General features: G+C 67.3%; 48 protein-coding genes. 17 read left to right on the top strand and 31 right to left on the bottom strand.

From position 1 onward, the window contains the following. Positions 1-132: 132 nt before the first annotated feature. From WI697_RS25320 to WI697_RS25295, 6 genes are all read right to left on the bottom strand, one after another. Positions 133-921: an ABC transporter ATP-binding protein gene (locus tag WI697_RS25320; protein WP_062764146.1), complete on the bottom strand. Its 789-nt coding sequence runs from the start codon at positions 919-921 to the stop codon at positions 133-135. Further along, complete coding sequence (locus tag WI697_RS25315; protein WP_062764148.1) at positions 918-1694, bottom strand: ABC transporter permease; 777 nt, start codon at positions 1692-1694, stop codon at positions 918-920. The genes WI697_RS25320 and WI697_RS25315 overlap by 4 nt, the downstream gene beginning before the upstream one ends. A 104-nt stretch (positions 1695-1798) precedes the next feature. Then, positions 1799-2737 (bottom strand): ABC transporter substrate-binding protein, encoded by a 939-nt coding sequence (locus WI697_RS25310; RefSeq protein ID WP_156503186.1) that lies wholly within the window; start codon positions 2735-2737, stop codon positions 1799-1801. 252 nt (positions 2738-2989) lie between these two features. Next, the gene (gene ilvD / locus WI697_RS25305) at positions 2990-4831 is read right to left on the bottom strand and encodes a dihydroxy-acid dehydratase (protein ID WP_345960399.1); all 1842 of its coding nucleotides are present in this window, start codon (positions 4829-4831) and stop codon (positions 2990-2992) included. 260 nt (positions 4832-5091) lie between these two features. Further along, positions 5092-5793 carry a pirin family protein gene (locus tag WI697_RS25300; protein ID WP_062764156.1) on the bottom strand — a complete coding sequence of 234 codons (702 nt, stop codon included), beginning with the start codon at positions 5791-5793 and terminating at the stop codon, positions 5092-5094. A 129-nt stretch (positions 5794-5922) separates the two neighbouring features. Next, on the bottom strand, positions 5923-6924 hold the full coding sequence (locus tag WI697_RS25295) for an ABC transporter substrate-binding protein (RefSeq protein ID WP_345960398.1): 1002 nt from the start codon (positions 6922-6924) through the stop codon (positions 5923-5925). Positions 6925-7099: 175 nt separating this feature from the next. Here WI697_RS25295 and WI697_RS25290 point away from each other — a divergent pair, with 175 nt between their 5' ends. The 11 genes from WI697_RS25290 (at position 7100) to WI697_RS25240 (ending at position 17894) form a co-directional block, all read left to right on the top strand. Further along, a complete protein-coding gene (locus tag WI697_RS25290; protein WP_345960397.1) occupies positions 7100-7774 on the top strand; it encodes a TetR/AcrR family transcriptional regulator in 675 nt (224 codons plus the stop codon). 146 nt (positions 7775-7920) lie between these two features. After that, complete coding sequence (locus tag WI697_RS25285) at positions 7921-8742, top strand: ABC transporter permease (RefSeq protein ID WP_345960396.1); 822 nt, start codon at positions 7921-7923, stop codon at positions 8740-8742. After that, on the top strand, positions 8739-9782 hold the full coding sequence (locus WI697_RS25280; RefSeq protein ID WP_345960395.1) for an NAD-dependent epimerase/dehydratase family protein: 1044 nt from the start codon (positions 8739-8741) through the stop codon (positions 9780-9782). The genes WI697_RS25285 and WI697_RS25280 overlap by 4 nt, the downstream gene beginning before the upstream one ends. Beyond that, complete coding sequence (locus WI697_RS25275; RefSeq protein WP_345960394.1) at positions 9769-10593, top strand: GNAT family N-acetyltransferase; 825 nt, start codon at positions 9769-9771, stop codon at positions 10591-10593. The genes WI697_RS25280 and WI697_RS25275 overlap by 14 nt, the downstream gene beginning before the upstream one ends. Before the next feature lie 126 nt (positions 10594-10719). After that, positions 10720-11781 carry a dihydrodipicolinate synthase family protein gene (locus tag WI697_RS25270; RefSeq protein WP_345960393.1) on the top strand — a complete coding sequence of 354 codons (1062 nt, stop codon included), beginning with the start codon at positions 10720-10722 and terminating at the stop codon, positions 11779-11781. Further along, positions 11778-12572: an ABC transporter ATP-binding protein gene (locus tag WI697_RS25265; protein ID WP_062764166.1), complete on the top strand. Its 795-nt coding sequence runs from the start codon at positions 11778-11780 to the stop codon at positions 12570-12572. Before WI697_RS25270 ends, WI697_RS25265 begins: the two co-directional genes overlap by 4 nt. A gap of 66 nt (positions 12573-12638) precedes the next feature. After that, the gene (locus tag WI697_RS25260) at positions 12639-13568 is read left to right on the top strand and encodes a LysR family transcriptional regulator (RefSeq protein WP_345960392.1); all 930 of its coding nucleotides are present in this window, start codon (positions 12639-12641) and stop codon (positions 13566-13568) included. Between the two features lie 115 nt (positions 13569-13683). Next, a complete protein-coding gene (locus tag WI697_RS25255; RefSeq protein ID WP_345960391.1) occupies positions 13684-14709 on the top strand; it encodes a class I SAM-dependent methyltransferase in 1026 nt (341 codons plus the stop codon). 4 nt (positions 14710-14713) lie between these two features. After that, on the top strand, positions 14714-16336 hold the full coding sequence (locus tag WI697_RS25250) for an asparagine synthetase B family protein (RefSeq protein WP_345960390.1): 1623 nt from the start codon (positions 14714-14716) through the stop codon (positions 16334-16336). A gap of 12 nt (positions 16337-16348) precedes the next feature. After that, positions 16349-16954 carry a LysE family translocator gene (locus tag WI697_RS25245; protein WP_296715724.1) on the top strand — a complete coding sequence of 202 codons (606 nt, stop codon included), beginning with the start codon at positions 16349-16351 and terminating at the stop codon, positions 16952-16954. Positions 16955-17054: 100 nt separating this feature from the next. After that, a complete protein-coding gene (locus WI697_RS25240) occupies positions 17055-17894 on the top strand; it encodes an isopenicillin N synthase family dioxygenase (RefSeq protein WP_345960389.1) in 840 nt (279 codons plus the stop codon). A 5-nt stretch (positions 17895-17899) separates the two neighbouring features. Here WI697_RS25240 and WI697_RS25235 read toward each other — a convergent pair whose 3' ends face one another. Then, positions 17900-22099: a CHASE domain-containing hybrid sensor histidine kinase/response regulator gene (locus tag WI697_RS25235; protein ID WP_345960388.1), complete on the bottom strand. Its 4200-nt coding sequence runs from the start codon at positions 22097-22099 to the stop codon at positions 17900-17902. Between the two features lie 238 nt (positions 22100-22337). Here WI697_RS25235 and WI697_RS25230 point away from each other — a divergent pair, with 238 nt between their 5' ends. Beyond that, positions 22338-23528 (top strand): BaiN/RdsA family NAD(P)/FAD-dependent oxidoreductase, encoded by a 1191-nt coding sequence (locus WI697_RS25230; protein ID WP_345960387.1) that lies wholly within the window; start codon positions 22338-22340, stop codon positions 23526-23528. Positions 23529-23540: 12 nt separating this feature from the next. Beyond that, a complete protein-coding gene (rfbC, locus tag WI697_RS25225) occupies positions 23541-24095 on the top strand; it encodes a dTDP-4-dehydrorhamnose 3,5-epimerase (RefSeq protein ID WP_345960386.1) in 555 nt (184 codons plus the stop codon). Positions 24096-24122: 27 nt separating this feature from the next. Here rfbC and rfbA read toward each other — a convergent pair whose 3' ends face one another. The 8 genes from rfbA to WI697_RS25185 form a co-directional block, all read right to left on the bottom strand. Next, positions 24123-24995: a glucose-1-phosphate thymidylyltransferase RfbA gene (gene rfbA / locus WI697_RS25220; RefSeq protein ID WP_345960385.1), complete on the bottom strand. Its 873-nt coding sequence runs from the start codon at positions 24993-24995 to the stop codon at positions 24123-24125. Further along, positions 24992-25507: a GNAT family N-acetyltransferase gene (locus WI697_RS25215; protein WP_345960384.1), complete on the bottom strand. Its 516-nt coding sequence runs from the start codon at positions 25505-25507 to the stop codon at positions 24992-24994. Before WI697_RS25215 ends, rfbA begins: the two co-directional genes overlap by 4 nt. After that, a complete protein-coding gene (locus WI697_RS25210; RefSeq protein ID WP_345960383.1) occupies positions 25504-25890 on the bottom strand; it encodes a DegT/DnrJ/EryC1/StrS family aminotransferase in 387 nt (128 codons plus the stop codon). Before WI697_RS25210 ends, WI697_RS25215 begins: the two co-directional genes overlap by 4 nt. Before the next feature lie 234 nt (positions 25891-26124). Then, on the bottom strand, positions 26125-26877 hold the full coding sequence (locus WI697_RS25205; protein ID WP_345960382.1) for a calcium-binding protein: 753 nt from the start codon (positions 26875-26877) through the stop codon (positions 26125-26127). A 32-nt stretch (positions 26878-26909) separates the two neighbouring features. Continuing rightward, entirely contained in the window at positions 26910-28484 is a 1575-nt protein-coding gene (locus tag WI697_RS25200) for a calcium-binding protein (protein ID WP_345960381.1), read from the bottom strand. Between the two features lie 146 nt (positions 28485-28630). Further along, the gene (locus tag WI697_RS25195) at positions 28631-29806 is read right to left on the bottom strand and encodes a GGDEF domain-containing protein (RefSeq protein WP_345960380.1); all 1176 of its coding nucleotides are present in this window, start codon (positions 29804-29806) and stop codon (positions 28631-28633) included. A gap of 132 nt (positions 29807-29938) precedes the next feature. Continuing rightward, positions 29939-30712: a sulfite exporter TauE/SafE family protein gene (locus WI697_RS25190; protein ID WP_345960379.1), complete on the bottom strand. Its 774-nt coding sequence runs from the start codon at positions 30710-30712 to the stop codon at positions 29939-29941. Positions 30713-30843: 131 nt separating this feature from the next. Further along, complete coding sequence (locus WI697_RS25185) at positions 30844-32073, bottom strand: NAD(P)/FAD-dependent oxidoreductase (RefSeq protein ID WP_345960378.1); 1230 nt, start codon at positions 32071-32073, stop codon at positions 30844-30846. 181 nt (positions 32074-32254) lie between these two features. On the opposite strand from WI697_RS25185, the gene WI697_RS25180 reads away from it, so the two are divergent. After that, positions 32255-32920: a TetR/AcrR family transcriptional regulator gene (locus WI697_RS25180; RefSeq protein ID WP_345960377.1), complete on the top strand. Its 666-nt coding sequence runs from the start codon at positions 32255-32257 to the stop codon at positions 32918-32920. On the opposite strand, the gene dmpG is transcribed toward WI697_RS25180, so the two are convergent. The 15 genes from dmpG to WI697_RS25105 all read right to left on the bottom strand — a co-directional run bounded on the left by dmpG (position 32911) and on the right by WI697_RS25105 (position 46715). Beyond that, positions 32911-33969: a 4-hydroxy-2-oxovalerate aldolase gene (gene dmpG, locus WI697_RS25175; RefSeq protein WP_345960376.1), complete on the bottom strand. Its 1059-nt coding sequence runs from the start codon at positions 33967-33969 to the stop codon at positions 32911-32913. The two genes, WI697_RS25180 and dmpG, sit on opposite strands and share 10 nt — an antisense overlap. Positions 33970-33972: 3 nt before the next feature. Next, the gene (locus WI697_RS25170; protein ID WP_345960375.1) at positions 33973-34911 is read right to left on the bottom strand and encodes an acetaldehyde dehydrogenase (acetylating); all 939 of its coding nucleotides are present in this window, start codon (positions 34909-34911) and stop codon (positions 33973-33975) included. A gap of 5 nt (positions 34912-34916) precedes the next feature. Further along, the gene (locus WI697_RS25165) at positions 34917-35699 is read right to left on the bottom strand and encodes a 2-keto-4-pentenoate hydratase (protein WP_372070641.1); all 783 of its coding nucleotides are present in this window, start codon (positions 35697-35699) and stop codon (positions 34917-34919) included. 5 nt (positions 35700-35704) lie between these two features. Further along, positions 35705-36727: an NAD(P)H-dependent flavin oxidoreductase gene (locus tag WI697_RS25160; RefSeq protein ID WP_062764201.1), complete on the bottom strand. Its 1023-nt coding sequence runs from the start codon at positions 36725-36727 to the stop codon at positions 35705-35707. Positions 36728-36756: 29 nt separating this feature from the next. Then, the gene (gene hcaB / locus WI697_RS25155; protein WP_345960373.1) at positions 36757-37569 is read right to left on the bottom strand and encodes a 3-(cis-5,6-dihydroxycyclohexa-1,3-dien-1-yl)propanoate dehydrogenase; all 813 of its coding nucleotides are present in this window, start codon (positions 37567-37569) and stop codon (positions 36757-36759) included. 33 nt (positions 37570-37602) lie between these two features. Next, positions 37603-38145: a 3-phenylpropionate/cinnamic acid dioxygenase subunit beta gene (locus tag WI697_RS25150; RefSeq protein WP_296715738.1), complete on the bottom strand. Its 543-nt coding sequence runs from the start codon at positions 38143-38145 to the stop codon at positions 37603-37605. An 11-nt stretch (positions 38146-38156) separates the two neighbouring features. Continuing rightward, positions 38157-39545: an aromatic ring-hydroxylating oxygenase subunit alpha gene (locus tag WI697_RS25145; protein WP_345960372.1), complete on the bottom strand. Its 1389-nt coding sequence runs from the start codon at positions 39543-39545 to the stop codon at positions 38157-38159. Positions 39546-39621: 76 nt separating this feature from the next. Continuing rightward, a complete protein-coding gene (locus WI697_RS25140; protein ID WP_014752877.1) occupies positions 39622-39945 on the bottom strand; it encodes a Rieske (2Fe-2S) protein in 324 nt (107 codons plus the stop codon). A gap of 13 nt (positions 39946-39958) precedes the next feature. Beyond that, positions 39959-40786 carry a DODA-type extradiol aromatic ring-opening family dioxygenase gene (locus WI697_RS25135; protein ID WP_345960371.1) on the bottom strand — a complete coding sequence of 276 codons (828 nt, stop codon included), beginning with the start codon at positions 40784-40786 and terminating at the stop codon, positions 39959-39961. Next, a complete protein-coding gene (locus WI697_RS25130) occupies positions 40783-41082 on the bottom strand; it encodes a hypothetical protein (protein WP_345960370.1) in 300 nt (99 codons plus the stop codon). The genes WI697_RS25135 and WI697_RS25130 overlap by 4 nt, the downstream gene beginning before the upstream one ends. A gap of 25 nt (positions 41083-41107) precedes the next feature. Beyond that, on the bottom strand, positions 41108-41950 hold the full coding sequence (locus tag WI697_RS25125) for an alpha/beta fold hydrolase (RefSeq protein ID WP_014752874.1): 843 nt from the start codon (positions 41948-41950) through the stop codon (positions 41108-41110). Between the two features lie 81 nt (positions 41951-42031). After that, positions 42032-43321 (bottom strand): TRAP transporter large permease, encoded by a 1290-nt coding sequence (locus WI697_RS25120; protein ID WP_062764211.1) that lies wholly within the window; start codon positions 43319-43321, stop codon positions 42032-42034. Then, entirely contained in the window at positions 43318-43833 is a 516-nt protein-coding gene (locus WI697_RS25115) for a TRAP transporter small permease (RefSeq protein WP_345960369.1), read from the bottom strand. Before WI697_RS25115 ends, WI697_RS25120 begins: the two co-directional genes overlap by 4 nt. 4 nt (positions 43834-43837) lie before the next feature. Then, on the bottom strand, positions 43838-44887 hold the full coding sequence (locus WI697_RS25110) for a TRAP transporter substrate-binding protein (RefSeq protein ID WP_345960368.1): 1050 nt from the start codon (positions 44885-44887) through the stop codon (positions 43838-43840). 253 nt (positions 44888-45140) lie between these two features. Next, positions 45141-46715: a class I adenylate-forming enzyme family protein gene (locus WI697_RS25105; protein WP_345960367.1), complete on the bottom strand. Its 1575-nt coding sequence runs from the start codon at positions 46713-46715 to the stop codon at positions 45141-45143. Positions 46716-47297: 582 nt separating this feature from the next. Between WI697_RS25105 and WI697_RS25100 the strand changes: the two genes are divergently transcribed. From WI697_RS25100 to WI697_RS25090, 3 genes are read left to right on the top strand one after another with little or no spacing between them, the layout of a single operon-like run. After that, positions 47298-48773 (top strand): cytochrome ubiquinol oxidase subunit I, encoded by a 1476-nt coding sequence (locus WI697_RS25100; RefSeq protein WP_345960366.1) that lies wholly within the window; start codon positions 47298-47300, stop codon positions 48771-48773. A 7-nt stretch (positions 48774-48780) separates the two neighbouring features. Beyond that, positions 48781-49788, top strand: coding sequence for a cytochrome d ubiquinol oxidase subunit II (gene cydB, locus WI697_RS25095; RefSeq protein WP_345960400.1), 1008 nt, complete (start codon positions 48781-48783; stop codon positions 49786-49788). 1 nt (position 49789) lies between these two features. Then, complete coding sequence (locus tag WI697_RS25090; RefSeq protein ID WP_345960365.1) at positions 49790-49930, top strand: hypothetical protein; 141 nt, start codon at positions 49790-49792, stop codon at positions 49928-49930. 13 nt (positions 49931-49943) lie between these two features. Here WI697_RS25090 and WI697_RS25085 read toward each other — a convergent pair whose 3' ends face one another. Continuing rightward, positions 49944-50357, bottom strand: coding sequence for a hypothetical protein (locus WI697_RS25085; protein WP_345960364.1), 414 nt, complete (start codon positions 50355-50357; stop codon positions 49944-49946). Positions 50358-50519 lie beyond the last annotated feature (162 nt).

Below are 50519 nucleotides of genomic sequence, written 5' to 3'. Positions count from 1 at the left end.
TGTGCCTTTAAGTCATCAAGCGCTGTTTGCCACTTGATCAGCGTTCCTGACCACTCGGAAACCGTCATTGGCCCTGCCTCCCCATGCTGGAACGCAGAGAATCACGGCTTTCCTAAAAACGAAACTGTAGTACTAGTGATCCCCCGCCGCCCGGATCGCCTCCGCCCGGATCTCCTCGGTCAGCTTTGCGCGGAGTTCGCTGAATTCGGGGCTGGATTTGACGGTGTAGTGGCGCGGATGGGCCAGCGGTACCGGCGTGATCGCCTTGATCCGGCCGGGGCGCGCCGACATGGTGATGACGCGCGAGCCCACGAAGATCGCCTCTTCGATGTCGTGGGTGACGAAGATGACGGTCTTGCGGGCGCTTTCCCAGATGCCGAGAAGCAGTTCCTGCATCAGGCCGCGGGTCTGGTTGTCGAGCGCGCCGAAGGGTTCGTCGAGCAGCAGGATCTTGGGGTCGTTGGCCAGCGCCCGGGCGATGGCGGTGCGCTGCTGCATGCCGCCGGAAAGCTGCTTGGGCCAGTGATTCTCGAAGCCGCGCAACCCGACCTGATCGATGAAACGCCCGACGATCTCGCGCCGCTCGGCCTCGGCCATGCCCTTTTCGCGCAGGCCGAAGCCGATATTCTGTGCGACGGTCAGCCACGGGAACAGGGTGTAGGACTGAAAGACCATGCCCCGATCGGCGCCGGGGCCGGTGATCTCGCGCCCGTCGAGCGTCACCCGGCCGGTCGACGGACGGTCGAGCCCGGCGATGATCCGCAGGAGGGTCGACTTGCCGCAGCCCGACGGACCCAGGATCGAGACGAAGTCGTTGTCCGGCACCACCAGATCGGTGGGCTGGAGCGCCAGCGTCGGCTTGCCGCCGCGCACACCCGGGAAGGTGCGGCTGACGTTTTCGACGATCAGCCCGCCGCTCATGCCAGCCGCCATGCGAAGAGGCGGCGGTTCGCCAGCTTGAACAGCACGTCGGAAATCAGCCCGATCACCCCGATGACGATGATGCCGAAAATGATCTGACCGGTGGCCATCAGCGCCTGGGAATTGATGATCATATAGCCGATGCCCGACGAGGCGCCGATCAGTTCGGCCACGATGACATAGGTCCAGGCCCAGCCCAGAACCAGGCGCAGGGTCTCGGCGATGTCGGGGGCATTGGCCGGCAGCAGCACCCGGCGGAGAATGCCGCGATCGCGGGCGCCGAGCGTATAGGCCGCTTCGACCAGATCACGCCGGGTGGCACCGACCTGCACCGCCACCATCAGGGTGATCTGGAAGACCGAGCCGATGAAGATCACCAGCAGCTTCTGCATCTCGCCGATGCCGGCCCAGAGGATCAGCAGCGGCACGAAGGCCGAGGCCGGCAGGTAGCGGGCAAAGGAGACGAAGGGCTCGAACAGCGCCTCGATCGGCTTGTAGGCCCCCATGGCGATGCCGAGCGGCACGGCGATGACGGCGGCCATGGCGAAACCGCCGACCACCCGCCAGACCGTCATGCCGATATCGGACAGGAAGCCCTGGTCGGCCAGCAGCGACCAGCCGTCGGCGAGCATGGTGAGCGGGTCGGCAAGGAAGGTCGGCGAGACGAAGCCGCCGAAGGTCGCCACCGCCCAGCCGGCCGTGAACAGCACGAAAAAGCCGATGCCGAGCAGGATCCGCGTGCGCGGGCTGACCGGCTCGAAAGGTCGGAGCATGGGGTTCAACCAGGTCTTTGGGTCGGAGAGAAAAGGCGACGGAGGCCGGGCATGGGCGGGGCGGAAGGCCATGCCCCACCCCGCCGCAGGCCAGGTGCCGCACGTTACCTGATGTAGCTGGTGTCGACGATCGCGTCGATATCCGGCTTCTGCTTGATCACGCCGATTTCGAGCAGCAGATCGGCCGCCTCGGCCGAGAAGGTCTTGAACTCGCCCTCGAAGAAGGCCTGGTTCGCCGCCTTGTCCTGCCAGCGCAGATACTGCGCCGAATTGCCGAAGGCCTCGGCGGTCTGCTTCACATCGGCGCCCATGATGCCATAGGCCTTGTCCTTGTCGGCCGCGATCATCTCAAGCGCCGCGAAATAGCTGTCGGCCAGCGCCTTGCCGGCGGCGGGGTTTTCCGACAGGAAGGCCGGGGTGCAGCCGACGGTATCCATCACCGCCGGATAATCCAGCGTGGTCGCCAGGATCTTGCCCTTGTCGGGGGCGTTGCGGACGGTGGAGAGATAGGGCTCGTAAGTCATCGCCGCATCGTTCTGGTCGGCGACGAAGGCCTGGGCCGCCGGCCCCGGCTCCATATTCACCACCTTCACATCCGACATCTTCATGCCGTTCTTGTGCAGCATCCAGGCGAGCAGGAAATAGGGCGAGGTGCCGGGCGCCGAGGCCGCGACCGTCTTGCCCTTCAGATCGGCAAAGCCGTTGACGTCGCTGCGCACCGCGATGCCGTCGGCGCCATAGGACTTGTCCATCTGGAAGATCTGCTTCGCCGGCACGCCGTTGGCGTTCCACACGATCCAGGTTTCGACCGTGGTCGCCGCGCACTGAATGTCGCCGGAGGCGAGCGCCAGATGGCGGCTGGCCTGCGGGATCTTCTTCAGGGTGACGTCCAGCCCGTGCTTTTCGAAGATGCCGGCCTCTTTCGCCAGCGTCAGCGGCGCGAAGCCGGTCCAGCCCGACAGGCCGATGGTCACCTTTGTGGTCTCGGCGGAGGCGGGCGCGGCGATCGCCACGGCCGCAAGACCGGCCATGGCGGCGGCCATGCCGATGTTCCGACGAAGCTTCATGAACTGGTCCCCCGTATGTGAACGGACGCTGATGGTCCTGACCCGGTCACCCCTGTGCCCGCGGATCGGGCCGCGGGTCTTTGCTTTGCATAAACTCATAGCAGCACAGCGGATCACCCGGCGTCAATTGCCTATACATATCGCAGGATGATCCGCCCGCCGGACGAACGAAACCCCGCCATCGCTGCCGATGGCGGGGTTCGCAGTGGCCGGGACCTGACGGAGGGATCAGTCCGCGGCCGGGATGCGGCGCACGGCCCCCTGGGCGGCACTGGTGGTCAGCATGGCATAGGCCTGCAGCGCCTTCGACACCTTGCGGCTGCGCGGTTCGGCCGGCTTCCAGCCCTTCGCCTCCTGCGCCGCACGGCGGGCGGCCAGGGTGTCGTCGTCGACCGCCAGATGAATGCGGCGGCCGGGGATGTCGATCTCGATGATGTCACCTTCCTCGACCAGGCCGATGGCGCCGCCTTCGGCCGCTTCCGGCGAGACATGGCCGATCGACAGGCCCGAGGACCCGCCCGAGAAGCGGCCGTCGGTCACCAGCGCGCAGGTCTTGCCCAGCCCCTTGGACTTGAGATAGCTGGTGGGATAGAGCATTTCCTGCATGCCCGGGCCGCCGCGCGGGCCTTCATAGCGGATCAGCACCACGTCGCCGGCGGAAACCTTGCCGCCCAGAATGCCGGACACCGCCGCATCCTGGCTTTCGAAGATCCGCGCCGGGCCCTTGAAGGTGAGGATCGAGTCATCCACACCCGCCGTCTTCACGATGCAGCCGTCGAGCGCGATGTTGCCGAACAGCACCGCCAGACCGCCGTCTTTGGAGTAGGCATGGTCGATATCGCGGATGACGCCGGTCTCGCGATCCAGATCGACCGCATCGAAGCGGCGATCCTGGCTGAAGGCGGTCTGGGTGGGCACGCCGCCGGGGGCGGCGCGGTAGAAATCATGCACCGAGGCGGCATTGGTCCGCTTCACGTCCCAGCGGTCGAGCGCATGGCCCAGCGTCTCGGCATGGACCGTCGGCACGGAGGTATCCAGCAGGCCGGCGCGGTCCAGCTCCCCCAGGATCGCCATGATGCCGCCGGCGTGGTGGACGTCTTCCATATGCACATGGCTGACCGCGGGCGCCACCTTGCACAGCACCGGCACCCGGCGCGACAGCCGGTCGATATCGGCCATGGTGAAATCGACCTCACCCTCCTGCGCCGCGGCCAGCAGGTGCAGCACGGTGTTGGTCGACCCGCCCATGGCGATGTCCAGCGTCATGGCATTCGCAAAGGCCGCCCGGGTGGCGATGCCGCGCGGCAGGGCGGTGGCGTCGTCCTGCTCGTAATAGCGCCGGGCCAGATCGACGATCAGATGGCCGGCTTCCAGGAACAGCCGCTTGCGGTCGGCATGGGTGGCGAGCGTCGAGCCGTTGCCCGGCAGCGACAGGCCCAGCGCCTCGGTCAGGCAGTTCATCGAATTGGCGGTGAACATGCCCGAGCACGACCCGCAGGTCGGGCAGGCCGAACGCTCGATGACCTTGACGTCGTCTTCCGAAATCCGGTCGTCGGCGGCGGCGACCATGGCGTCGACCAGGTCCAGCGCCTTCTTCTCGCCGCCCAGCACCACCTTGCCGGCCTCCATCGGCCCGCCCGAGACGAAGACCACCGGGATGTTGAGGCGTAGCGCCGCCATCAGCATGCCGGGGGTGATCTTGTCGCAGTTGGAAATGCAGACCATCGCATCGGCGCAATGGGCATTGACCATGTATTCGACGCTGTCGGCGATCAGTTCGCGCGAGGGCAGCGAATACAGCATGCCGTCATGGCCCATGGCGATGCCGTCATCGACCGCGATGGTGTTGAATTCCTTGGCGACGCCGCCCGCGCTTTCAATCTCGCGCGCCACCATCTGCCCCAGATCCTTGAGGTGCACATGGCCCGGCACGAACTGGGTGAAGGAGTTGACCACGGCAATGATCGGCTTGCCGAAATCGTCGTCCTTCATACCGGTCGCGCGCCACAGACCGCGGGCGCCGGCCATGTTGCGGCCATGGGTGGTGGTGCGGGAACGATAGGCGGGCATGGGGGATCCTCAAGGACGCGGCGCGCGCGGAGACCGGCGCGCATATGGGCTTCTTGTGTACCGCCCCTGAGACAGGCCCCGGGGGACGGCGGGCACGGTATACCACACTATGTAAGCCGGGTCGCCGCGCTTCAATTCCATTCATGACCCGTCGCGGCCGATTTTCGAAGCCCCCGGTCCGGATCGTGGCCCGCAATACGCAAGAAGACGCCCGCCCCGGATGGCGCAATCCGAAGCGGGCGCCCTGATATGCCCTGGCGTCATGCCGCCATGTCGAAGACCAGCACCTCGGCGCCGTCGAGCCCGGCGAGGTCGATGCGGCCGCCGGTGATGGCGGCGCCGTCGCCTTCCTTCAGCACCTCGTCGCCCAGCTTCACCCTGCCGCGGGCGACCTGGACCCAGGCGATGCGGCCCTGGGCCAGATCATGGCTGGCGGCCGCCCCCTCGGGCAGCAGGCCGGCATAAAGATCGACATCGCGATGGATGGTGATGGAGCCCTCGCGGCCGGTGCGGGAGCCGACCAGGCGCAGCCGGCCGGTCTTCTCGGCCTCGGCAAAGGTCTTCTGCTCGTAGCCGGGGGCCAGACCCTCGGCCTCGGGGATGATCCAGATCTGCAGGAAGTGCACCGGATCGGTGCGCGAGGCGTTGAACTCGCTGTGCCGGATGCCGGTGCCGGCGGTCATCCGCTGCACGTCGCCCGGGCGGATGACCGAGCCGGTGCCCAGGCTGTCGCGATGCTCAAGCCCGCCCTCCAGCACATAGGAGATGATCTCCATGTCGCGATGCGGATGGGTGGGGAAACCGCCGGCCGGGGCGACCCGGTCGTCGTTGATCACCCGCAGCGGGCCGAAGCCCATATGGTTCGGGTCGAAATAATGCCCGAACGAGAAGCTGTGATGGCTGTTCAGCCAGCCGAAATCGACATGGCCGCGGTCTTCTGCACGACGGATGATGGTGGTCATGATCCTGGTTCCCCTGCTTGCGGGAGGTCCACCGCGGGACCGTTGAGAGGAAGATAGATCCGACCACCCCACCCCACAATTCAGCCAGTTTCGGCCGGACTGTGTCTGAAATGGATACAATCCGGCCGCTCACTCCGCGGTCATGCGGATGTCGTGATCCAGGAAATCATTGGTATAGGCACGGGTCACGTCGAAGGGCTTCTCGATCCCGAAATAGGTCTCGACCAGCTTGTAATCGGCCGCGACCCGCTCGGGGTCGAAGGCGCCGAGGGCCGTGCCGGTGGTGGTCGGGTCGCGCATCAGCTCTTTCACCCGGTTCCACTGGTCGCGCTGGTTGGCTTCGGTCAACCCCGAGGCGGCCGCGAGCAGCGCCTGAAGGCAGGGGGTGACGTCCTGGACGCAGGCCGCGAAAGCGCGCTGGCTGACCCGGGTGAAGGCCTCCACCACCTCGGGCTTGTCTTTCAGGAAATCGCCATTGACGATGATCGCATTGCCATAGGGGTTGATGCCGATATCGCGCCAGGCCACGAAGCCCAGATCGTCGCCGAACTCGCGCACCTTCAGATCGTGTTCGTTATAGAAATCGGTGGTGACGTCGATCGCGCCGCTCTTGAGCGAGGCCATCTTGGCCTGCGGGCTGACATTCACGAAGCTGACCGAGCCCGGATCGATCCCGACCTTCTGCGCGAAGGCCGGCCACATCACCCGCGAGGCATCGCTCGGCGGGTTGCCGATCTTATGGCCGGGAAAGTCGGCGGGCCCGGTGATGCCATGGCTCTTCAACCAGTAGAAACCTTGCGGCGAGTTGGCATAGACCACCATCACCGCGGTCAGGTCGGCGCCCTTGCTCTTCGCCAGCAGGGCGGTCGCCATGTCGGCGATGCCGATCTTCGACGCCCCGGCGCCGACGCGCTGGGCCGACACGCCCGAGCCCTTGCCGGTCTGGATGTCGAGATCGATGCCGGCCTCTTCATACCAGCCCTGGGCCCTGGCGTAGTAATAGGGCGAATGGTCGGCGGTCGGCACCCAGTTCAGCACCAGATCGACCTGTTCCGCCGCCGCGGCCGGCTGCACCCAGACGGTCGCGGCCATCGCCGCTGCCACCGCAGCACGGATCCCCGTGATCTTCATGCCCTTCAACTCCCTGACTTTTCCCGGTGAGGCCAGACTTTTCCCTGATCGGCACCGCCGCTTCCATTGTGGTAAGGAAGGCGTTACGGCCCTGTCGCGGAAAAGCTTAGCGCTTCACCCCGGGACCGGGCAATGTTAAATCAACTGGTTGGTTGATAATTTGGAAGTGGCCCCGATGAACGACTCCCCGCGGATGAACGACAAGCGTCCTGCTCGCCAGAAGCGCGATCCCGAGGCGACACGGCGCGCCCTGCTCGGCGCCGCGATCGCCGAATTCGCCGACAAGGGCCTGGCCGGATCGCGGGTCGACGAGATCGCGCAGCGGGCCGGCGTCAACAAGCAGTTGGTTTATCATCATTTCGGCAACAAGGAGGACCTGTTCCGCGCCGCGCTGGAACAGGTGTATGGCGAAATCCGCGCACGCGAACAGGCCCTGCATCTGGCCGATCTGCCGGCGGTGGCGGCGATGGAGCGGCTGGTCGGCTTCTCCTTCGACCATCTGGCCGAACATCCCGAGCTGGTCGCGCTGCTCAACGACGAGAACCGCCACGAGGCCCGGCATGTCAAGGATTCGCCCCAGATTCAGGCGATGCATTCGCCGTTGATCGTGATGATCGAGGAAACCCTGACCCGCGGTGCCCGCGAGGGGGTGTTCCGCGACGATATGGATGCGATCAACGTCTATATCTCGATCGCAGGTCTTGCCTATTTCTTCTTCGCCAACAATCACACCCTTTCCGCCATTTTCGATACCAACCTGGATTCGGCGCGCGAGGTCTCTCGCCGGCGGCGCCATGTCATCGATTTCGTGCTCTCGGCCCTGCGGCCGGTGGCGGGCGCGACCGGGTGAAATTAAGTCAACTGTTTAGTTGACTCAGAAATCCAGCGGCCCTAGCCTTGTTTTGTGGCCGGAGGGTGAGGCCGAGGGAACCGGACGCCGGCCGTCCGCGGGCCGGCACCCGTTCACCAGGGCCGTTCGAAGAGGGATGCCATGTCATGACCAGCCTCGTGGAGGAGGACGCCCGCAGCGCGGGCGCGGCGGCCGAGGTGAAGGCCGAACGGGCGGCGGCACGCCGGCGCCAGGCGGTGGTCGTCGCCGTCCATCTGGGCGCGATCGCGCTCTGGGAGCTGACGGTTCGCCTGGCAGACCTGCCCGCCTTCATCCTGCCGTCCCCGGCGGCCGTCCTCGCCACACTCGGCGGCGAAGGCTATGACTGGCTGGGCAATACCGCCGTCACCGCGGCCGAGATCTTCGGCGGCTATGCACTGTCGGTGGTGGTGGGGGTGGCGCTCGCCCTCGCCTTCTCGTGGTCGAAGCCGTTGACCCTGCTGGTCTTTCCGCTGCTGGTGACGCTGAACATGATCCCCAAGGTGGCGCTGGGCCCGCTGGTGATCGTCTGGTTCAGCTATGGCATCGGCACCAACATCCTCATCACCTTCCTGCTCTGCTTCTTCCCGATCCTGCTGACCACCGCGCGCGGCCTGAAGGAAGTGGAGCCCGACCTGCTCGACCTGGTGCGCTCGCTTAAGGGCTCGCGCTGGCAGGCCTTCCGCTACATCCAGCTGCCGGGCGCCCTGCCCTATCTGTTCTCGGGCATGAAGGTGGCCGCGATCCTGGCCGTGGCCGGCGCGGTGGTGGGCGAATTCATCGCCTCGGAACGCGGCCTCGGCTACCTGATGATCCAGGTTCAGGCCTCGCTCGACACGCCCGCCATGTTCATGGCGGTGGTGATGCTGACCCTGCTCGGCCTCGCCCTCTATCTCGCGGTGCTCGCCGCCGAACACCTGTTCCTCCCCAAGGATGCGAGGATGAAATGACCGTCTGGCTCGATGACGCCGCCTTCCCCGACCGTTTCGACGGCCCCGAGGCGCTGGACGACTTCCTGACCCGCCCGTCGCGGGCGCTCGGCGCCGACCTCGCCTCGATCGACGGCGACATCATGGTACTGGGCGTCGGCGGCAAGATGGGCCCGACGCTCGCCCGCCTCGCCCGCAATGCCGCCCCCGACAAGCGCGTGATCGGCGTCGCCCGGTTCAGCGAACCGGGCCTGCGCGACAGCCTGGAGGCCCATGGCGTCGAGACCATCGCCTGCGATCTGATGGATCCCGACGCCATCGCCGCCCTGCCGCGGCTGCGCAATGTGGTGTTCATGGCCGGGCGCAAGTTCGGCGCCACCGGCTCGGCCAATCTCACCTGGGCGATGAACGTCCATGTGCCGTCGATGGTGGCCGGGCATTTCCGCGACAGCCGGATCGTCGCCTTCTCCACCGGCTGCGTCTATCCCTTCGTCGACGTGTCGAGCCAGGGTTCGACGGAAGACAGCATCCTGAACCCGCCCGGCGAATACGCCTTATCGTGCATCGGGCGCGAACGGATCTTCGGCCATTTCTCGGAACGCTACGGCACCCCCGGCCGGCTGTTCCGGCTGAACTATGCCGTGGATCTGCGCTATGGCGTGCTGTTCGACGTGGCCCGCAAGGTCCGCGACGGCGAGCCGGTCGACGTGACCATGGGCCATGTCAACGTCATCTGGCAGGGCGATGCCAATGCCCAGGCGCTGCGCTGCCTGGCCCATTGCACCGATCCGACCAGCCCGATCAACGTCTCGGGGCCCGAGACGATCGCGGTGCGCTGGCTGGCGCGCACCTTCGCCGAACGGCTGGGCCGCGAGGCGGTGATCACCGGCATCGAGGCGCCGACCGCCTGGCTGACCAACACGGCCCAGGCGGCCGGGCTGTTCGGCTACCCGCTGGTGCCGCTCAACCGGATGATCGACTGGGTGGCGGACTGGGTGGCGGCGGAACGGCCGGCCTTCGGCAAGCCGACCCGGTTCGAGGTGCGGGATGGCACCTACTGAGCCGGCGCCGCTTACGCCCGACGCCCTTGATGACTGCCGGGCGCTCTCGACCGCGGCCGGCTGGAACCAGACCGCGGCCGACTGGATGACCTTCTTCCGGTCGGGCACCGTCTTCGGCATCACCGAGGGCGGAAGACCGGTCGCAACCGGCGCGGTGATCGCCCATGGGCCAAAGGTCGCCTGGATCGGCATGGTGCTGGTCCGGGACGACCGGCGGGGCGGCGGGCTCGGCACGCAGATCCTGAAGGTCTGCCTGGACCATTGCCGCGCACGGGGCCTGCTGCCGGTGCTGGATGCAACGCCGGCAGGGGAACGGGTCTACCGCCCGCTCGGCTTCCTGCCCTGGTTCGGCCTGACCCGATGGGACGGCACCGGCGGCGACCAGGCGGCCGGGGGCGTGCGCAGCGTCGGCCCCGCCGACCTGCCGCGGATCGCCGGGGCCGATGCCGCGGCCCTTGGCGCCCCCCGCCCGGAGCTGCTGGCCCGGCTTGCCACGAGCGGCGCCCCGGCGCTGATCGCGGACACCGGCGGCGGCTTCGCCCTGGGCCGCCCCGGCCGGGTCGCCACCCAGATCGGGCCGGTGGTCGCCGAGGACGAAAGCACCGCAGCGCGGCTGATCGAGGCGGCGATCGCAGCCGTCTCGGGCCCGGTGATCATCGATCTTGCCGACCATCATGCCGGCCTCACCGACCAGCTGCGGGACCGCGGCTTCACGCCCCGCCGCCCGTTCCTGCGTATGGCGCTGGCCCAGGCAACACCGCTTGGCACCCCCGCTCATCTTTATGCCGCCGCCGGCCCCGAATTCGGGTAGCGAGTCCTGTCAGCCCCTCGTCGGGCGGGCGCTGCCGCGCCCTTGACCGCCGCCTCAATGGCGGCTTATGACCACCATCGTGAACGATGGTGGTCATGGGAAACTTCGTCGGAAGGAAAACACCCGATGACCCTGCACCGCTCGACCCTGCCGCCGGAGATCCTGGAGCGGATCCGGACCGGCACCGCGATCCCCGCCCATCCACTGGCGCTGGACCGGGACCGGCGTTTCGACCGGCGCCGCCAGCGGGCGTTGACCCGCTATTACGTCGATGCCGGTGTCGGCGGGCTGGCGGTCGGCGTGCACACCACCCAGTTCGCGATCCGCCAGGTGGGGCTGTACGAACCGGTGCTGGGTGCCGCCATGGCCGATGCAAAGGCCTGGACCGACCGGCCGCTGGTGATGGTGGCGGGCCTGGCCGGCCCCACCGATCAGGCGGTGGCCGAGGCGCAGACGGCAGTGGGCCTCGGCTATCACGCCGGGCTGCTGAGCCTGGCGGCGATGGCGGGCCAGGACACCGACGCGCTGATCGCCCATTGCGCCCGGGTTGCGGAAGAGATCCCGCTGATCGGCTTCTACCTGCAACCTGCGGTCGGCGGAATGTCGCTGGATGCCGATTTCTGGTCGCGGTTCGCGGCGATCGACAATGTCATCGCGATCAAGGTCGCCCCCTTCAACCGCTATCGCACGCTCGACGTCATCCGCGGCGTGGTCGCGGCGCGGGCGGAAGATCGGGTGACGCTCTATACCGGCAATGACGACCATATCGTGCTCGACCTGCTGACCCCGTTCACGGTGATGCGGGATGGGGCACCCGTGACGCTGCGCTTCCGCGGCGGGCTGCTCGGCCACTGGTCGGTCTGGACAAGACAGGCGGTCCTGATGCTGGAGCGGCTGAAGGCGGCAGCAGGTGGCGGCGACGTGCCGGCCGATCTGCTGGCGCTCGATTCGCGCGTCACCGACTGCAACGCCGCCTTCTTCGACGTCGCGAATGATTTCCACGGCTGCATCGCCGGCTGTCACGAGATCCTGCGCCGCCAGGGCCTGCTGGAGGGCATCTGGTGCCTGGATCCGGAAGAAGGGCTGAGCCCGGGCCAGGCGGCGGAACTCGACCGGGTGTGCCGGATGCATGCCGATCTGTCCGACGACGCCTTCGTGGCCGAAAACCTGGAGCGCTGGCTGTCATGACCCTGAATGCCGCCCGCATCGACACCACGCCCGAGCCGCTGATCCGGCTGAAGGGCGTGCGCAAGGTCTATCGCACCGGCACCCGCGAATTCGTTGCGGTGTCGGATGTGACCATGGATGTGAACGAGGGCGAGATGGTCTCGCTGGTCGGCCCCTCGGGCTGCGGCAAGAGCACCCTGCTCAAGATCCTGGCGGGGCTGCATGATGCCGAAGAGGGCGAGGTCCGCATCGGCAACGCCAGCTCTGCCTTCACCCCCGGCCGCGATGTCGGCATGGTGTTCCAGCAGGCCCTGCTGCTGAAATGGCGCACCATCCTGCAGAACGTGATCCTGCCGGCGCAGATCCTGGGCCTGCCCCGGCGCGAGGCCGAGGCGCGGGCACGCGAGCTGCTGGCCATGGTCGGCCTGTCGGGCTTCGAGACCAAATACCCCTACGAGCTGTCGGGCGGCATGCAGCAGCGCGCGGCCATCGCCCGGGCGCTGGTCCACGACCCCAAGCTGATCCTGATGGACGAACCCTTCGGTGCGCTGGACGCACTGACCCGCGAGAAGATGAATCTGGAGATGCTGCGGATCTGGGGCGAGAGCCGCAAGACCATCATCTTCGTGACCCATTCGATCCAGGAAGCGGTGTTCCTGGGCTCGCAATGCGCAGTGCTGACCGCCGGCCCCGCGCGGATGGCCGATCATTTCCCGATCGACCTGCCCCATCCGCGGACCCTGGACATGAAGGCGACGCCGGAATTCGGCGCCTATACCAAACGCATCTATCATCTGCTCGGCATGGGCTGATCCGCTCGCCGGGGCGGCCCCCGAAATGCTATGCCATGGGGAGGGATCAGGCGGACGAGGGCCTTCATGGACAAGCTGGATGCGATGCAGGCCTTCACCAGGGTGGTGACGACCGGCAGTTTCGCCGAGGCCGGGCGCAAGCTGGGCCTCACCCGATCCGCCGTCAGCAAGGCGGTGGCAGAGCTTGAACATCTGCTGGGTGCCCGGCTTCTGGACCGCACCACCCGCAGGGTGAGCCCCACCCATGCCGGCCGGGCCTATTACGAACGCTGCCTGGACATCCTGGCCGCGATCGACGAGACCGAGCTGCAGGTGGCGCAGCTGCACGACCAGCCGCGCGGCACGCTGAAGCTGAACGCCCCCATGTCGTTCGGCACCCTGCATCTGGGCGATGCGATCGCCGATTTCGCCGGGCTCTGGCCCGATCTGAAGGTCGAGATGGTGCTGTCGGACCGGTTCGTGAACCCGCTGGAGGAAGGGGTCGACGTCACCATCCGCATCGGCCAGCTGGAGGATTCGAGCCTGATCGCCCGCAGGCTGGCCCCCTGCCGCCGGCTGCTGGTCGCCGCCCCCGGCTATCTGGCCGCCCATGGCACCCCCGAAACCCCTGAGGATCTGGCCCGGCATCGCTGCCTGGTCTATGGCCACAGCACCAGCCTTCAGAAATGGGCCCTCACCACCCCCGACGGCGGCACGATCCGCGCCGATCTCAACGCCACCATGTGCTGCAACAATGGCGAGGTGCTGCGCGCGGCGGCGGTTGCCGGCAACGGGATCACCGCGCTGCCCAGCTTCATCACCGGCCCCGATATCGCCGCCGGCCGGCTGGCGGTGGTGCTGCCCGACCATCCGCCCACATCGCTCGACATCTTCGCGCTCTATGCCCCCAACCGCTATCTGGCGGCGAAGTCGCGGCTGCTGATCGACTTCCTGGTCGCCCGTTTCGCCGGGGTGCCGGCCTGGGACCGGTTCGATGACCGGGGATATTCCGCATAACGTTTCTATCTTTGAATCCATATTGATCAAAAGTTGAAAACGGTACAGCATCCGGAGATCAATTCATCTCCGGACCGCGGCTCCCCACGCCGTCCGTCACCGACATGGTGTCGCGATGCTGGCCTTCGATCAGTCCGTCATAGCCGAACCGCTCTATCTGAACGATCTGCCTGCCGTCCAGGCGCTGGAGAGGCTCCGCAGCCGGCATCCCGTGCTCGACCGGCTGCTGGATCCGGCCCGCACCACCCCCTCGGCCCTTGGCGATGCGGTGGCTGCGATGAACCTGGTCTCGTGGGAATTCGAAGAAACCGGCGCCGGCGGCCGCGGTGCCGCCTATAACCAGGCCCAGCGCGCCACCGACAACCGCGCGCCGGGCATGGCGGCCCTGCTCCGCCTGTTTTCGCCGGGCTTTGACCGGATCCCGGGGCCGGACACCCTGCTGCTGGACGTGCTGGGCGGCGACGGGACGCTGGCCCGCTTCGCAGCCGGGCTGGATGCACCCGGACCGGTGATCCTGTCGGCCGATCTGTCGCGGCTGATGGTGGAGGCCTGCCTGGCCCGCGGCCTGCCGGCGCTGCGCCAGTCGGCCACCCACAGCCTGATCCGCGACCGGGCGCTCGACGGCGTGCTGATCGCCTATGGCAGCCATCATCTGAGCGACGACGACCGCCCCACGGCCGTGGCCGAGGCCTTCCGGACCCTGCGCCCGGGCGGCCGGCTGGTGCTGCATGATTTTGAAACCGGCGGCAGCACCGCCCGCTGGTTCGACCGGGTGGTTCATCCCTGGTCGCGCACCGGCCATCCCCACCGCCATTTCACCCGAAGCGAAATGTTCGGCCTGCTGACCGCGGCCGGCTTCCGCGACGTGCGGGTGATGGATATCGACGACCCCTTCACCCTGCACGGTGCCGACGCCGCAGCGGCGCGCGATGCCCTGCTCGACCATCTGGACCGGATGTACGATCTGGTGGGTGCGGGCGACACGCCGGCCAGCCGCCGCGCCCGGATTGCCGCCGCCCTGCCCGACACGCTGGGCGCGATCCGGGTTGCACCCTCCGCCCATGGCTGGACGGCGCGGCTGGCGCGCACGGCGCTGGTCGCCATCGGCACCCGCAGCATGCCTGGCGGCGAAGGAGACTGAGCCCATGTGCGGTATTGCAGCCATCCTGCCGCTGGCGGCCACCCCCGACCTGCCGCCGCCGGTCGATCCGGCGGCGGCGCTGATGCGCATGCTGGGCGCGCTGCGCCATCGGGGCGACAGCTGGAACTTCGCCGAACATCTGCTGCTGCCAGTCCGACGTGCGCAGGGCCGGCGCGTGCAGGGCCGGCGCGCGCAGGGCCGGGAGGCGCAGGGCGCGGGCGGCGCCATGGGCACCAACCGGCTGGCGATCGTCGACCGCGCCCATGGCCGTCAGCCGGTGGTCGACCCGGCAAGCGGCCGACTGATCGTGATGAATGGCGAAATTTACAACCATGAAGAGCTGCGTGCGGAACTCGAGGCCGGCGGCCATCACTTCCGCACCGCATCGGACACCGAAACCGTGCTGGCGGCCTTCGGCGCCTGGGGGCCGGCCTGTGTGGACCGGCTGGACGGCATCTTCGCCTTCGTGATCCATGATCCCGCCACCGGCAGCAGTTTTGCCGCCCGCGACCATCTGGGCATCAAACCGCTCTACATGGCCACGGCCGGCGGCTGGGTGGCCTTCGCGTCGGAACGCAAGGCCTTCATCGGCCTGATCGCCGGCGTGACCGAGCTTGCCCCCGGCCATGTCTGGGCCGATGGCCGGATCAGCCGCTATGCCGGCTTTCAGGCGGCGCACGACCCGGCCGTCATCGGGCCCGACCCGGTCGGCCGCTGCCGGGCCCTGCTGGATGCAGCCGTCCGCCGGCAGGTGCAGACCGACCTGCCGCTGGCGGTGATCTTCTCGGGCGGGCTGGACAGCACCATCCTGCTGCACCTGGCGACCCGCCACCACCCCGACGTCACCGCGTTTTCGGTGGGGACCGAAGACAGCGAGGATCTGGCCTTCGCCCGCGCCTTCTGCGCCGAGCGCGGCATCCGCCATATCGTCACCGGTTTCGCGCCCGAGATGATCCCGCGGCGGATCCGGGGTGCCATCTTCGACGGCGAGTTCTTCGAGCCGGTCGACATCTCGGACATGATCTCGATGTCCGCCGTGCATGCCACCGTCCGGGCCAACGGCTTCAAGGTCGCGATCGCCGGTGACGGCGCCGACGAACTCTTCGCCGGCTACGACATGTTCCGCACCGCCGCCGACCCCTATGCCCTGACCACCTATCGGGTGGGCAATCTGCACCGCACCGATCTGCAACGCACCGACCGGGCCAGCATGACCCATTCCGTGGAATGCAGGGTGCCGTTTCTGGACCGGGCGCTGGTCGATTTCGCGATGGCCCTGCCGTTCGACCTGAAGCTGCGCGGCGGCGTGGAGAAGTGGATCCTGCGCGAGGCCTTTCGCGGCGAGATTGCCGATGTCATGATCGACCGGCCCAAGATCCGCATGCCCGAAGGCATCGGCATCCGCGATCGGATTTTCCGCCATCTGGCCCATGACCGGCCGGGGCGGGAGCTGACGCTGCCGCCGGTGACGATCGACACGCCCCAGGTTCGCAACGCCCTGCTGCACTATCTCGATTTCGGCTTCGATGCCCCCGCAAGCCGCTATAAATCCGTCGGGACGGATTACGCCCCCGGCGGCTATTTCCGCTTCGATGCGACATCCGAAGCCACCGCCACGGCCATCTGACGGAGGGGCGCCATGGATCTGCAGACCATCCTGACCTTCACCATCGCCTTTTTCGTGTTCGCCGCCAGCCCCGGCCCCGACAACGTCACCATCCTGTCGAAGACCGTGGCCGACGGCCCGGCCCATGGCCTGGCCTATGGTGCGGGGGTGGTGACCAGCATTTTCGGCTTCGTGATCCTGGCCGCGATCGGCTTCAACGCGCTCGCCCAGGCCATGAACGAACAGCTGGCCTTCGTGCAGTATCTGGGGGCCGCCTATCTGGTCTGGATGGGCATCTCCATGTGGCGGGCCGCACCCGTGATCAAGCCGCGGGCGACCTCGGGCGGGGTGTTCCGGCTCTACATCACCGGTTTCCTGCTCAATGTCAGCAACCCGAAGATGCCGATTTTTTATCTGGCACTTCTTCCGGGCGCGCTTGGCGTGCGGCCCCTGGGGGTGGCCGATACCGCCCTGCTGCTGGCGATCATCGCCGCGGTCGAGGTGGTGGTGGTGGGCGGCCATGTGCTGATCGGCATGAAGGCCCGCAACCTGCTGGACCGCCCGGCCCGCATCCGCGCGCTGAACCGGGGCGCCGGCAGCCTGATGATCGCGGCGGCGGCGGTGGTGGCGGCGCGCTGAGGCCGTCACTTTCCGGCTTGCGATCGGGCGGCGTTCGGGCCAGAGCTAGGGTATATGCCCCATCTGCCCAAAAGACCCGTCTGCCCAAGAGAGCTGGCCCATGTTCGCCATCGACAGCATCGATATGACCGACCCGCAGGCGCCGGCGCGCTTCCTCGCCTCTCTGCGCGATACCGGTTTTGCGGTGCTCCGCGCCCATCCGATCGATGCGGCGCTGATCCGGCGGCTGCATGACGGCTGGGCGCGGTTCTTCGCCGACCCCGCAAAACACCGCTGGACCCGCGCCCCGGGCAGCCAGAGCGGCTATTTCCCCTTCCGGTCGGAAAATGCGAAGGGGGTGGCGGTGAAGGATCTGAAGGAGTTCTTCCACGTCTATCCCGACACGGCCCTGCCGCCAGGGGTTGCAGACGATACCCGCGAAATCTATCGGCAGCTGTCGGATCTGGGTACCACCCTGCTCGGCTGGATCCAGGAGGAATTGCCGGCCGGGATCCGCGACCGGCTGTCGGAGCCGCTGCCTGCGATGATTGCGGGCTCCGACCGCTCGCTGTTCCGGGTGCTGAACTACCCGCCGGTCGGCGAGGATGCCGAGCCCGGCGCCGTCCGGGCCGCCGCGCATGAGGACATCAACCTGATCACCCTGCTGGTCGCGGGCTCGGAACCGGGGCTGGAAGCGCGCGACACCGCCGGCCGCTGGCATGCCGTGCCCTGCGATGCCGGCATGATCGCGGTCAATGGCGGCGACATGCTGGCGCTCGCCACCGCCGGCTATCTGCCCGCCACCACCCATCGGGTGGTCAACCCGGCACGGGGCGACCACACCGCCCGCCAGTCCATGCCGATCTTCATCCACCCCCGCCCCGAGGTGCGGCTTGCGGCAGACAAAACCGCCGCGGCCTATCTGGCGGAGCGGCTGCGCGAGATCGGGCTTGCCGGCTGAGCCGGTCAGGCCGCCGACCGCGGCGAGCCGAAGCGGGTGCGGATGGCCTCGATGGCGGCCGGGCCGACATCCAGGATTTCGCCGGCCACTTCGACCGCCTGGTCCAGGTCGCCGGCGCGGGCCGCGACCTGCAGGCGGCGGCCGGCGTCCGACAGCTGCATCAGCCCGCAATTGCCCGCCGTGGAGATGATGTCGTGGCCGCTGCGGCGCAGGCGGTCGATATCGCGGGCGGCGCGGGCGGCACGGACCTCGTCGAGCTGGGCGACGCCGGCGGTGACGAAGCTCTGCACCAGATCTTCGAACTTCTCCACCGGCAGCACGGCCGCCACCTGGTCGAGGGCGGTTTCGTCCAGAACCGGCACGGCCGGGGCCGGTGTGGCCGGGGCCGGTGCGGCCGGGGCCGGTGTGGGCCGGGACGGTGTGGGCCCGGATGGGGCGGCATCCGCCGCCGGCCGGCCGCCGCACCACTTGGCGACCACCGCCAGCAGGTCGTCGACCTGGAAAGGCTTGGCCAGATAATCGTTCATGCCGGCCGCCAGATATTCTTCGCGCATGCCCGCCATGGCGTTGGCGGTCAACGCCACGATCGGCACCGGCGGCAGGCAGGCGGCGGCCTCGGCGGCGCGGATGCGTCGGGTGGCCTCGATACCGTCGACCACGGGCATCTGGATGTCCATCAGCACGGCATCGAAATTGCCATCGGCGAGCCGCAGCTCCACCCCTTCGCCGGTCTCGGCCGTCTCGACCGTATAGCCCTGGCGTTCCAGCATCACGGTCGCCACGGTGCGGTTGGTGGCATTGTCTTCAACCAGCAGCAGGCGCCGGCCATGGCCCGGGCCCTCGGCCGGCACCGGGTTGCCGCGATGGGCGGCTGCGGCCTCGGGGTCGAGCAGGCGGTGCATCAGCTCGGCCAGTTCGCGCCGGCGGACCGGCTTGGACACCACCCCGTCATAGAGTTCTTCATCCGGCACCGGCGCACCGCAGGTGGCCGCGATCACCCGAACCCCGGCCAGATCCGGATCCAGCCGCACCCAGCGTGCCAGCCGCGCCGCGCTGAGGCCGGTCAGGTTCAGGCCGCTGACCACCAGATCGATCGGACGTTCGCCGGCGACGCTCATCTCCAGGATGATCAACGCCTCGCCGGCAGAGGCGACCTCCACGCAGTCCATACCCAGCGCCTCGATCTGCCGGGCGATCATGCGGCGGGTGACCTCTACCGCATCGACCACCAGCGCGCGCCGGCCGGCCAGCACCGGCAGGGCGGGCGCCATGCGCGCCGCATCGGGCACACGCTCCAGCCCGATCTCGACCGTGAACACCGAGCCCTCGCCCTCGCGGCTGACGACATCGATCGTGCCGCCCATCAGCGCGGTCAGGTCGCGGCAGATCGCAAGCCCCAGCCCCGTGCCGCCGAAGCGGCGGGTGACGGAGGCATCGGCCTGAGAGAAGGGCCGGAACAGCTGGTCCAGATGATCGGCCGCGATGCCGACGCCGGTATCTTCCACCCGGAAGCGCAGGCGCCCGCGCCCATCCGGATCGACTTCCCTATGGGCCACGGCCGAGACGTCGATCGACACATGGCCGGCGGTGGTGAACTTGACCGCATTGCCGGCCAGATTGACCAGGATCTGCCGGATCCGGGTGGGATCGCCGATCCAACTGCCGGCCGCCGAGGGGTCGACCACCCCGGCCAGATCGATCCGCCGATCGCGTGCGCGGGGAGCCAGGATCGCGATCACGCCATCCACCAGATCCTCCAGATCGAAGGGCAGGTGCTCCAGCTCCATCCGGCCCGCTTCGAGCTTGGAGACGTCGAGGATGTCGTCGATCAGCCCCAGCAGGCTGTCGGCGCTGTCGCGCGCGACCTCGGCATACCGCCGCTGATCGGCATCGAGCGGCGTGCCGAGCAGGATCTGCAGCATGCCGGTGACCCCGTTCATCGGCGTGCGGATCTCGTGGCTCATATTGGCGAGGAAGGCCGATTTGGCGGCATTGGCGGCATCCGCCTCTTCCCGCGCGCGGCGCAGCTCGGTCATGGAGCGGTTGCGTTCGGTCATGTCGGCGATCGCGGCCACATACATCGGTCCGTCGCCGGTGTCGAAAGCCCCGATCGAGACCTCGACCGGCACCTCTGTGCCGTCGGCCCTGAGGGCGATCGCCTGATGGATCGCGCCGCAGCCATCGGCGATCGAGCCGCCGCATTCGCCATCGGCGGCCTCCAGCCCCTCGGGCCGCGGCACCAGATGGCAGAAATTCTCACCCACCACCTCGGCCGCGCGGCGGTCGAATAGGCGCTCGCCGGCCGCGTTCATCATGGTGACCTGGCCCTCGCCGTCCAGCACCACGATGCCGACGCCCACGGTGCCGATCAGTGCCTGCAACCGCGCCTCGCTTTCGCGCAGCCGGGCCTCGCGGATCCGCGCCTCGGTGACATCGGCCGCTGTGATCACGCAGCCATCGCCCAGCCGGACGGCCTGGATCATGACCCAGACGTCACGGCCGGCACGATGGACCAGCTGATAGAAGCGTTCCGGACGGCCGGTTCCGACCACGCTGCGGGCGCGGTGGAACACCTCTTCCTCGCCGGGCAGCAGGCTGCCCCGCAGAGAGCTGCCGATCACCTCTTCTGCGCGCACGCCCAACAGCGCCTCACCGGCTGCATTGATCATGCTGAGGCGCAGATCGGTCAACCGCCCCGCCTCGTCGCGCTCGGCCACATGGACGAAAACGGCGTTCATCGAGGCGTCCAGAACGCCGGCGACGGTGGCATAGGCCTGCTCGATCTCGCGGCGCGCCGTCACATCGTCGGTGACGTCGCGCCCCGATCCGCGATAGCCCAGGAAGCGGCCATCCGATCCGAAGATCGGGTCGCCGCTGATCTCGATGGTGCGCATCTCGCCCTCGCCGCCGGCGACCCGATAGGCGACGCGGCGGAAGGGCTGGCGGCGGGCGGCCACGGCATCATAGATCGCAAGTCCCGGATCATCCGGATCGGCCGCCAGCTCCCGCCGGCTCCGCCCGATGGCATGGTCGGCGTCAAAGCCCAGACGCTCGATCCCGCCCGAGATTTCGGTGAAACGGCCATCGGCATCGGTCTGCCAGTACCAGTCGGCCGACAGTTCGGTGATGGCGCGAAAGCGCGCCTCGCGCTCGCGGAGTTCCGCGGTGCGGATGGCGACCAGCCGCTCCAGCTCGTCGGCGGCGGCCAGCCGGCGCGCATCGTCGCGCAGCCGCCGGTCCACCCGGTTCAGGATCAGATAGGCGAGCAGGGCCGCAATGACGGCCAGACCCAGATGGCTGGCCGCCACCCACCAGGGCGACAACAGGTTCAGGCGGGCGATGAAGGCCGGGCCGGGGGTGACGTCGACGCGCCAGTGGCGGCCGTAGAAGGTGACGGGCCGGTAGACGCGCTGCCCCTTGAGGTCGGCCGAGCCGGTCAGCTGCAGGATCGCGCCGCCGGGATGGTCGGTGACGTCCGAGATGGTGACCATCAGCGTGTCGTCGCGCGACAACCCCAGGCTGAGCACGCGGTCCACCGCCAGCGACATGATCACCAGGGCATCGGCGGGTCCGTGCATGGCGCTGCGCACCGGCAGGGCCATGACCATGCCGGTCATCTCGCTGGCCGGGCCCGAGGGGCGCAGGATCAACGGCGCACTGAGGATGGCGGTGTCGGTGGTGAGGGCCAGTGCCGCCGCCTCGCGGATGGCGGGGTTGGTAACCAGATCCAGCCCGGTGGCCAGACCTTCGGCACCGGCCGGATGGGCATATTCGACGATCAGATGCTCGCCCGCACGGCCGGGCGCAATCGGCTGAACGCGAAAATCCTCGCGCCCCTCGCGCCGTTCCCGGGCCTGATAGGCGGCGAGGTCGGCGGCATCCACCCGCCGGACGAAGCCGAGCGCCAGGGCGCCCGGCAGTTCGTCGCGAAAATCGATCGCTTCGGCGAACCGCCGGAAGCTCTCTTCATCGAAGCTGCGAGAGCCCACCGCCACCATCGCGCCACGGGCGCCGTGCAGGGTGTGCTCGACGATCTGCAGACGGTCCTCGATGGTCTGCGCGGCCTCTGCGGCGGCCCGGTTCAGCTGCCGGTTGGTCTCGGCCCGGTTCTCGTCGCGCTGAAGGTACCAGGCGTTGCCCGCGGTCAGAAGCCCGGCCAGCAGCACAAGCGCCGGCACGATGCGGACATAGGCGGGCCTGAGCATCCGCAGGCGGTGCCCCCCAGCTCCATCTCCGAACCAAGACCGACGCGCCATGCCGATGCCCCGCTCCTCTCGACCGCCTCCGCACTGCCGCCACAGGCAGGCAGGCGTGTGTCTCGGGTTTGTAACCGATGAGCGGTTAAGAAATTCTCATAATGTGGAGGGTTTTCCGCAGGGCGGCTCTTCAGCCGGCGCAGGGCTCGTGATAGAGCAAGGCTGCAGCTTTGAGGTGACGTCGGGCATGAAGACGCGATATCGGGATGTGGTGATCATCGGCGCCGGTGCCGCCGGCATGATGTGTGCGGCCGAAGCCGGTCGCCGCGGCCGGCGGGTGCTGGTGATCGACCATGCGCAGACCCCGGGCGAGAAGATCCGCATCTCGGGCGGCGGGCGCTGCAACTTTACCAATCTGAACACGGCGCCGCGCAACTTCCTGTCGCAGAACCCGCGATTCTGCATCTCGGCGCTGTCGCGTTATACCTGCCAGGATTTCATCGCCCTGGTCCGCCGCCACGGCATCGGCTTCCACGAAAAGACCCTGGGCCAGCTGTTCTGCGACCAGAGCGCGCAGCAGATCATCACCATGCTGACCGACGAGATGGCGGCCGGCGGGGTGGACCTCGCCCTCTCGACCGGGGTGGAGACGGTGGAGGCGGCAGCCGATGGCGGTTTCCGGCTGCGGACCGGCAATGAGATGATCCACTGCGCCTCGCTCGTGATCGCTTCGGGCGGGTTGTCGATCCCCAAGATCGGCGCCACCGGCTTCGGCTACGACATCGCCCGGCAGTTCGGGCTGAAGGTGACCGAAACCCGGCCCGCGCTGGTGCCGCTCACCTTCGGGCCCGAGGATCTGGCCCGGGTCAAACCGCTTGCCGGGGTGGCGGTGGATGCGCGGGTGTCGTGCGACGGCACCGGCTTCGACGAGGCGCTGCTCTTCACCCATCGCGGCCTCAGCGGTCCGGCCATTCTGCAGATCTCGTCCTTCTGGCGCGATGGGCGCGATATCGTGGTCGACATGGCACCGGGCGTCGACGTCTTCGACCTGCTGCGCCAGGCGCGCAGCGACAGCGGCCGTCAGGCACCGGTCACGGTGCTCTCCCGCCTGCTGCCGCGCCGGCTGGCGCAGCGCATCGCCGAGGATCACGGGGTGGAGACCGCCCGGCTGGCGGATCTGGGCGACAGGCGCCTGAGAACGCTCGCCGATGCGGTGGGCGCCTGGCGGATCCGCCCGGCCAGCACCGAAGGCTATCGCACCGCCGAGGTGACGCTGGGCGGCATCGACACCCGCGAACTGGACCAGAAGACCATGATGGCCCGCAAACTGCCCGGCCTGCACTTCATCGGCGAGGTGGTCGACGTCACCGGCTGGCTGGGCGGCTATAATTTCCAATGGGCCTGGTCGTCGGGCTGGGCGGCGGGGCAGGCGGTTTAGAGGGGCCACGAGATGGAGATACGGCAGACGGCACTCGACGGCGTGATGATCCTGGAAGCCCGGAGCTTTCCGGACCTGCGCGGCTGGTTTCGGATGACCTATGGCCGGGAGGCCCTCGCGGCGGCCGGGATCGACTTCCCGGTGGTTCAGGACAATCTCTCACTGTCCAGGCGGCGCTTCACCATCCGCGGGCTGCATTTCCAGCGTCCACCAATGGCCCAGCCCAAGATCGTGCATGTGCTGGCCGGCGCAGTGCTCGACATTGCGCTCGACATCAGGCCGGGCTCGGCGAGCTTCGGGCGCCATGTGGCGGTGCGGCTGGATGCCGAGGCGGGCCGGCAGCTGCTCATCCCGGCGGGCTTCGCCCATGGCTTCTGCACGCTGGAGGACAACACCCTGGTCCAGTACCGCTGCGCCGCCCCATACGCGCCGGAGCATGAGGGCGGCATTCTCTGGCACGATCCCGATCTCGGCATCGCCTGGCCGGTCGGGCCCGACGCGGCGGTGGTTTCCGATCGCGACCGCAACCTGCCGCGTCTCTGCGATGTCGACCTGTCGGACTGGTGACGCCGTCAGGCCGGTAACGGCAATGGCCTACCAGCCCGGCTCGAACAGACGCAGCAGATAGCGGCCATATTCCGTCCGGGCCAGCGCCTCGCCCGCGGCCCGCAGGCGGTCGTCGTCGATCCAGCCCTGCCGCCAGGCGATCTCTTCGGGGGAGGAAATCAGCAGATGCTGACGCTCCTGCACCGCGCGGACGAATTCGGTCGCCTCCAGCAGCGCCGCATGGGTGCCGGTATCGAACCAGCAATAGCCGCGCCCCAACCGCTGGACGGTGCAGTCGCCGCGGGCCAGATAAGCGGCATTGACCGCGGTGATTTCCAGCTCGCCCCGGGCCGAGGGCCGCAGGCCGGCCGCAATGTCCGGAGCGTCGGGGCCGTAGAAATAGAGCCCCGTCACCGCCCAGGGGGATTTCGGCCGGGCGGGTTTTTCTTCGATCGAGGCCGGACGGCCGTCGCCGTCGAAGGCGACCACGCCATACCGGCCGGGATCGCGCACGGCATGAGCGAAAAGCAGCGCGCCCGAGGTCAGCTTCGCCGCCCGGGTGAGTTCAATGCTGAAATCATGGCCATAGAACAGGTTGTCGCCCAGGATCAGAGCAACCGGCCCACCCGCCAGAAAGTCGCGCCCGATCGTCAGCGCCTGCGCCACCCCGTCGGGTGCCGCCTGTACGGCATAGGAGAGTGTGACGCCCCATTGGCTGCCGTCGCCAAGGGCACGCCGGAAAGCATCCCGGTCGACCGGCGTGGTGACGATCAGGATTTCGCGGATGCCGGCCAGCATCAAGGTGGTCAGCGGATAGTAGATCATCGGCTTGTCGTAGACCGGCAGCAGTTGCTTGCTGACCCCCAGCGTCAGCGGGTGAAGCCGTGAGCCGGTGCCACCTGCCAGGATGATACCCTTCATCTGGTTCCTTCCGGTCGGTCGAGGATCATGATGACGAGTCCATCGGCGGACACACCGGCATTCCGGAAACCCTGCCCGACATAAAAGCGTCGGGCCACGGCGTTTTCCGGCCGAACCTCCAGCCGGAGCCGGGCAAGCCCCAGGACACCGAAGCCGAAGCCGGTGATGGCCCGGCAGACCGCCCCGAAACGGCCGCTGCCACGGATGGCTGGTGCGGCGATGAAGCGGCCGGCCTCGGCGGTGCCGGCGGCCTGGTCGATGTCGTAGAGCGCCCCCTGCCCCAGCGGCGTGCCGGCATCGTCAAGCGCAATCCACATCAGATCGTCGGTGCGCCGGCACCAACCCGCATACCAGTACCGCTGTTCCGCGGCACTGATCAGGGCGGTGCTCCTGAACATCTGCCGGACGCCATCGGCATTGCGCCAGCCGCGCATCATCTCCAGATCGGCCTCACCCGGCGAGCGAAGAAACAGGCCGTCGGTGCGGATGTCGGGATGGCCGGGGCGGCTCATCCCAGATGATGCCGCAGCCGTGCCGCGACCCGGGCGAGATCGTCATCCGCAAGGCCCAGATGCAACGGCAGCGAAATCAGCTCGGCGCTTGCCGCCTGCGCCCGCGGGCAGGTGCCGGCCTGATCGGCATAGAGTGCATAATCGGTGTTGTCGCAATAATGCACACCGGCATGAATGCCATCGGCGGCAAGCGCCGCCAGGATCCGGTCACGCTCCGGCACGCGGATCTGGACCAGATGCGTGGACGACAGACAGTCCGGTGCAGGATCGACCCAGCGCAATCCCGGCGCACCGTCGAGCAGCCGGCGATAGATCGCGGCCATCTCCCGGCGCCGCTGGTTGTCCGCCTCCAGATAGCGCAGCTGGACCAGGGCGATCGCCATGCCCCAGACCCTGTCACCGATCCGGTGCAGCGCCGACGCCAGACGGAGACGCCAAGCGACCCGCTCCGCCGTCGCAGTGGCGGGATCACCAGATGCGAGACATGCAGCGGATCGAAACGCTGCAGCAGGTCGTCGGTCCGGGTGAGGAGGGTGGCAACACCCTCGCCCACCTCATCGACCATACCGTTTCGCTCCTCAGACACCTCCGGCGGGACAACCGGACGCCGGAGCGGTTCACAACAGGAAGGCGGCCGCTGTGATATCCGCTGGATTGCCCGCGACGAGCAATATCATATCGGCCATGGCGTCACCATCGGCATCCAGCCCGACATGAGTGAAACCAAGGACCGAGGACGCCCAACTCCGGATTTCACCGGTAGAGCCCGAGAAGGCCGCGGTACCGACATAAGAGAGCGGGCCGATATCGGCGGCGAGTGTTCGAAAATCGATGCGGTCACCCTCGCTTTCAGCAAAATCGAGAAGTCTGTCTTGATCTATGAGATCCACTCCGCTGTCTTCCAGAATGTCAAAAATGAACCGATCCGCGGCGTCTCCGCCGGTCATTTGATCAGAACCAAGTCCGCCGCGTATTGTGTCACTTCCTCCACGACCATCAATGACATCATCTCCCCCACGGCCGGAGAAGGTATTATTCATATCGTCGCCATAGAGGAAATCATCGTAATTGTAACTACCATGGACACCTTCAATAGAGACCAGAAAATCGCCATCTGCGTGTCCGCCACTCGCTGTTCCATTCAGCAGATCGACATTCACACCCATTGGAGAGGGAACGTAGTACACTATATCAAAGCCCAGCCCACCGTCGATATGGTCCCCACCAGAACCTCCACTCAATAGGTCATCACCGCCGGCCCCCTCTATATGATCGTTGCCGTCTTGCCCGTATAATATATCACTCCGGCTACTGCCAATGAATGTATCGTCTGCCATTCCACCGTTAAAATGTTCGATCGATACATACACATCATCATCCGTGCTTTCCCCTGTCTCTAGATTTATATATATATTATCTGTTCGTTCCCAATATATAATTCCGTCCTGCCCCCTCGCCCATCATAGAAATCGGAACCACCTCTATCGAAGAAAAGATTCGACCCATCAGTCCCGTATAGGTAATCGTTGCCCTTTCCATGCAAAATTCCCTCTATATTAATTAATATATCCATGTCTGGATTCAAGCCAGACTCCAAATCTACAAAAATATTCTCCGATCGATCAGAGTAATCTACCAGATCAAGGCTATCGCCGCCGTCGAGATAATCCTGTCCTCTCCCACCTTGGAGGAAATCAAGGCCGGACATGCCAAAGATAATATCGGGACCGTTACTGCCAATCAAGAGATCACCTCCGCTCCCCCCTAAAATCCCCTCAAACCCGCTCAGAAGATCTCCATCTGGATTCTCTCCAGCCGACAAATCGACAACGATCCTCGTCGTCCAATGGGCGTAACTGACAATATCGACCCCTTCCCCACCATCCAGAATATCTGCGCCAGCTCCGCCGGCCAATACGTCATCACCCCAGCCGCCCTGAATGTGATTGACCTGTCCATCTCCTGTCAGGAGATCGTTACCCCAGCCACCGATCAGATTCTCGACCGAATAATAGATATCATCATCGGTGTTGATGCCTGTCGCAAGATTTGCCTCAATATTATCCAGTCGCGATGCATAGCTGACATAGTCATTCCCACCACCACCGTCGAGGCTGTCGGCGCCAACCCCGCCATCGAGCACGTTCGAATTTGAATCGCCGGTCAGAGCATCATCGGCCAAACCGCCGGTTATAGCCTCGATGTTCAGTAGAGTGTCGCCATCGGTATTCTCGCCAGTCGCCAGGTTTACCACGACCGCCGTGCTACGGCTGGCATAGGTGACGGTGTCGAAGCCGCCGCGACCGTCAATGACATCGGCCCCCAAACCGCCATCGATAATGTTGGCGTCGTCGTTCCCGGTAAGGGCGTCGTCTTCGCCACTGCCCACCAGTCCTTCGATCCCGGTGAGGATATCGCCATCGCTGCCTGTCCCTGTGCTCAGGTCAACCGTGACCGGCCCCGCAGCGACCGCATAACTTGCAATATCGTAACCATTGCCACCGTTCAGGATATCTGCTCCGGCACCGCCGATCAGAAGATCGTCGCCATCGCCGCCAGAGAGATCGTCGTCTCCATCATTCCCATAAATAGTATCATTACCCGCAGCAGCGCGGACGGTATCGTCGCCGTCCCCCCCCTCGAAACTGTCCTGACCGACCCCACCAAACAACGTGTCGTCGCCTGCACCACCACCAAGATAACTACCGCCATCCGCTCCCGTCAGGATGTCATCAAATCCGCTACCGACGAGTGCCTCGACCGAGACGAGGCGGTCACCATCCGAACTGATACCGGTGATCAAATCGATAGTCACGCCACTCACCGCATCAGCATAACTGGCCAAGTCGAACCCCAGGCCGCCGTCAATCACGTCGGCCCCTGCCCCGCCTATGAGAATGTCATCGCCAGCCTCTCCCGACAGATCGTCATCACCAGCAAGGCCACGGAATCGTATCCGCTGCGTCGCTCCCTGCAATGACCTCCGGCCCATTGCTGCCTTCGTACTCGGCCATGCCCATCCCCTTTCACGTGCACCTGCGGTTTACAACAGCCTGTCCTAGACGACCCACGCACAAGCTGTCTAATCTCAAAAGAATACACCTCAAGCGGGAAGGACAACCATTAAATCGTCATCAGTTCCTCCACCCGATTGCGCCCGCCATGTTTGGCCGCATAAAGCGCACGGTCGGCGCGTTCCAGGGCGGGGGTGAGGTCGGTGTCGTCGGCCGCGGGGAAGGCCAGGCCGATGCTGACGGTGATCGCAAGCCGTTCGCCCCCCACCAGGAAGCTGCCGTTTTCAACCGCGCGGCGAAGCCGGTCGGCGACGCCGCGGGCGGCATCGGGGTCGGCATGGCGCAACAGGATCACGAATTCCTCGCCGCCGATGCGGGCGAGCAGGCTGTCTTCGGCCGGGCAGACATCGCGGATCAGATGGGCGAAGGTGGCCAGCACCAGATCGCCGCCGGCATGGCCATGGGCATCGTTGATCCGCTTGAACCGGTCCAGATCTGCGATCATCACCGCCAGCGGCCGGTTGCGGGTCAGCCAGCGGCGGGCGCCGTCCTGCAGGCCGCGGCGGTTGAACAGCCCGGTCAGCGGATCGATCCGTGCATCGCGCGCCAGATCGGCCCGGGCGCGTTCCCAGAGCATGCCGGCCGTGGCGATGCAGGAAATCACCCCCAGCAGATTGTCGACCACCGAGACGATCACGACCGAGGCGGCCTCGGCGTCGCTCTCGGACCCGCCTCCCCACCAGGTGACGAGGGCGGAGACAAGGAAGCTGAGGCAGTAGAGGGCCACGCAGGCGGCCACCACCGTGCGCGACACCGGCCAGCTTCCGGGCAGCGCCGGATCGCGGCCGATGCCGCGCACGAGCACATGGGTGTCCAGGGCGTAGAGCACCGCCAGCAGCAGCAGGGTGACGGACACCACCGAGGTCGGCGGCCAGCCGAGCGTCATGCCGACGGCATAGTGCAGACCGGGGGCCACCCCGGCGACCAGCGCCGGACCCCACCAGACCGGCCGGATCCGGTCGAAATAGCGGGTTCCCAGCCAGAAACAGGCGGGCGAAAGCCCGCAGAGCACGAACACCGCCCCGCCCTCCAGGGCCGGGGGATACCTGGCCGAAGACAGGAACATCATGCCGAGAAGCCCGAGGGTCAGAAGCACATAACCGACGGCCCAGAGCGCCAGCTCGGGCAGGCGACGATCGGCCAGCCAGAACAGGCTGAACACGATGGCGCCCGAGGCGTTGATGAACATGCTGCTCGCCAACAGGGTGTCGGGATCGAGGGGCATGACGGCCTCACCAGCGCCGGTTGTGGGGGTGTGGTCGCAGAGACACGGCAGAACATGCCGGTCTTCGGCTTATATCCCGCCCCGGGCAGCGAGGCCAGTGCGTTTCGCGACACTCCCGGCGGTTTCCCGATATCACAGGATCTCGCGCAACAGGGTTACCACGGCGGCACCGACCAGCACCACCAGCGCCGCCGGGCGATAATGGCGGGCATCGGCCCGGCGAAAGCCCGCCGCCCCGATCGCGCTGCCGCCGACCACCAGCGGCAGGGCGGCCGCCGACATCACCAGTTCCGGCCAGCCGATCAGCCCGGCGAACCAGGCGCTGGCGCAGCCGGTGACGGCGGTGAAGAAGAAGAACACCATCAGCGTCGCACGGATGATCCGCGGGTCGCGCTCCGCCGCCAGCATATAGGCCACCACCGGCGGGCCCGGCATGGCGGCAAGCCCGGTGAACAGCCCGGCGACCAGGCCCACGCCCAGCCGGGTGATGCGGGCGTGCAGCAGCCCGCCCTCGCCTGCGCCTTCGGCCCGGGGCGGGCGCCAGGCGGCGGCGGCCCCCAGCAGAACGATGCAGGCGATCACGATCCGGGTGATGTCGCCCGGCAGCGCCACCAGCGCCCAGGTGCCGAGGGGGGTGGCGATGGCAAGGCCCAGGGTCAGCCAGCCGACCAGCCGCCAGTCCACCGCCCGCCGCTCGCGCACCGCATCGGCACTGCCGATCACCAGCTGGGTGAGCATCACCACCGGCACGATCATCGCCGGCGGCAACACCAGCCCCGCAAGCGGCACCGCGGCAAGCGCGAAGCCGAAACCGGTGAAGCCACGCAGCAGCCCGGCCACGAAGATGGCGAGGCCGGCGCCGGCGAGGTCGGCGGGGGAGAGGCTGAAGAGCAGGTCTTCAGCCATGGGGTCGCGATGCAGGGCGCGGCGAGGCGGAGGAAGCAAGCACGGCGGATCGTCCCGGAAAGTGAGACGGCATCATCCGCCCTGTTGCCCCGCGCGGCAAGCCCTGCCCGCCCCTCAGGTCTCCCCGCACCTCACGCCGCCCGGAACACCGCATCCTTCAGCGGCACCGCCGGATCGGCGGCGCGGGGGCGGTCGATGACCAGGCCGGTGCCGATCAGGCGGCGGGCCATGGCGATGTCGCGGGGGGCGTTGAGGGCGATGACGGCGCAGAGGCGTTCGGCCGGATCCAGCCAGAGCAGGCTGCCGCGGCCGGTCTCGGGGCTGCCGCGGCGGATGGGCTGCGCCGCCATGTCGGGCAGGCCCAGGATCTGGAGGTTGAGGTCGTACTGGTCCGACCAGAACCAGGGGGTTTCGGCGGGCGGCACGGGCAGGTTCAGGATCGCGCGTGCCGCCGCCTCGGCCTGGAGATTGGCCATCTGCCAGCTTTCCAGCCGGGCGGCCGTGCCGAGGGCGGGGTGCGGGGTGCGGGCGACGTCGCCGATGGCGAAGATCGCCGGATCGTCGGTACGGCCGGCCGGATCGGTCAGAATGCCGTCGGCGGTGGCGAGGCCGGCGGCGCGGGCCAGATCGTCCTCGACCGTCAGGCCCACCGCGACCACGGCCATGTCGGCGGCCAGTTCCGCGCCCGAGGCGAGCCGCGCGATGACGCCGCCGGTGCCGGTGGAGGCGAGCGCCACCGGGGCATCGCCGAGGCGCAGATCGACGCCGCGGCGGGTGTGGAGATCGGCCAGGATGGCCGAAACCACGGGCGGCAGCACCCGGCCGCAGAGCCGGGGGCCCGCCTCGACCAGGGTGACGTCGAGGCCCGATTTGCGGGCGCTGGCCGCGACCTCCAGCCCCAGCCAGCCGCCGCCGATCACGAGCAGGGAGCGGGACCGGGCCATGCGCGCGCGGATCCCTTCGGCATCGGCGGCGGTGCGGATCGCGAAGATGTCGCGGCCGTCGGGGGCAAGCCCCGGCAGCGCGCGGGCGCGGCCGCCGGTGGCCAGGATCAGGGTTCCGTATGGCAGAACGTCGCCGGCATCGGTGGTGACCGTCTGCGCCGCCCGGTCGATGGCGGTGACGGTGGTGCCGAGGCGCAGCGTGATCGCCTGTTCGGCCGCGACCGCTTCGGACAGCACGATCAGCCGGTCGAAGGGGGTCTCGCCCAGCAGCAGGCCCTTGGAGAGGGCCGGGCGTTCATAGGGCGGCAGGGGTTCACGGCCGATCAGGGTGATGGGGCCGGTCGCGCCATGGCGCCTGAGGGCCAATGCCGCGGCCCCACCGGCCTGGCCGCCGCCGATGATCACGATCTGGCTCATCTTCATCTGCCTTTCAATTGGTCACGAGCGCGCGCGGGCGCCGGCTTTTGACCCTTGGCCTACTTTTGACCCTTGGCCCGCTTTTGCCCCATGGACACGGCAAGACCCTGGGGTATTGTGGCGGCTTGTTGCAGTGCAAGGGGGGCTGCCCCCGTTGCGGAACCACCGGATATCCCGAGACATGGCCGAGACCAGCGAGACCGCCCCGCCCGAAAAGCGCCGCCGCGCCCCCACGAAGCGTGTCAAGGACCGGCCTTTGACCGAGGCCGACTGGGTGGAGGCCGCGATCGACATCCTGGTCGACGAGAATGTCCGCGGCATTCAGCTGCACAAACTCTGCGACCGGCTGGGCGTCACCAAGGGCAGCTTCTACTGGCACTTCAAGAAGCGCAGCGACCTGCTGGCCGCCATGCTGAACACCTGGCGCAGCCGGATGACGCTGAACGTCATCCGCAGCGTCACCCGGGCGGGACCGGGCGGCATGGAACGGCTCCGCCACCTGCTTGCCCTGCCCCGCCGCCCGAAATCCCAGGCCTTCGCCGCGATCGAGACCAGCATCCGCGACTGGGCGCGGCGGGTGGAAATGCCGCGCAAGGCGATCTGGGAGGTGGACCAGATCCGCATGAGCTTTTTCGAGCAGATCTTTCGCGATCACGGCTTCGACGAGACCGAGGCGCGCAAGCGGTCCTATATCGCCTATTGCGCGATGATGGGCGACAGCGTGCTGCACAAGACGCTGGGCGACCAGGTGGCGGAGCAGGACTATATCGACAAGGTCATGGAGCTGCTGACGGCCCCCGCGGCGACGACACCGGACGGCACCACCAGCAGCCCATCTCAGCCCTGAGGCGCCTCGCGCGCCAGATCCAGCGCCACGTCGACGATCATGTCTTCCTGGCCGCCGACCATGCGGCGCCGGCCAAGCTCGGTCAGGATGCGGCGGACATCGACGCCATAGGTGGCGGATGCCGTCTCGGCATGGCGCAGGAAGCTGGAATAGACCCCGGCATAGCCGAGGCTCAGCGTCTCGCGATCCACCCGGACCGGCCGGTCCTGAAGCGGGCGGACCAGATCGTCGGCGGCATCCATCAGCGCATAAAGATCGCAGCCATGCGCCCAGCCATAACGGTCGGCGGTGGCGATGAACACCTCCAGCGGCGCATTGCCGGCCCCCGCCCCCTGCCCCGCCAGCGAGGCATCGACGCGGATCGCGCCGCATTCGACCGCGACCACCGAATTGGCGACGCCGAGCGACAGGTTGTGATGGGCATGAATGCCGATCTGGGTTTCGGGTGCCAGGACCTGACGGAAGGCACGCACCCGGTCGGCGACGCCGGCCATCGTCAGGGCCCCGCCTGAATCGACCACATAGACGCAATGGGCGCCGTAGTCTTCCATCAGCTTCGCCTGGGCCGCCAGCTTCTCGGGCGGGTTCATATGGCTCATCATCAGGAAGCCCGAGACGTCCATGCCCAGCTTGCGGGCATGGGCGATGTGCTGCTTCGCGATATCGGCCTCGGTGCAATGGGTGGCGACCCGGACCGAGCGCACGCCGGCGGCAAAGGCCCGCTCCAGATCATGAATGGTGCCGATGCCGGGCAGCAGCAGGGTGGTGAGCTTCGCGCGGGTGATCACCGAAGCCGCAGCCTCGATCCAGTCCAGATCGGTGGTGCGGCCGAAGCCGTAATTGAAGGACGAGCCGGCAAGCCCGTCGCCATGGGCGATCTCGATCGCATCGACGCCGGCCCGGTCGAGCGCGGCGGCGATGGCGGCTACCTGATCCAGCGTGTACTGGTGACGGATGGCATGCATGCCGTCGCGGAGCGTGACGTCCTGGACGTAGAGGCGCAAGGGCTCGGTGGTCGCCGTGCTGTCGGTCGCAATGATGTCGGTCATGGGTCAGGCTGCCTTCTCGCGCCGCAGGTCGACCAGGCGTTCGGCGGTTTTCAGCGCCGCCGAGGTCATGATGTCGAGATTGCCGGCATAGGCCGGCAGATAATGGCCGGCGCCCTCGACCTCCAGGAAGACGCTGACCTTGAGGCCGGTGGCCGCCTCGGCGACGCCGGGGATGCGGAGCGGGGCGTTGTCGCCGATCACCTCGAACTGCACCGCCTGCTTCAGCCGATAGCCGGGGACATAGGCCTGAACCTCGGCCACCATCTTCTCGATCGCCGCGCGGACCGCCTCGCGGTCCTGGGTCTGCGCCAGGCAATAGACCGTGTCGCGCATGATCAGCGGCGGCTCGGCCGGGTTCAGCACGATGATCGCCTTGCCGGCACCGGCACCGCCGACCTCGCGGATGGCACGCGAGGTGGTCTCGGTGAATTCGTCGATATTGGCACGGGTGCCGGGGCCGGCCGAGCGCGAGGAAATCGAGGCCACGATCTCGGCATAGGTCACCGGCGCAACGCTCGCCACCGCCGCCACGATCGGGATGGTGGCCTGGCCGCCGCAGGTGACCATGTTGACATTGGGGGCATCGCGCATGGCATCCAGATTGACCGGCGGCACCACATAGGGGCCGATGGCGGCCGGGGTGAGGTCGATCACCTGCTTGCCGTCGGCCTGAAGCAGCCGGTCGTGCCGGGCATGGGCGCCGGCCGAGGTGGCGTCGAAAACGATGCCGATCTCGGGATAGACCGGCAGGGCCTGCAGCCCCTCGATGCCGTCATGGGTGGTGGCGATGCCCAGCCGTGCGGCCCGCTTCAGCCCGTCGCTCTCGGGGTCGATGCCGACCATGGCCGCCATCTCCAGCGTCTTCGACATGCGCATGATCTTGATCATCAGATCGGTGCCGATATTGCCCGAGCCGATGATGGCGCATTTGACCTTGGTCATGGGTGTCAGTCTCCGAACACGAAGGAAAGCGGCGCGAAGCCCTGGATCTCGACGGTGCAAACGTCGCCCGAGGCCACCGGCACCATGGGGCCCAGGGCGCCCGAGAGCACGATGTCGCCCGCCTCCAGCGGCCGGCCGAGTTCCGCCATGCGCCGGGCCAGCCAGAGCGTGGCGTTCAGCGGATGGCCGAGACAGGCGGCGCCGACCCCGATCGAGGCCGGACGGCCGTTCAGGGTCAGCACCATGCCGCCCAGGCGCAGATCGACATCGCCGATCCGGCGGGGTTCGGTGCCGAGCGCAAAGCCCCCGCCCGAGGCATTGTCGGCGACGGTGTCGGCGAGGCGGATGTTCCAGGCGGCAATGGCGCTGTCGACGATTTCGACCGCGGCATAGGCGCAATCGATCGCCCCGGTCAGCCGGGTGAGCGAGATCTGCGGATCATCGATCCGCCGGCCGATCACGAAGGCGATTTCGGCCTCCACCTTGGGCTGCATGAAACGGCGGAGCGGCACGACATCGCCTTCGCCGAAGGCGTAATCGGCCCAGATCGTGCCGAAATCGGGCTCGCCCACGCCCAGCTGGTCCTGCACGGCCTTCGAGGTCAGGCCGATCTTGGCGCCGACCGGGCGGCGGCCGGCCTCGATCCAGCGGGCGGTGTTCAGCGCCTGCACGGCATAGGCGGCCTCGACATCGGTGATGCCATGGGTCTCGCGCACCGGCGGGATCTGGGTCAGGCTCTCGCGTGCGGCGAAGATCGCCGCGGCCGCGGCCTGGATATCGGGGGTGATCTGGGTCATTCTGCGGCTTCCGCTGCGGCCTGCCAGCCATTGCGGCGGGCGAAGGCGGTATGGGTGGTGCGTTCGGCCCGGAAGGCCGCGAGATATTCGGCGACCAGCCGGTCGGCCAGCTCGCGCACGGGGGTGACGCGATCGGCCGCCCCCACGCCCTGGCCGGCGCTCCAGACGTATTTCCAGGCCTTCACGCCCGAATGCATGTCGCCCGAGAAATCGATCCTGGCCTCGGCCTTCATGGCATCGAGCGGGATGCCGGCCTTTTCGATCGAGGCGCGCATCCAGTTGCCGAGCGCGCCGGTGATGGCCCGCGACGCCACCAGATCCTCCATCCGGCTGTCGACCACCATGGCGCGGTAGTCGTCGGAGACCAGGCTTTCCGGGGTGGCGATGAAGCGGGTGCCCATATAGGCGAAATCGGCGCCGAGCAGTTCCACGGCGCGAACGCTGCGGCCATGGCTGATCGCACCGCCGACCACGATCGGCCCGTCGAAGAAGCTGCGCACCTCGTCGATGAAGGCGAGCATGGCATATTCGCCGGTATGGCCGCCGGCACCGGAACAGACCAGCACCAGCCCGTCGGCCCCCTTGTCGACCGCCTTGCGGGCGAAGCTCGCCGAATTGACGTCGGCGAAGACCAGGCCGCCATAGCCGTGCACCGCATCGGTCACCCGATGCGGGCCGCCGAGCGCGGTGATCACGATGCCGGGGCGGAACTCCTGCACCAGCGCGATCTCGTCGTCGAAACGGCCATAGCTCTGATGGGTGATCATGTTGAAGGCCCAGGGCGCCGGCCGCTCACCGGCGGCACGCGCGGCATCCAGCCGGGTGGCGATGTCGGTGAACCAGGCCCGCAGATCGTCGATCGTCCGGCCATTGGGCCCGGGCAGCGAGCCCATCAGCCCGGCCCGGCAGGCCTCCACCACCAGATCGGGGCCCGAGACCAGGAACATCGGCGCCACGATCACCGGCAGGCGCAGCTGGTCTTTCAGCGATGCAACCTGGCTTGCCACGTCATTGGTCATTCTTTATCTCCGGTTGCAGATGGCGCGGGTCAGCCGCGCTTGCGCCGGCCGCCGCCGCGCACCTCCAGCCCGCCATCCGAGGGCAGGATCACCGCGGTCATGAAGCGCGAGGCGCTGCGGCTGGCGAGCAGGACATAGGCATCGGCATGGTCTTCGGGCTCGGACAGGAAGCCCAGCGGCACGGTCTTGGCCACCATGCGGTCGAAGCCCTCGATCGCATCCAGACGGGTGGCCTCCGCCCCGGCCGAGGCGAGACCGCCAAGCCCGGTGCGGGTGCCGCCGGGGGCGACGGCATTGACCCGGATCTCGGGCGCCAGCTCGAAGGCGAGCTGGCGCACCGTGCCGACCAGGGCGTGTTTCGAGGTGACGTAGAGCACCCCGCCGCCGCCGGCATAGAAGGACGAGGAGGACAGCGTGAAGACGATCGACCCGCGCGTGGCCCGAAGCGGTTCCAGCGCCGCCCGCGCGGCCAGCAGATAGCCTTTGACGTTGACGGCGATCAACTCGTCGAAACGCGCGGCGATTTCGGGCCCGGTCTGGTCTTCGAACGGCACCGAGAAATCGTAGACGCCGGCATTGGGCACCAGCACGTCCAGCCTGCCGAAGCGCTCGACGACCGTGGTTACCGCGCGGAGATTGTCGTCCCAGGACCGGACATCGCCGATCACCGGGGCCACCCGGTCGCCATGCGCGCGGACCAGATCATCGGCATCAGCCGCAGAACGCACAAGCACGCCGACCTGCGCACCCTCGGCCACGAAACGGTCGACCACCGCCCGGCCGATGCCCTTGCCGCCGCCGGTGACCAGCGCCGCCTCGCCTTCCAGGGCCCTGCCCGTCATCACGCCGTCCTCCCAAAGTTTGGATAAGGTCTGTCAGAAGAAGGTGTTGAGGTTCTTGGACAGCAGGATGTTCTGCACGATCAGGATCCGCCGTTCGGCGATGGTGATCCGCCCGTCCTCCAGCTTCAGCAGGTCTTCGCGGCGGCCATGGATGACGTCCTGGTCCTTTTCGTTGCGATTGCGCACGTTCTCGAAGCACGAGAACGCCCGCACCAGACCGGGGGTGCCGGTCTCGATCGCCTCGATGTTGGTCACGATGTGCAGATGCCGCGTCGCCGGGTTGTCGGCCCAGGCCGAGGGCTGTTCATAGCGGGCGACGCGGACCCTGAGCATGGCGAAATCATCGTCGAAATAGGACATCTCGCCATCGGTCCAGGGCCCGCGCTGATCGCCGCGTTTGCGGGTCTCCATGGCCGGCATCCAGTAGCGGATGCCGGGATCGAGCAGGGTCAGCCAGTCGGCATAGGCCTCGCGGTCGAGCAGCCGCGCCTCGCGGTAATAGAAGCGCTCGATGCGGCGGAGCAGCTCGTCGGCGACGGGGGTTTCGTCCAGCATGGGAACGGTTTGCACGGTCATCCTCGCCTCCCTCACTCGGCCGCCTGGGGCAGCGGTTTGGCCGGCGGCGCGGTCTCGGCGCGCTGCAGATCGCCCCAGCTGTCGAAGCGCATGAATTCGGCCCAGCGCTTGTAGAACTGGCGCTGATTGGCGTCGTTGAGCGAGCCGTGATGGATATGGCCGGGCAGGCTTGACTCGGCCCAGCCGCTGTCCTGGCCCAGGCCGTAATGCAGCTTCTGATGCCGGGTCACCCAGCCCTGATTGGCCTTGGTGCAGTATTCCCAGTTCTCGCCGTCGTCCATTTCGAACACGCCGCCGGGCGAGAAGGTCATCATGGTGCCTTTGCGGTAAAGCTCTTTGATCCGCTCGGGCATATTCCTGTTCACCAGCGTCCAGGTGTAGAGGTCGATCCGGTCCGGCCCCTTGGGATGCCAGACGCGGAAGGTCGCCTGGCCGGGCAGGAACGAGAAATTGGGGAAGACGGTGCAGGACGACACGGCCCCCACCATCCGCGCCCTGACCTCGCCCAGCCGCGCCTTGACCGCCTCGTAGCGGCCCAGCACATAGTCGTTCAGCTCGGGAAAGCCCAGCGTGCGGGTGTTGCCGACCTTGTCGAGATTGGTTTCGATGCCATGGCCGTAGACGCTGGCCTGGAAGGCGCGCTCGTCATAGCGCGAGCCCAGATCGACGGCCCCGCCCAGGATCGCCTCGGCACCCGATTGATGGGTCCAGAAGGCATGCAGGATGTCGCCGACGAAGTTCTCGGCCGGGAACTTCCAGTTGCACTCGACGGTGGACTTGACGCAGCCGCCGATGAATTCGGTGCCGCCCTCGTCATTGTCGAGCATGACGTCGAGATACCAGGTGAAGGGCCCGAAATAGTCTTCAAGCGACGGCGCCTCGGGATCGAAGGTGCCGAAGACCAGGCCCTTGTAGCTCGCGACCTGGGCGACCGGGGTCAGGCCGATCTCGGATTTCTGAAAGCCGGGATCCTTGTCATAGACCTTGCCGTCGGTGCCGTTCAGCCGGCCGTCGATGCCGAAGGACCAGCCGTGATAATTGCAGATGAAGCCGCGGGCCTTTTTGCCGCTGTCCACCATGCACACCCGGTTGCCGCGATGCGGGCAGGAATTCAGATAGGCGCCGATGCGGCCATTGCGCTGGCGGACAACGATGACGTCGTCCTCGCCCATATAGGTGCGCACGAAATCGCCGGGATTGGGGATCTGGCTTTCATGGGCCAGGAACAGCCAGGCCCGGCCGAAAATCTGCCGAAGCTCGGCTTCATAGATCGCGCGGTCGATGAAGACCCGGCGATCGACCTGGGCGCGGCTGTCGTCGACCAGATCGGCGAAATCGGGATAGCTGCCGGCCTTGGGGTAGACCGGCTGCATGTCGGGGCGCGCCTTGGCGTCGCACATGACTTGTTCCTCCGAAGGGCGGACCGGATGGGAGAGCTTGTGTTTTTTGTGGCGCAGGCGCGCGTATCGGGACCGTTCAGCCGAGGCTGGCGAAAACCGCGCCGTCGCGCAGTTCGGCCGCATAGGCGCGGAGCTTTCCGCAGCCCGCCGGGGCGTTGTGGACACTGCCGTCGGCCAGGTCGAATTCGGCGAAATGGACAGGGCAGACCACCCGGCCATCCTCTACCCAGCCCTTCGACAGCGATTCCTCGGCATGCGGGCAGGTGTCGTCGAAGACATGGACCACGCCGTCGACCAGGGTGGCGGCCAGCGGCTTGCGGCCGTCGATCTCGATCTTCAGCACCTCGCCTTCGGCAAGATCGGCCGCATCGCAAAGGCGGATCAGGGTGGTATCGGTCATGGGGGGCGTCTCCTCAGGCGGCGGCGAGTTCGGCGAAGCCGAGGCCGGTGATCCAGCCGGGGACCGGCAGATAGTCGATCACCCGGGCCTGGCTGCCGCCGACCGCGCCCATGGCGCAGATGAAGGTGCGGATTTCCATGGCGCCATTGCCGCCCTGTTCCAGGATGGTGGCGTCGTCGAGCGCGATCAGCGCCTCGGCATCGCCGCGGGCGACGCAATCCAGCACCATCCGGTCGAAATCGGGGTTGATGCGGCCCATCTCGGCGGTGCCGACCCAGTGCGAAATGCCGCCAGAGCCGATCACCACCACCCGCTCGTCACCGGCATGGCTTGCCACCGCCCGGCCGATCTGGCGGCCCAGATCGAAGGCGCGGCGCTTGTGGATATAGGGGTCGACGCCGCAGGCCAGCATCACCGGCACAGTCTTCACCCCGGCATTGGGGGCGATCAACAGCTGGTGCGGGATGGCGATCGAATGATCGACCTGCATCGACCGGCCGACCGTCCAGTCGAAGCCTTCGGCGAAGCCCTGTTCGGCGATGTGGCGGGCGAGATCGCTATGGTTCTCGATCGGGCCGCGCTTCAGCCCGGGCAGCTGGTCGATCGGGCCGTCGACCTCGCCGGTCGCGATGACGTATTGCGGCAGGCAATCCGTGCCGAACAGGATGTAGTGGTCGCAGCCGATGACGATGGCGGTGGTGGCCCGAAGCTCGCCGATCCGGCGGGCGATCGCAGCATAGGCGCCATAGACCGCGGCCGCCTCGGCCTCGCTCGCAGCCTTGGGGGCGGCATACATCACGGGGTCGTGGGGGACGACGAAACCGCCGACGATCCGGCTCATGACGGGGCTCCTTCGGTCGGGGTGGCGCTGTTCTGGTTCTGCACGGCGCGGCCCTGCATGGCGCGAATATAGTCGGGGTTGCGCCGGCCAGCCTGGAGCCAGAAGCCCCAGGTCAGCATGGTGTTGACGCCGAGATCGGCCAGCGCGCGGACGTCGTAGTCGCGCACCAGCGCCTTTTCCTCGGCGCTCAACCGATAGCGGGCGAGGTATTTTTCGGCATCGGCGGCAAAGGCCTCGCGGTTCTGCCGGCTGGTCGACAGGTCGTAGAGCAGCTTTTCGAGCACGTCGCGGCTCATGGGCATGGCCCTCCTTCACGCCGGATCAGTCGCGGGCCATGAATTCGGTGACGAGATCCAGGAAACGGGCCTCGCGCTCGATCTGCACCCAGTGGCCGCACTGGCCGAAGGAATGCAGCTCCGAATTCGGCACCGAGCGGTGCATGTCGAGCGCGCGTTCGAACGGCACCACCCGGTCTTCACGGCCATGCAGGATCAGCGCGCGGTGCGGCAGGGTCGCCAGCGCCTTGAGCGGAATGCCGCGCACGGTGGGCCGCTCATCACCCGCAGGCGCCGGCATCAGCTTGCGGAAGGCTTCGAGCGCACCCGGCTGGGTGGCGGCCTCGAACCGGCGCTGGATCAGCTCGTCGGTGATGATGCTGTCGTCATGGGGGAAGAAGCTGACCGCGTGGCGCATGCCCTCGATCGTGCCGTCGAACTCCAGCTGGGCGCGCAGGCCGTCGGTCATCGGGAATTCGCCGCAGGGGGTGCCGAGCAGTACCAGGCGGTCGATGCGGGTCGGGTGCGACAGCGCGGTGGCAAGGCCCAGCGCGCCGCCGAAGGAATTGCCGACCACGCCGACCTTCTCCAGGCCCAGCGCGTCCAGGATGCCGATGAAATGCGCGACCCAGAGCTTGATGTCATAGCGCGCATCGGGCTTGAGTTCAGTCATGCCGAAGCCGGCGATATCAGGGGCGACGACATGGAAATTGCGGGCCAGTTCAGGGATCACCTTCGACCAGTTGGCCGCGGCAGAGACCCCGGCGCCGGACCCATGGAGCAGCACCACCGGGCGGCCCTGGCCGGCCTCGTGCAGATTGGTGCGATGATCATGGGCCTGGATGGTGCGGGTGACGACCTGGATGGCGGCAGGGGCCTGGGCATTCATCGGTGCGGTTCCTTTTCAGTACCTGAAGGTATGGAAGAGACGCAACCCCATGGTCGGGGGCATGACAAGGGGCAGGATCGGCTAGCGCATCAGCTGCGGCAGGGCCAGCGACAGCCAGGGCACGAACAGGATGAGGGCGAGACGGACGACATCGGCGGCGATGAAGGGCATGACCCCGCGGAACACCGAGGCCAGCCGGACATCGGGCAGCACCGCGCGCAGCACGAAGACGTTGAGGCCGATCGGCGGGGTGATCAGGCTGATTTCGGTCACGACCACCACCACGATGCCGAACCAGATCAGGTCGTAGCCGAGGCTCGCGACCAGGGGATAGAACACCGGCACGGTCAACAGCATCATCGACATGCTTTCCAGCACGCAGCCCAGCACCAGATAGACGCCGATGATCGCCAGGATCACCACCAGCGGCGGCACGTCCATGGCCCCGATCCAGGCGACCAGCGCCTGGGGAACGCTTGCGACATTGATCAGATTGGCGAAGAGGAAGGCGCCGATCAGGATCGCGATCAGGGCGACGGTGGTGTGGGCGGCATCGGTCAGCGCATCGCGGACCATCGCCAGGCTGGCCCGGCCGCGGGCGGCGGTGATGAGCAGGGCGCCGACCGCGCCGATGCCGGCGCTTTCGGTGGGCGAGAAGAACCCGCCATAGATGCCGCCCATCACGATGACGAACAGCAGACCCGTGGCCCAGACATCGCGCAGCGCCTTCAGCCGATCGCGCAGCGGCATCCGCTCCGCCGCAGGCCCGGCCTTGCGGTCGAGGGTGGTGACGGCGACGACCGCCGCCGCATAGAGCAGGATGCCGACCACACCCGGCAGAAGCCCGGCGATGAACAGCTGGCCGATATCGGTCTCGGTGAGGATGCCGTAGAAGACCAGCGCGATCGAGGGCGGGATCAGGATGCCCAGCGTGCCGCCGGCCGCGATCGAGCCCGAGGCCAGCGCATCGCTGTAGCCGTATTTCTTCATCGGCGGATAGGCGACCCGCGACATGGTGGCCGCGGTGGCGAGGCTGGAGCCGCAGACCGCCCCGAAGCCGCCGCAGGCGACGACGGTGGCGACCGCGAGCCCGCCCCGGCGATGGCCGACCAGGGCATGGCAGGCCCGGTAGAGTTCCTCGGCGATGCCCGAGCGGCTGATGAAGGCGCCCATCAGGATGAACAGCGGGATGACCGCGAATTCATAGGTGAGCACCGTCTCGGTGGCGATGATGCCGATCTGCGACAGCGCCGGGCCGATGCCCTGATAGACCGCGAGCCCGCCGATGCCGACCAGGCCGGTGGCGGCCGCAATCGGCGTGCGCAGCAGCAGCAGCGCGAACAGGATCAGAAAGGCGATGGTGACGATCATCCGACCTGCTCCGCTTTGCCGGCCCCGGGTGCGAGGCTACGGCCGGTGACGGTCAGCCAGCCGCGGGCGAGATGGCCGGCAAAGGCCAGCCAGGCCAGCACCGCCAGCGCATAGAGCGGCACATGCTTCGCAACCGGCAGGAAGAGGAAGGTTTCGCCATAGGCCATGGAGGTGCCGGCCTGGCGGGTGATCCAGGCGGCGACCAGCCCCCAGAACAGCGCCTCCACCAGCCAGACCAGAGCGCCCCGAACCGCATCGAAACGCGGCCAGCGCCGATAGCGATCCTCCAGCAGGTCGATCGCGATATGGCCGCGATGCAGCTGGGTGGCGTAGAGCCCGGCATAGGTGGCAAGGCCCAGCAGCACGCCGATCATCTCGTAGGCGAAGCCCAGCGGCTCGTTGAACAGCACCCGGCCGGCGACGTCGATGAAGGTGACCAGGGCCATGAGCATCAGCGTGGCCATGGCGATCCGGTCGGTCAGGCCGCGCACCATGCGGATCAGGGCGGTCATGGCCTCAATTGCCCCCGCTGCGGGCCAGTTCGGCGCGGTAGAAGTTGAGCGCGCCGCCGCCGTCGATGCCGAGCTTCGCGGCCTGTTCCAGCCACGCCACCTCGGCCGGCTGGAAAGCGGCCTTCAACTCGGCAAGGAAGGCCGGGCTGGCATCGCGATAGGCATCGCCCAGTTCGGCCTTGATGGCCTCACGCGCGATCAGATCGTGTTTGTGCCAGAGGGCGCCCATCTTTTCCGACAGCGTCTCGCCCGACAGCTTCAGGATGGCGGCGCGATCGGCTTCCGAAATCTTCTCCCACTTCGCCTTGTTAACGATGACGAAGGCGGCGTTGGAATAAAGCCCGCCGGGGATGCGGGTGACATGCTTCACATACTGTTCGACCTTGAAACCGGTCACCAGCTCGTCGGAAATCGCGGTGCCGTCGATGATGCCGCGGGAGAGCATCTCGCGCAGTTCACCCAGCGACCCCGAAACCGGCACCGCGCCCACATCCTTCAGCACCCGGCCGACGGTGGGGGTGGGCACGCGGATCTTCTGCGCCTTGAGATCGGCCAGGCTTTCGACCGCGGTCTCACGCATATGGATGTTGCCGCCCGAGGTGACGTGCATCGCCAGCGTCACAACATCGCCCTGCATGCCGGTGGGCGCGAAAAAGTTCTCCCAGAGCCGCCAGAAGGCGACCGAGCTTTTGCCGGCGTCCTCGGTGATGAAGGGCAGTTCCACCATTTCGGTCAGCGGAAACACGCCGGGGGTGTAGCCATGGGGGCCCCAGGCGAGATCGGCGACCCCGTCGACCACCGCCTGATAATTGCGGTTCGGCGGCGCGATCGGCTTGGCCGAGGGCTCCACCTTCACCCGGCCTTCGGTGGCCGCCTCGATCTCGGCGAACCAGGGATACAGACCCTCGGTCTGCGACCAATGGCCGGTCGGGAACCACTGGTTGTAACGCAGCACCACCGGCTCGGCCATGGCCGCCGCGGTCATCGCGATCACGGCGCCGGCGGTGGCGAGACCAAGTCTGAGGCCGGCGCGTTTGAGACCTTGCATCTTCATGGACAGTCCCCCCTGTTGCTGATGCCCACAGTACTCTTTGGTATGTTGAGGGCAAAGTTCGGTGTGCCTGGTCTGGCAGCCTGTCGGCAGCGATCGTCACGCGGATGGAAAGGTGGATCCCCGCCTGCGCGGGGATGACGGCTTTTGCCGTCTGGAACCGGAGGTCGACGTCATCGCCGCGACCACACGGGCTCCTTGAAAAAAAGCTTCGTCATTCCCGCGAAGGCGGGAATCCACCTTCATGCCGCACCGGTCAGGCCGCAGCTTCGGCCGCTTCCGCCGCCTGGCGGCGGAGCGCGATGCGGTCCAGCTTGCGGGCCGGGGTCAGCGGCAGATCCTCGATCAGGCGGATCTCGGCCGGGACCTTGTAGGCGACCAGCCGCGCCTTGCAATGCGCCACCAGCTCCGCCACACCGGTCTCGGCATAGGGATCGACCACCACGAAGGCGATGATCCGTTCACCCGACCGCGCATCGGGCAGGCTGACCACGCCGACCCCCCGCACATCCGGATGCTGGTGGATGACCTCTTCCACCTCGCGCGGGAAGACGTTGAAACCCTTGACCAGGATCACGTCCTTCTTGCGGTCGGTGATGGTCAGGAAGCCTTCGGCATCGACAAAGCCGATATCGCCGGTCAGCACCCAGCCGTCGCGGATGGTGGCCGCGGTCTCGTCCGGGCGGTTGCGGTATCCGGTCAGCGCGTGCGGCCCGCGCACGCAGACCTCGCCCGCCTCGCCCGTCGGCAGTTCCCGCGACCAGTCGTTCAGGTCGGCGATGCGGATCGCGACATCCGGCACCGGCTTGCCGACCGAGCCGGCCTTGCGGCCGAAACTGTCGGTATTGACCGCGATCGGCGCGATCTCGGTCATGCCATAGCCTTCGGCGATATCGACGCCGGTCCGGTCTTTCCAGCGCTTCAGCACCTCCACCGGGAAGGGCGCGCCGCCGCCGCCGCAGACCGCAAGCGAAGAGAGGTCGGCGGTTTCGAAATCCTGCGCCGCCATCAGCCCCTGATAGATCGCCGGCGGCCCGCCGCCGAAGACCGTCACGCGGTGACGCGCGATCAGATCGACGACATGATCGGGCTGAAAACGATCGGGGATCACCAGGGTCGCCGCGGCATGGACGGGATTGCCAACCCCGAACAGCCAGCCATAGATGTGGAACATCGGCGCGACCGGCAGCCAGACCTCGCCTTGGGCGCGGGTCGGCCAGCCCCAGTCGATGCGCAGGATCGCATCCATCATCGCCCGGTGGCTGTGAACGATGGCCTTGGAAATGCCGGTGGTGCCGCCGGTGAACATCAGCGCGGCCGGCGCCTGGGGCGAGGCCTGGCGCGGCACCCAGACCGCCGGCCCGCGGGCTGCCAGGGCGTCGGGGGTGAAATCGCCCTCGCCCAGCACCAGAACCCGGTGGCCGAAGCGGGGCATCAGCGCGCGGGCGGCCTCGGCCGTCTCGGGCACCGTCAGCACCAGCGCCGGCTCGGCATCGGCGAACAGCGGCTCCAGCGCCGGCGCGGGATAGAGCGGGTTCAGCAGCACCGGCGTGGCGCCGGCATACAAGACTGCAAAGTATGCGATGTGATACTCGATCCCGTTGGGGATCAGCAGCACCACGCTGCGGCCACCAAAACCCGCGGCCTCGATCCAGCCTGCGAGTTCCGCGACCGCGCGGCCCTCGGCCGCATAATCCAGGCTGCGCCCGCGGTGAATGAGTGCCGTTGTTTCAGCATGTTGGGTGACGGCGTGGTCGAAAGCCGCCAGCACGGACCCGAAGGCCGGCCGGGGCTCTCCACGGCCGTGAACGACCGGAGCCTGCGACGTCATTTCGTCCTCCCTGCGTCGCTATTCGTTGCACAAGGAAGTACCGTGGCGCCGGCTTTGAGTCAATACCTCTTGGTATGGAACCGCCAGCCTCTCACGAAACCCGCCCCTGCGCTTTGATCCAGATCAAAAATATCGCGGCCTGACGTCGCAAATGCGCGTTTGGTCAAACCCGCCCCTGTCGCGTCTGCGGGGATGTCGCGACCATGTCACCGGCGGGGGTCGGCAAGAATTCACCCCGCTCTCTCAAGCAGTTGTGCGGCGGCGCGACCGGATGACGCAGCTGCCGGACGGGCCCTTTTCTCTACGTCCGGTAGCGCGCGCCTGCGACAGGGCTGCGACATTGCTGCAGTTGAGGCATGGGCGCCGGCGGGTCTTGGATGGCGCTGCCGCGACAGGCTGCCTCACCCGGCCTTGCCGAAGCCGCGTCGCGGGCAACCTTATGGTCCAGGCGTCGTTCCGACGATGTCTCACCGCCCGTTCGAGCCCGGGACCATCTTCCGAGGAGGAGTGTCATGGCATCGACCGATCTGCCGCGCCGCCGCCCCGCCGATCGCGGCCAGGCATCACCCGACGGAGGCGGCCATGTTTGATCAGGCCGACGCCGTTCTCCTGGCGCGCATCCAGTTCGCCTTCACCGTGTCGTTCCACTTCATCTTCCCGGCCTTCTCCATCGGCCTTGCCAGCTATCTGGCGGTGCTGGAGGCGCTGTGGCTGAAGACGGGGCGCACGGTCTATCTCACCCTGTTCAAATACTGGCTGAAGATCTTCGCCCTCGCCTTCGGCATGGGCGTGGTGTCGGGCATCGTGATGTCCTATCAGTTCGGCACCAACTGGTCGGTGTTCTCCGACAAGGCCGGGCCGGTGATCGGGCCGCTGATGGCCTATGAGGTGATGACCGCCTTCTTCCTGGAAGCCGGCTTCCTGGGCGTGATGCTGTTCGGCATGAACCGCGTCGGTCGCGGCCTGCATTTCGCGGCGACCCTGATGGTCGCGATCGGCACCTTCATCTCGGCCTTCTGGATTCTCTCGGCCAACAGCTGGATGCAGACCCCGGCCGGCTTCTCGATCAACGAGGTCGGGCAGTTCGTGCCGGAAAGCTGGCTGGAGATCATCTTCAACCCCTCCTTCCCTTACCGACTGGCCCATACTGTGCTTGCCGCCTATCTGACCACCGCGCTGGTGGTCGGTGCCGTCGGCGCCTGGCATCTGCTGCGCGACCGCCGCAACGAGGCGGCGCGGGTGATGTTCTCGATGGCGACCGGGCTGGTGATGGTGGCGGCGCCCATCCAGATCTTCGCCGGCGACATGCACGGGCTGAACACCCTGGAACACCAGCCCGCCAAGGTGATGGCCATGGAGGGCCATTTCGAAAGCCATCCCGACGGCGCGCCGCTGATCCTGTTCGGCATTCCCGATCAGGAGGCGGGCGAGGTGCGCCACCAGATCGCCATCCCCAAGGCATCGTCGCTGATCCTGAAGCATGATCCGGATGCGCCCCTCGACGGGCTGGAGACGGTGCCGCGCGAGGACTGGCCCTATGTGCCGATCGTGTTCTGGTCGTTCCGCATCATGGTCGGGCTGGGCTTCCTGATGCTGGCGCTGGGCAGCTTCGCCCTGGTCCAGCGGCTGCGCGGCCGGCTGCATACCTCCCGCGCGCTGCACCGCTTTGCGCTGGCCATGGGCCCGTCGGGTTTCGTGGCGGTGATCGCCGGCTGGGTGACCACCGAGGTCGGCCGTCAGCCCTTCACCGTCTATGGTCTGCTGCGCACGGCGCAGTCCGCCTCGCCGCTGGAGGCGCCTGCGGTCGCGACCTCGCTGCTGATCTTCATCCTGGTCTACTTCATCGTCTTCGGCAGCGGCACGCTCTACATCCTGAAACTGATGCACAAGGCGCCGCAGACCGCCACCCCCGATCAGACCCGCGACGACGAGACCGAGGAACACCAGCCGGTGCGCGCCGCCGGCATCACGCCGGCACCCGCCGTCCATGCCGGCCGCGCGATCGGCAGCCGTCACGGCCCCGGCACCCATGCCTCACCCACCCGCGAGGAGAGGTGATCCGATGATGACCGGTTTCTTCGATCTGCCCACCATCTGGGCCTTCGTCATCGCCTTCGCCGTCTTCGCCTATGTGGTCATGGACGGTTTCGATCTGGGGCTCGGCATCCTGTTTCCGGCCTTCGCGCCGGGCCCCCAGCGCGACCGGGTGATGAATTCGGTCGCCCCCGTCTGGGACGGCAACGAAACCTGGCTGGTGCTGGGCGGCGGCGGGCTGATGGCGGCCTTCCCGCTCGCCTATGCGATCATCCTGCCGGCGCTTTATGCCCCGATCATCGCCATGCTGCTGGCGCTGATCTTCCGCGGCGTCGCCTTCGAATTCCGCTGGCGCGACGCCCGCCACCGCCGGGCCTGGGATTTGGCCTTCACCGCCGGATCGATCGTGGCGACGCTGGCCCAGGGCATCACCCTCGGCGCGCTGCTTCAGGGCATCGCGGTCGAGGGGCGCAGCTATGCCGGCGGCTGGTGGGACTGGCTCACCCCCTTCAGCCTGCTGGTCGGCGTCAGCCTGGTGATCGGCTATGCGCTGCTGGGCGCCACCTGGCTGGTGATGAAGACCGACGGCGTGCTGCAGCTGCAATGCCGCAGCCTGGCGGTCCGGCTGGGCATCGCGACGCTCGTCTGCATGGCGGCGGTGAGTGTGGCGACGCCCTTCCTGTCGGGCGCCTATTACGAGGCCTGGTTCGCCTGGCCGCGGGTGCTGTTCACGGCGCAGGTGCCGCTGCTGGTGCTGATCTGCGCCGCCGCCTTCTTCCACGGGCTTCGCCGCGACCACGACTACACCCCCTTCCTGATGGCGCTGGCCCTGTTCGCCCTCGGCCTCGCGGGGCTGGGGGTCAGCATCTTCCCGCATGTGGTCCCGCAGGCGGTGACGATCTGGGAGGCGGCCGCCCCCGAGGCGAGCCTGGGCTTCATGCTGGTCGGCGCCGCGGTGCTGATCCCGATCATCCTGGGCTACACCGCCTATGCCTACTGGGTCTTCCGCGGCAAGACCGGCCATGAGGGGTATCACTGAGATGGCGAAACAAGACACCCCCCACCGCCATCACCACCTCCCCCGCCCGCGCCAGTGGCTGTGGTTCCTGGGCCTCTGGGTCGCGGGGGTGGCGGTTACCGGGGCGGTGGGGTTGGTGATCAAATTCTGGTTGGGGCAGTAGCCCAAGGCAGCGGTCAGGGTTCGAGGTGATGCGGCAGCTCGACCCTGGCCATTGCGTAGTGGACCCGGCCGGTGTTGTCCACATAGCTGAAGGGAAGTTCGCGGGTTACGGCAATAGAAATTGCCGCGGCCGTGTAGACCTTGGTCCCGGACGTGATGTCGATGCAGATCCGGGCCTTCTTTCGGCCCATCGATCGCCTGAGGTCAGCGCGAATCCGGTCAATATGCTGATAGACCGCATCGAAATCCTCAAAATCGGGAACTTCATTTCCGACGGGCTCAAATTCCACGCCATCCACGCCACGATCCGTCACCAGATTTTTTGCAATGTCCCTGAATTTTTCGAGATCATTAATCGTTTGATTTGACGGCACGATGATGATTTTTCGAAGCCTCTCTTTGCGATCCCCCAATGAATCGTTCAGCACTCGTAGATTCTGCCGCCAAGGATGCCGCTGGAGATTCCCAAATTTAGAGCAAATTACCCAGCATAGGAATCAGGGGATTCCCCTCAGCCGTCAGTTGTGATTCAAGATAGAGGCTGGAGAAGGAGGCCAGCCTGTATGGCGAAAGCTCTTTCCGTCGACCTG

This window comes from Tistrella mobilis (assembly GCF_039634785.1).
Taxonomy (GTDB): Bacteria; Pseudomonadota; Alphaproteobacteria; order Tistrellales; family Tistrellaceae; genus Tistrella; species Tistrella mobilis.
Note: the sequence above shows the minus strand (reverse complement) of the source record. Positions and strands in the feature narration are given on the sequence as shown.

What these genes read in the sequence shown, in the direction of transcription:
- WI697_RS25320 (WP_062764146.1), bottom strand. Translation starts at nt 921, where the DNA reads ATGAGCGGCGGGCTGATCGTCGAAAACGTCAGCCGCACCTTCCCGGGT.
- WI697_RS25315 (WP_062764148.1), bottom strand. Translation starts at nt 1,694, where the DNA reads ATGCTCCGACCTTTCGAGCCGGTCAGCCCGCGCACGCGGATCCTGCTC.
- WI697_RS25310 (WP_156503186.1), bottom strand. Translation starts at nt 2,737, where the DNA reads ATGGCCGCCGCCATGGCCGGTCTTGCGGCCGTGGCGATCGCCGCGCCC.
- ilvD (WP_345960399.1), bottom strand. Translation starts at nt 4,831, where the DNA reads ATGCCCGCCTATCGTTCCCGCACCACCACCCATGGCCGCAACATGGCC.
- WI697_RS25300 (WP_062764156.1), bottom strand. Translation starts at nt 5,793, where the DNA reads ATGACCACCATCATCCGTCGTGCAGAAGACCGCGGCCATGTCGATTTC.
- WI697_RS25295 (WP_345960398.1), bottom strand. Translation starts at nt 6,924, where the DNA reads ATGAAGATCACGGGGATCCGTGCTGCGGTGGCAGCGGCGATGGCCGCG.
- WI697_RS25290 (WP_345960397.1), top strand. Translation starts at nt 7,100, where the DNA reads ATGAACGACTCCCCGCGGATGAACGACAAGCGTCCTGCTCGCCAGAAG.
- WI697_RS25285 (WP_345960396.1), top strand. Translation starts at nt 7,921, where the DNA reads ATGACCAGCCTCGTGGAGGAGGACGCCCGCAGCGCGGGCGCGGCGGCC.
- WI697_RS25280 (WP_345960395.1), top strand. Translation starts at nt 8,739, where the DNA reads ATGACCGTCTGGCTCGATGACGCCGCCTTCCCCGACCGTTTCGACGGC.
- WI697_RS25275 (WP_345960394.1), top strand. Translation starts at nt 9,769, where the DNA reads ATGGCACCTACTGAGCCGGCGCCGCTTACGCCCGACGCCCTTGATGAC.
- WI697_RS25270 (WP_345960393.1), top strand. Translation starts at nt 10,720, where the DNA reads ATGACCCTGCACCGCTCGACCCTGCCGCCGGAGATCCTGGAGCGGATC.
- WI697_RS25265 (WP_062764166.1), top strand. Translation starts at nt 11,778, where the DNA reads ATGACCCTGAATGCCGCCCGCATCGACACCACGCCCGAGCCGCTGATC.
- WI697_RS25260 (WP_345960392.1), top strand. Translation starts at nt 12,639, where the DNA reads ATGGACAAGCTGGATGCGATGCAGGCCTTCACCAGGGTGGTGACGACC.
- WI697_RS25255 (WP_345960391.1), top strand. Translation starts at nt 13,684, where the DNA reads ATGCTGGCCTTCGATCAGTCCGTCATAGCCGAACCGCTCTATCTGAAC.
- WI697_RS25250 (WP_345960390.1), top strand. Translation starts at nt 14,714, where the DNA reads ATGTGCGGTATTGCAGCCATCCTGCCGCTGGCGGCCACCCCCGACCTG.
- WI697_RS25245 (WP_296715724.1), top strand. Translation starts at nt 16,349, where the DNA reads ATGGATCTGCAGACCATCCTGACCTTCACCATCGCCTTTTTCGTGTTC.
- WI697_RS25240 (WP_345960389.1), top strand. Translation starts at nt 17,055, where the DNA reads ATGTTCGCCATCGACAGCATCGATATGACCGACCCGCAGGCGCCGGCG.
- WI697_RS25235 (WP_345960388.1), bottom strand. Translation starts at nt 22,099, where the DNA reads ATGCTCAGGCCCGCCTATGTCCGCATCGTGCCGGCGCTTGTGCTGCTG.
- WI697_RS25230 (WP_345960387.1), top strand. Translation starts at nt 22,338, where the DNA reads ATGAAGACGCGATATCGGGATGTGGTGATCATCGGCGCCGGTGCCGCC.
- rfbC (WP_345960386.1), top strand. Translation starts at nt 23,541, where the DNA reads ATGGAGATACGGCAGACGGCACTCGACGGCGTGATGATCCTGGAAGCC.
- rfbA (WP_345960385.1), bottom strand. Translation starts at nt 24,995, where the DNA reads ATGAAGGGTATCATCCTGGCAGGTGGCACCGGCTCACGGCTTCACCCG.
- WI697_RS25215 (WP_345960384.1), bottom strand. Translation starts at nt 25,507, where the DNA reads ATGAGCCGCCCCGGCCATCCCGACATCCGCACCGACGGCCTGTTTCTT.
- WI697_RS25210 (WP_345960383.1), bottom strand. Translation starts at nt 25,890, where the DNA reads ATGGCGATCGCCCTGGTCCAGCTGCGCTATCTGGAGGCGGACAACCAG.
- WI697_RS25195 (WP_345960380.1), bottom strand. Translation starts at nt 29,806, where the DNA reads ATGCCCCTCGATCCCGACACCCTGTTGGCGAGCAGCATGTTCATCAAC.
- WI697_RS25190 (WP_345960379.1), bottom strand. Translation starts at nt 30,712, where the DNA reads ATGGCTGAAGACCTGCTCTTCAGCCTCTCCCCCGCCGACCTCGCCGGC.
- WI697_RS25185 (WP_345960378.1), bottom strand. Translation starts at nt 32,073, where the DNA reads ATGAGCCAGATCGTGATCATCGGCGGCGGCCAGGCCGGTGGGGCCGCG.
- WI697_RS25180 (WP_345960377.1), top strand. Translation starts at nt 32,255, where the DNA reads ATGGCCGAGACCAGCGAGACCGCCCCGCCCGAAAAGCGCCGCCGCGCC.
- dmpG (WP_345960376.1), bottom strand. Translation starts at nt 33,969, where the DNA reads ATGACCGACATCATTGCGACCGACAGCACGGCGACCACCGAGCCCTTG.
- WI697_RS25170 (WP_345960375.1), bottom strand. Translation starts at nt 34,911, where the DNA reads ATGACCAAGGTCAAATGCGCCATCATCGGCTCGGGCAATATCGGCACC.
- WI697_RS25160 (WP_062764201.1), bottom strand. Translation starts at nt 36,727, where the DNA reads ATGACCAATGACGTGGCAAGCCAGGTTGCATCGCTGAAAGACCAGCTG.
- hcaB (WP_345960373.1), bottom strand. Translation starts at nt 37,569, where the DNA reads ATGACGGGCAGGGCCCTGGAAGGCGAGGCGGCGCTGGTCACCGGCGGC.
- WI697_RS25150 (WP_296715738.1), bottom strand. Translation starts at nt 38,145, where the DNA reads ATGACCGTGCAAACCGTTCCCATGCTGGACGAAACCCCCGTCGCCGAC.
- WI697_RS25145 (WP_345960372.1), bottom strand. Translation starts at nt 39,545, where the DNA reads ATGTGCGACGCCAAGGCGCGCCCCGACATGCAGCCGGTCTACCCCAAG.
- WI697_RS25140 (WP_014752877.1), bottom strand. Translation starts at nt 39,945, where the DNA reads ATGACCGATACCACCCTGATCCGCCTTTGCGATGCGGCCGATCTTGCC.
- WI697_RS25135 (WP_345960371.1), bottom strand. Translation starts at nt 40,786, where the DNA reads ATGAGCCGGATCGTCGGCGGTTTCGTCGTCCCCCACGACCCCGTGATG.
- WI697_RS25130 (WP_345960370.1), bottom strand. Translation starts at nt 41,082, where the DNA reads ATGAGCCGCGACGTGCTCGAAAAGCTGCTCTACGACCTGTCGACCAGC.
- WI697_RS25125 (WP_014752874.1), bottom strand. Translation starts at nt 41,950, where the DNA reads ATGAATGCCCAGGCCCCTGCCGCCATCCAGGTCGTCACCCGCACCATC.
- WI697_RS25120 (WP_062764211.1), bottom strand. Translation starts at nt 43,321, where the DNA reads ATGATCGTCACCATCGCCTTTCTGATCCTGTTCGCGCTGCTGCTGCTG.
- WI697_RS25115 (WP_345960369.1), bottom strand. Translation starts at nt 43,833, where the DNA reads ATGACCGCCCTGATCCGCATGGTGCGCGGCCTGACCGACCGGATCGCC.
- WI697_RS25110 (WP_345960368.1), bottom strand. Translation starts at nt 44,887, where the DNA reads ATGAAGATGCAAGGTCTCAAACGCGCCGGCCTCAGACTTGGTCTCGCC.
- WI697_RS25105 (WP_345960367.1), bottom strand. Translation starts at nt 46,715, where the DNA reads ATGACGTCGCAGGCTCCGGTCGTTCACGGCCGTGGAGAGCCCCGGCCG.
- WI697_RS25100 (WP_345960366.1), top strand. Translation starts at nt 47,298, where the DNA reads ATGTTTGATCAGGCCGACGCCGTTCTCCTGGCGCGCATCCAGTTCGCC.
- cydB (WP_345960400.1), top strand. Translation starts at nt 48,781, where the DNA reads ATGACCGGTTTCTTCGATCTGCCCACCATCTGGGCCTTCGTCATCGCC.
- WI697_RS25090 (WP_345960365.1), top strand. Translation starts at nt 49,790, where the DNA reads ATGGCGAAACAAGACACCCCCCACCGCCATCACCACCTCCCCCGCCCG.